This is a genomic window from Crocosphaera sp. XPORK-15E (assembly GCF_034931425.1).
Taxonomy (GTDB): domain Bacteria; phylum Cyanobacteriota; class Cyanobacteriia; order Cyanobacteriales; family Microcystaceae; genus UHCC-0190.
This window is the reverse complement of sequence record NZ_JAYGHQ010000012.1, coordinates 115,343-163,500: the sequence shown is the minus strand read 5'-3', so window position 1 is coordinate 163,500 and position 48,158 is coordinate 115,343. Positions and strand designations below refer to the sequence as shown.

Annotated in this window: 41 protein-coding genes and 1 pseudogene; 26 read left to right on the top strand and 16 right to left on the bottom strand. The window is 39.1% G+C overall.

All coding sequences use genetic code 11. The features are described from left to right. Positions 1-94 precede the first annotated feature (94 nt). Positions 95-646 carry a hypothetical protein gene (locus VB691_RS15220; protein ID WP_323292356.1) on the bottom strand — a complete coding sequence of 184 codons (552 nt, stop codon included), beginning with the start codon at positions 644-646 and terminating at the stop codon, positions 95-97. Between the two features lie 148 nt (positions 647-794). On the opposite strand from VB691_RS15220, the gene VB691_RS15215 reads away from it, so the two are divergent. Next, the gene (locus VB691_RS15215; protein WP_323292355.1) at positions 795-1,256 is read left to right on the top strand and encodes a hypothetical protein; all 462 of its coding nucleotides are present in this window, start codon (positions 795-797) and stop codon (positions 1,254-1,256) included. On the opposite strand, the gene VB691_RS15210 is transcribed toward VB691_RS15215, so the two are convergent. Then, complete coding sequence (locus VB691_RS15210) at positions 1,253-4,519, bottom strand: efflux RND transporter permease subunit (protein WP_323292354.1); 3,267 nt, start codon at positions 4,517-4,519, stop codon at positions 1,253-1,255. The genes VB691_RS15215 and VB691_RS15210 overlap by 4 nt on opposite strands. A 363-nt stretch (positions 4,520-4,882) precedes the next feature. Here VB691_RS15210 and VB691_RS15205 point away from each other — a divergent pair. Both VB691_RS15205 and VB691_RS15200 read left to right on the top strand, forming a co-directional pair. Beyond that, positions 4,883-5,050, top strand: a pseudogene (locus tag VB691_RS15205) (pentapeptide repeat-containing protein); the annotation flags it as partial. A 66-nt stretch (positions 5,051-5,116) separates the two neighbouring features. Beyond that, on the top strand, positions 5,117-5,425 hold the full coding sequence (locus VB691_RS15200; protein WP_323292353.1) for a hypothetical protein: 309 nt from the start codon (positions 5,117-5,119) through the stop codon (positions 5,423-5,425). 159 nt (positions 5,426-5,584) lie between these two features. On the opposite strand, the gene VB691_RS15195 is transcribed toward VB691_RS15200, so the two are convergent. After that, positions 5,585-6,850 carry an efflux RND transporter periplasmic adaptor subunit gene (locus VB691_RS15195; protein WP_323292352.1) on the bottom strand — a complete coding sequence of 422 codons (1,266 nt, stop codon included), beginning with the start codon at positions 6,848-6,850 and terminating at the stop codon, positions 5,585-5,587. Positions 6,851-7,004: 154 nt separating this feature from the next. On the opposite strand from VB691_RS15195, the gene VB691_RS15190 reads away from it, so the two are divergent. The 5 genes from VB691_RS15190 (at position 7,005) to VB691_RS15170 (ending at position 11,873) form a co-directional block, all read left to right on the top strand. After that, the gene (locus VB691_RS15190) at positions 7,005-7,991 is read left to right on the top strand and encodes a permease (protein WP_323292351.1); all 987 of its coding nucleotides are present in this window, start codon (positions 7,005-7,007) and stop codon (positions 7,989-7,991) included. Positions 7,992-8,516: 525 nt separating this feature from the next. Beyond that, positions 8,517-9,770, top strand: a complete 1,254-nt coding sequence (locus tag VB691_RS15185; protein ID WP_323292350.1) for a VWA domain-containing protein — start codon at positions 8,517-8,519, stop codon at positions 9,768-9,770. A gap of 23 nt (positions 9,771-9,793) precedes the next feature. Next, positions 9,794-10,012 carry a hypothetical protein gene (locus VB691_RS15180; protein ID WP_323292349.1) on the top strand — a complete coding sequence of 73 codons (219 nt, stop codon included), beginning with the start codon at positions 9,794-9,796 and terminating at the stop codon, positions 10,010-10,012. Then, on the top strand, positions 10,009-10,452 hold the full coding sequence (locus VB691_RS15175) for a type II restriction endonuclease (protein WP_323292348.1): 444 nt from the start codon (positions 10,009-10,011) through the stop codon (positions 10,450-10,452). Before VB691_RS15180 ends, VB691_RS15175 begins: the two co-directional genes overlap by 4 nt. Next, positions 10,452-11,873 (top strand): SAM-dependent methyltransferase, encoded by a 1,422-nt coding sequence (locus VB691_RS15170; RefSeq protein ID WP_323292347.1) that lies wholly within the window; start codon positions 10,452-10,454, stop codon positions 11,871-11,873. The genes VB691_RS15175 and VB691_RS15170 overlap by 1 nt, the downstream gene beginning before the upstream one ends. Before the next feature lie 16 nt (positions 11,874-11,889). Here the strand turns inward: VB691_RS15170 and nusB are convergent, their stop codons facing one another. The 3 genes from nusB to VB691_RS15155 all read right to left on the bottom strand — a co-directional run bounded on the left by nusB (position 11,890) and on the right by VB691_RS15155 (position 14,238). Continuing rightward, the gene (gene nusB / locus VB691_RS15165) at positions 11,890-12,519 is read right to left on the bottom strand and encodes a transcription antitermination factor NusB (RefSeq protein WP_323292346.1); all 630 of its coding nucleotides are present in this window, start codon (positions 12,517-12,519) and stop codon (positions 11,890-11,892) included. A gap of 9 nt (positions 12,520-12,528) precedes the next feature. Then, positions 12,529-13,287, bottom strand: coding sequence for a DUF502 domain-containing protein (locus tag VB691_RS15160; RefSeq protein ID WP_323292345.1), 759 nt, complete (start codon positions 13,285-13,287; stop codon positions 12,529-12,531). A gap of 132 nt (positions 13,288-13,419) precedes the next feature. After that, positions 13,420-14,238, bottom strand: a complete 819-nt coding sequence (locus tag VB691_RS15155) for an HpsJ family protein (protein WP_323292344.1) — start codon at positions 14,236-14,238, stop codon at positions 13,420-13,422. A gap of 288 nt (positions 14,239-14,526) precedes the next feature. On the opposite strand from VB691_RS15155, the gene pgl reads away from it, so the two are divergent. The 5 genes from pgl to VB691_RS15130 all read left to right on the top strand — a co-directional run bounded on the left by pgl (position 14,527) and on the right by VB691_RS15130 (position 19,538). Beyond that, positions 14,527-15,243, top strand: a complete 717-nt coding sequence (gene pgl, locus VB691_RS15150) for a 6-phosphogluconolactonase (protein WP_323292343.1) — start codon at positions 14,527-14,529, stop codon at positions 15,241-15,243. A 157-nt stretch (positions 15,244-15,400) separates the two neighbouring features. Beyond that, positions 15,401-16,126 (top strand): FHA domain-containing protein, encoded by a 726-nt coding sequence (locus VB691_RS15145; protein WP_323292342.1) that lies wholly within the window; start codon positions 15,401-15,403, stop codon positions 16,124-16,126. Positions 16,127-16,175: 49 nt separating this feature from the next. Beyond that, on the top strand, positions 16,176-17,435 hold the full coding sequence (locus tag VB691_RS15140; RefSeq protein ID WP_323292341.1) for a site-2 protease family protein: 1,260 nt from the start codon (positions 16,176-16,178) through the stop codon (positions 17,433-17,435). A gap of 67 nt (positions 17,436-17,502) precedes the next feature. Next, positions 17,503-19,206, top strand: coding sequence for a hypothetical protein (locus tag VB691_RS15135; protein WP_323292340.1), 1,704 nt, complete (start codon positions 17,503-17,505; stop codon positions 19,204-19,206). A 119-nt stretch (positions 19,207-19,325) separates the two neighbouring features. Further along, positions 19,326-19,538 (top strand): aspartate kinase, encoded by a 213-nt coding sequence (locus VB691_RS15130; RefSeq protein ID WP_323292339.1) that lies wholly within the window; start codon positions 19,326-19,328, stop codon positions 19,536-19,538. A 44-nt stretch (positions 19,539-19,582) separates the two neighbouring features. Here the strand turns inward: VB691_RS15130 and msrP are convergent, their stop codons facing one another. Next, on the bottom strand, positions 19,583-20,575 hold the full coding sequence (gene msrP / locus VB691_RS15125) for a protein-methionine-sulfoxide reductase catalytic subunit MsrP (RefSeq protein WP_323292338.1): 993 nt from the start codon (positions 20,573-20,575) through the stop codon (positions 19,583-19,585). A 266-nt stretch (positions 20,576-20,841) separates the two neighbouring features. Between msrP and VB691_RS15120 the strand changes: the two genes are divergently transcribed. Then, complete coding sequence (locus tag VB691_RS15120) at positions 20,842-22,917, top strand: DICT sensory domain-containing protein (RefSeq protein ID WP_323292337.1); 2,076 nt, start codon at positions 20,842-20,844, stop codon at positions 22,915-22,917. A gap of 98 nt (positions 22,918-23,015) precedes the next feature. Next, the gene (gene hisD / locus VB691_RS15115) at positions 23,016-24,320 is read left to right on the top strand and encodes a histidinol dehydrogenase (protein WP_323292336.1); all 1,305 of its coding nucleotides are present in this window, start codon (positions 23,016-23,018) and stop codon (positions 24,318-24,320) included. 98 nt (positions 24,321-24,418) lie between these two features. Here the strand turns inward: hisD and VB691_RS15110 are convergent, their stop codons facing one another. Both VB691_RS15110 and ispG read right to left on the bottom strand, forming a co-directional pair. Beyond that, entirely contained in the window at positions 24,419-25,441 is a 1,023-nt protein-coding gene (locus tag VB691_RS15110; RefSeq protein ID WP_323292335.1) for a hypothetical protein, read from the bottom strand. Positions 25,442-26,135: 694 nt separating this feature from the next. Beyond that, entirely contained in the window at positions 26,136-27,350 is a 1,215-nt protein-coding gene (gene ispG, locus VB691_RS15105) for a (E)-4-hydroxy-3-methylbut-2-enyl-diphosphate synthase (protein ID WP_323292334.1), read from the bottom strand. A 92-nt stretch (positions 27,351-27,442) separates the two neighbouring features. Between ispG and VB691_RS15100 the strand changes: the two genes are divergently transcribed. Further along, positions 27,443-27,715, top strand: a complete 273-nt coding sequence (locus VB691_RS15100) for a PepSY domain-containing protein (RefSeq protein ID WP_323292333.1) — start codon at positions 27,443-27,445, stop codon at positions 27,713-27,715. A gap of 19 nt (positions 27,716-27,734) precedes the next feature. Here the strand turns inward: VB691_RS15100 and VB691_RS15095 are convergent, their stop codons facing one another. Together VB691_RS15095 and VB691_RS15090 are read right to left on the bottom strand one after the other, a co-directional pair. Then, complete coding sequence (locus VB691_RS15095; protein WP_323292332.1) at positions 27,735-28,541, bottom strand: MOSC domain-containing protein; 807 nt, start codon at positions 28,539-28,541, stop codon at positions 27,735-27,737. A 67-nt stretch (positions 28,542-28,608) separates the two neighbouring features. Further along, entirely contained in the window at positions 28,609-28,860 is a 252-nt protein-coding gene (locus VB691_RS15090) for a hypothetical protein (protein WP_323292331.1), read from the bottom strand. Positions 28,861-28,971: 111 nt separating this feature from the next. Between VB691_RS15090 and VB691_RS15085 the strand changes: the two genes are divergently transcribed. From VB691_RS15085 to larE, 3 genes are all read left to right on the top strand, one after another. Further along, entirely contained in the window at positions 28,972-29,745 is a 774-nt protein-coding gene (locus VB691_RS15085; RefSeq protein WP_323292330.1) for an ABC transporter permease, read from the top strand. Between the two features lie 79 nt (positions 29,746-29,824). Beyond that, on the top strand, positions 29,825-31,177 hold the full coding sequence (locus tag VB691_RS15080; RefSeq protein ID WP_323292329.1) for a HAMP domain-containing sensor histidine kinase: 1,353 nt from the start codon (positions 29,825-29,827) through the stop codon (positions 31,175-31,177). 51 nt (positions 31,178-31,228) lie between these two features. Then, entirely contained in the window at positions 31,229-32,053 is an 825-nt protein-coding gene (gene larE / locus VB691_RS15075) for an ATP-dependent sacrificial sulfur transferase LarE (protein WP_323292328.1), read from the top strand. Here the strand turns inward: larE and VB691_RS15070 are convergent, their stop codons facing one another. Next, positions 32,054-34,459: a GH116 family glycosyl hydrolase gene (locus VB691_RS15070; RefSeq protein ID WP_323292327.1), complete on the bottom strand. Its 2,406-nt coding sequence runs from the start codon at positions 34,457-34,459 to the stop codon at positions 32,054-32,056. A gap of 57 nt (positions 34,460-34,516) precedes the next feature. Further along, positions 34,517-35,779 (bottom strand): exonuclease subunit SbcD, encoded by a 1,263-nt coding sequence (sbcD, locus tag VB691_RS15065; protein ID WP_323292326.1) that lies wholly within the window; start codon positions 35,777-35,779, stop codon positions 34,517-34,519. A 557-nt stretch (positions 35,780-36,336) separates the two neighbouring features. Here sbcD and VB691_RS15060 point away from each other — a divergent pair. The 4 genes from VB691_RS15060 (at position 36,337) to VB691_RS15045 (ending at position 39,437) form a co-directional block, all read left to right on the top strand. Beyond that, on the top strand, positions 36,337-36,549 hold the full coding sequence (locus VB691_RS15060) for a DUF2555 domain-containing protein (protein WP_323292325.1): 213 nt from the start codon (positions 36,337-36,339) through the stop codon (positions 36,547-36,549). Positions 36,550-36,554: 5 nt separating this feature from the next. Continuing rightward, on the top strand, positions 36,555-37,763 hold the full coding sequence (gene coaBC, locus VB691_RS15055) for a bifunctional phosphopantothenoylcysteine decarboxylase/phosphopantothenate--cysteine ligase CoaBC (RefSeq protein WP_323292361.1): 1,209 nt from the start codon (positions 36,555-36,557) through the stop codon (positions 37,761-37,763). A 79-nt stretch (positions 37,764-37,842) separates the two neighbouring features. After that, positions 37,843-38,676: a Uma2 family endonuclease gene (locus tag VB691_RS15050; RefSeq protein WP_323292324.1), complete on the top strand. Its 834-nt coding sequence runs from the start codon at positions 37,843-37,845 to the stop codon at positions 38,674-38,676. A 533-nt stretch (positions 38,677-39,209) separates the two neighbouring features. After that, positions 39,210-39,437: a hypothetical protein gene (locus VB691_RS15045; RefSeq protein WP_323292323.1), complete on the top strand. Its 228-nt coding sequence runs from the start codon at positions 39,210-39,212 to the stop codon at positions 39,435-39,437. Between the two features lie 30 nt (positions 39,438-39,467). Here the strand turns inward: VB691_RS15045 and VB691_RS15040 are convergent, their stop codons facing one another. The 3 genes from VB691_RS15040 to VB691_RS15030 all read right to left on the bottom strand — a co-directional run bounded on the left by VB691_RS15040 (position 39,468) and on the right by VB691_RS15030 (position 42,948). Beyond that, positions 39,468-40,940: an FAD-dependent oxidoreductase gene (locus VB691_RS15040; protein ID WP_323292322.1), complete on the bottom strand. Its 1,473-nt coding sequence runs from the start codon at positions 40,938-40,940 to the stop codon at positions 39,468-39,470. Positions 40,941-41,011: 71 nt separating this feature from the next. Next, complete coding sequence (locus tag VB691_RS15035; protein ID WP_323292321.1) at positions 41,012-41,899, bottom strand: carbon-nitrogen hydrolase; 888 nt, start codon at positions 41,897-41,899, stop codon at positions 41,012-41,014. Next, positions 41,896-42,948, bottom strand: coding sequence for an agmatine deiminase family protein (locus tag VB691_RS15030; protein WP_323292320.1), 1,053 nt, complete (start codon positions 42,946-42,948; stop codon positions 41,896-41,898). Before VB691_RS15030 ends, VB691_RS15035 begins: the two co-directional genes overlap by 4 nt. 178 nt (positions 42,949-43,126) lie before the next feature. Here VB691_RS15030 and VB691_RS15025 point away from each other — a divergent pair, with 178 nt between their 5' ends. The 3 genes from VB691_RS15025 (at position 43,127) to VB691_RS15015 (ending at position 48,046) form a co-directional block, all read left to right on the top strand. Beyond that, positions 43,127-44,860: an Rqc2 family fibronectin-binding protein gene (locus VB691_RS15025; protein WP_323292319.1), complete on the top strand. Its 1,734-nt coding sequence runs from the start codon at positions 43,127-43,129 to the stop codon at positions 44,858-44,860. Positions 44,861-45,222: 362 nt separating this feature from the next. Beyond that, complete coding sequence (locus VB691_RS15020; RefSeq protein ID WP_323292318.1) at positions 45,223-47,568, top strand: heavy metal translocating P-type ATPase; 2,346 nt, start codon at positions 45,223-45,225, stop codon at positions 47,566-47,568. A 28-nt stretch (positions 47,569-47,596) separates the two neighbouring features. Continuing rightward, positions 47,597-48,046 carry an FHA domain-containing protein gene (locus tag VB691_RS15015; RefSeq protein ID WP_323292317.1) on the top strand — a complete coding sequence of 150 codons (450 nt, stop codon included), beginning with the start codon at positions 47,597-47,599 and terminating at the stop codon, positions 48,044-48,046. The last annotated feature ends 112 nt before the right edge of the window (positions 48,047-48,158 follow it).

Here is a 48,158-nt window from a genome sequence, read left to right as displayed (position 1 = left end):
AGAAATATAAAGTCCCCCTAAAAGGGGGAGGCTTTAAACCCAAATTTTCGGTAAATAGTAACACAGCCTTCTAGGCCGTCGCATTTTCTCGCATTCAAGGTGTCCTTCTCCCAGAATTACATTCTTGTAAAGCTGCCTCTGCGGATATTCCTGTCGAGTTCCCGTGTACATCATAAGCCAATCCATTGATACAATTTTGTAGAGCATCAGCTACATTAGGACGACCACATTCTTTTAATGCACCTGGCCAGGAAAACCCTTCTTGTGTTATTGCATCACGCACACATATACCTGTGGTGGCCGTGGCGGTTTGGCACATAGACTTAGAATCATCCCAAGTTGCTCCCTGCGCTCTCAAACTTAAAAAACATTGTCCAGAGAAACGAGTACCATATTTACATAAAGATTCGGCTGTTTGCCAGTCTCCGCCAATACTCCTGACTTTATCGGCGCAATAACCCGCATATTGGGGATAGCTTTCACAGATTGACTGGGCTGTTGATCGATTTGCTCCCAAACCTTGGACATACTCAAAACAGGCAATATTGGAGCCTTGAGCGTTAACAGGGACGGTTAAATAGGCAGTTGACAGGATGGCCAGGGAGGGAACTTGCAGAAAAACCAGAATTTTTTGCCAGGTTTTCATAATTTTTGTTAAAACTTAACTAGATTCAGTTTAAACTTAGTCGTTTTTTTAAAACTGGATTTTTAGGAAAACTTTAGGGTTTGATGAAACGACTGCCCCTAACTAGAGTATTATCTTAAATCGTGTATTAAGGAGTTATAGACAAGTTATGAAAGTTAATGTTTCCAGTTTAAGCCTCGCTGTTGTTAGTTTATTGTTTACTTCCTTGAATTTATTGGCTCAACCTCCGGTTGAATTAAGGGCAGAAAGTAACCCCAATAATTTAGATGATCTACCTAATGATCCAGGACAAATGTTTAGTTGGACTTGTAATAATCAAGAAGATAGTATTTTAGTTGAGGCCAAAAATGACAAGATTTGGAAAGATATTATTGAAAAAAAAGATTGGAGTTGTCAACAAGCTTTGTCTGATACTCCAACAGGAACCTTAAAATTTACTTGTGAACCTACTGATGATGGAATTATTAGCCTCCTAACTATTACCTGGCTTCAAGGAGTCGATGAAAATAAACTTATGGGCCAATGGATACATCAATTTTCTGATGAATATAACATGATTTGTTCTATGGCTAAAGTTGAATTTTGGGATCAGGATATCACGACTCCTTAAGGTTTATTTTTGCTGGTAATTTTTGTGTAAGTAATCGAATCAATTGCTTCTTCTGGTAACAGTAAAGAAGGCTTTTTTCTGGGCTTTTTCCGTTTGCCTAATCTAAATAAATCATGGAGTAATACATAGAAACAAGGAATAATAAATAGGGTTAATAATGTCGCTAAAGATAAACCAGAAAAGACAACAATTCCTAATGGTTGTAGGAATTCTCCCCCTTGCCCTCCTCCCATTGCTAAGGGTAACATTCCTAATACAGTGGTAATGGTTGTCATTAAAATGGGCCGTAACCGTTGGGGTGCAGCTTGAATAATTGCTGTAGGGCGATCGCAACGTTTTTCAAGCCGAATTTGATTAGCTAATTCTATCATAACAATAGCATTATTAACCACAATTCCGATTAATAAAACGGCCCCAACAATGACGGTTGCACCAATAGCAGTTTGGGTAAAATATAACCCTAAAATGCCCCCACATAAAGCTAAGGGAAGGGTTAACATAATGACTAAAGGATCAACCAAAGAATTATATTGAACGGCCATGACAACGAAGACTAAAAATGCTGCTAAACCGCCTAAAATACCTAAAGAAGATTGTAACTGTTCATTACTTTGTTGAGCATTACTCGGTAAAATTCTCACCCCTTCTGGTAACTCTATTGTATCTAAAACTTGCTTAACTTCTGCGAGTGCTGGCCCTAAACTTGCACCCTCAGTTAAATTTCCCGCTAAAATAAAGACCTGACGCTGATTAATTCGTTGAATTTCCGCAGGTGCTTTTCCTTCTTCGATCTTTGCCACATCTCCTAGACGAATAAGACGATTTTCTTGAGTAAATAGAGGAATTTGGCTTAATTGAGAGGGACGACGGATGAGATCTTGATCCAATTGTACCCGAATGTCTACTAAGCGGTTTTCCCTCTGTAAGCGCGTCGGGACAGTCCCTTGAATAGCAGTTTCAAGAGAATCCTTAATATCGGTCATATTTAAACCAAAAGCCCCTAAACGCTCAAGATCAGGACGAATTTGAATCTCTGGTTGACGGGGATCAGCATCAGGACGAAACTCAGCTAATGTGACATTTTCTTCTAATACTTTTAAAACGGTTTCTCCTGCTTCTTCTAAGGCATTTTGATCGTTACCTTGTAAGATTAAATCAATATCTGCTCGTCTCACAGGTGAGTTATTTAGAATTAGCCCTCGCACTGCATCTGGACTTAACCTTAAGCGAATTCCTACTAAATTTAATTTATCAAATTCTTGGCTAACTCTTTCACTGTACGCTTCGACATCAGTACCTGGTTTTAGAATAATATTACTTGACCCTCTTAAGACATTTTCACTGGTATTAGAACCAAATAGAAAGCCGCCTGAAGTAGTAAAAGTTGATTTAGTTTCCGGTTGCTCAAGCAGAATTTTATCAACAATACCCATTACTTTTTGATTGGTTTCTAGGGGAGTATTGGGAGGAAATTGAGCAATCAATCTTGCTTGTCCGGTATTAATACGAGGTAAAATTTCTTGGGGAATTTGTTGTGCTAAATTAAGACTATTACCACCTAAAACAACAAAGGCAATAATGATCACTAACCATCGTACTTTAATTAGTTTTGAAAGTAACCATTGATAACCTTTCGTAACTGCATTAAACCCCTGGTTAAACCAAGATAATGGCCAGAATTTATTTAAACCACTTGACCAACGAATTCCTAATAATCTTGAGGTTAACATCGGAACAATAGTTAAGGCCACTAAAATAGAAGCAGCAACGGCAAAACTAATGGTTAAAATTAATTCATTAAACAGTAAAGAAATGAAACCACCAATCATTAAAAAGGGCAAAACTGCCACTAAATTTGTGCTGGTAGAGGCAATTAAAGCTGATTCTACACTCTGACTACTACGAATTGATTGATTAATTAATTGACGGGAACTTAAGCGAATTTTGTTATTTTTTCCTGGGGTAACACCGACTCCTTCCGCAATAGTTTCTAACATTACAATAGAGTTATCTACTACAATTCCGACTCCTAATGCTAACCCTCCCAAACTAAAAACATTGAGAGACAAACCAAATAATTTCATCAAAATTACAGCCGCAAGAGTAGCTAAAGGAATCGAAAAAACAATAATAAAAGTTTGACGTAATGATCCCAGAAATAATAAGACAGCAAAGGCCGCAAGTCCCGTTCCTACTAATCCAGAATTAATCACATTATTAATAGCATTTTGAATGAAAATAGATTCATCTAAGGTAGTAATAATGCTAAAATCATCAGAAATAACTTCTTGATTTTGCAAAGTTTTAATCTTGGCTTTGACTGCATCAACAACTTCAATTGTGTTAGCATCTGGTTGTTTTTGGACACTAATTTTAACCGCAGGTTGACCATTTAAAGAGACAAAAATCCGTTGTTCTTCTGTCCCGTCTATAACCTCAGCAAAATCTCGTAAATAAACCCGTCGAGATTGCTCAATTTCTGTTGTATTTCCAGTCACCGCAAAAGACAAATTCCGAAGTTCTTCTGCATCTTTAAACCGTCCGACTGCACGGGTTAAGGGTTCCCCATTTTCCCCCAATAAACGCCCTCCGGCCACATCTTGATTAGTGGCTTCTAATTCATCTAAAACATCCGTTAAACCCACACTTAAAGCTTGTAAACGGTTCAAATCAATATTAACCCTAACTTCTTCTTCTACCCCACCGGAAACATCAACAGAAGCGACTCCAGGAATAACAGTTAATTCTCTGGCCAATTCTTCATCAGCAAATACTCTCAACTCTACATCTTTTTTTGATGATGAAGTTAAGGCAAATTCATACACAGGTAATTGAGAAGGATCAAACTTAAATAAACGGGGAGATTCTAAATTATCGGGTAAATTATTTCTCGCACGATTTAACGCAGCAGTTGCATCATTTAACGCTTGATCTATATTTCCTCCTACCTTAAAAAACAAGTCCAAACTAACATTACCTTCACGGGTTTGTGAATAAATTTGTTCTACTCCTTCCGTCGCGGATAATGCTTGTTCAAGGGGTCTAGTAACTTCATCAATGGCAATTTCTGGGGCAATTCCTGGGGTTTCTAAACGTACTCCAATACGGGGATAAGTAATAGAAGGAAGTAAGTCTACTTGGATAGTGGTAACGAAAAAAATGCCCACTACCATCACCGCTAAGGTTAACATTAAAGTTCCAATATGTTGACGGATAGCAATGCCACTAATACCAAGACGAGAAGGGTTAGGTTTGGGGTTCATAAGCAAAATCGAAAGAAATCAGTCTTTTCTTCCATAAATAGTTGGCAAATCCAAGAAATTATGGAAAAATCAAACTAGATTAGGTAGTCAGAAATTTATAAATTACAGAATCTTTACAAGCTTAACATATTAACGGGAGTGCATCGGCCTACGGAAAAAGTGACTAATTTTTGAGCTTTTTGTTTAATTTTTGCCGATAAATTTACTTTGGCTGAGTATTCATACTTATTGACAAATAATTAAGCTACTGGTAAAACGAGGTTAAAAATTGTCGAATTTTCTTAACCCATCATTAATAGACAAATTATCATTTTTGCTGTTACAATACTTAACATACGGATCTAAAAGTAATAAACCTTTTCTATCCCTAAACGTAGCCATCTTAATCAAGCTAATTTAGCGGAAGCTATCTTAGATAATTCAGATCTAAGGGGAGCTTATTTAACCGGAGCTTGTCTAAATTGGGCAAGTCTTCAAGAAGTTGATCTTCGTGATGCTTGCTTAGTCGGAATTGACTTGAAAAGAACCAATTTAACAGGAGCTTTCTACAACGAATGCACTAAGTTTCCCTCAGATTTTAACCCCCTTGAAGCTAAAATGTTCAAAGCTAAGGACATGACAGTTCAAGAATTACTACCTAGCTTGGTTTATGTATATGGGTTAGGTTGTCAATATTTAGGGCCAAACCTAGCAACTAAATATTGGGAAATATCCTGTCCAAATCGTCAATGGTTAAAGCAATTTTCTGTAGAAAATAAGCAACAAATTACTTTTTTGGGAAATTTAGAGCAACCAGTTAGCGCATTGCAATTACGTTATTCCCAAGAGTGGACGCAAAATTTCATCAACACTTGTTCAAAAATAATTGGTAATTTTGCCAATCTAATTGACTCGACTTTAACCTGATTTTGCAAGAATTCCTTATATTATTGATAATCCCCAACTGCTACAAGTTGGGGATTATCAATAGATGAAAACTCATAAGGAATATTCATCATAAATTCTCCAGTTTTTTCAATCTTTGAATAATTAAAGTTATTCAAAAAAGATTTCCGTCTTCAACCCCTACTCAGACAATACACTCAACCGCACTAAATCATTATCCTGCAAAGGACGATTACTACGAGACACAAATCGTTCTCCTGGACGTAAACCAGCCAAAACCTCTACATTCCCGTCTCTGTTTTCTCCTAACCTCACCATTCTCGCCCTAACCGTCCCTTTCTCCTTATCTCCTATCACCACAAAAATTGTCCCCCGTCCCCCCACAGGTTTCTCCTTAGAAGCTTTTAACGCAGTCTCAGGTATCACCACAGCTTGACTCACCCCTTGACCAAAATTCACCCTAGCGAGTAATCCACTGCCGATTTTTTGACTAGGATTCGGTAAAATAACCTCAATGGGAACCTGTCGCGCCCTGGCATCTGCCGCCGGGGAAATATTCGTCACCCGTCCCACGAAACTGTCACGGGGAAAGGCATCTAAGCGCACCTTAACGGACTGTCCTACCTTAATCTTAGCTAAATCTAACTCTGATACCGGAACAACGACTTTAACCTGACTAAAATCCCCTAAACGGAGAATTTCGCTCCCTGGTTGTATCAAGTTTCCTGTTTCTATCACCCGTTGCAGCACATATCCCGTCATGGGAGACACAAGACGAGTATATGATAACCTTTCCTGTTGCTGCTTAATTAAGGATTCTTGGGCAATAACCCGCCCTTTCGCCACTTGTACCCCAGATTGACGCACCTTTACCTGAGATTGTGCAGAGATCAAGGTTTGCTGGGCGGTGCGGTATTCAGTGCGGGCTAACTCTACCTCCCGTTTGGCGATCGCCCCTTGTTCATACAATTGTTGTAAGCGATCAGCATCCAATTTCGCCTGTTCTAAAGCCACCTTAGCAGATTCTACCTCAGCCTGAGCCGTATTAACTTCCCCCTCGGCGCGAATAACTTCTGACTGTTGGGCCGCCGCTTCTGCTTGTGCTTGTCCAACTGCTGCTTGTAATAAACCATCATCAAGCTGCGCTAACATTTGCCCTTTAGTCACGCGATCGCCCACATCTACCGCTAAACTTAATAATTGTCCCTCAACCTGGGAACGTAAGGCTATTTCTCGCACAGGTTGAGTCGTACCGATATATTCCACTGTATCTTTGAGATTATCCTGGCGAGCGATCGCCACATCGACGGCGGGAATTTCTGGCTTTTTCGGGGCTTTTTGCTCTTCCTGGGCTTCGGTTTGGGGAATAAACTTGCATCCGACGGAAGCAAAGATTAAAACACTGGTTAAGATTAATCCAGTCCCAACACCCTTTTTAATAACCATGAATCTTTGTCTCTGTGTCGTTTTTATTGCCTAAGAATAGCTTAACAAATCTTTGTACTTAGTCGCTTAAACCATAATGTGTGATCCGAGTTAAGGGTAAACTGTCTTTGATGAACAATTCCCTTGTTCCTTTGACCGATTGAAATATAACATCATGCCCCAACCTAGTTACATTTATACCTTATTTGTGAGTCATGTCCTTGAATCCTTGCCGTTTCTCTTGTTGGGCATTATTATCTCCAGTGGTTTATTAGTCTTTGTCGATGAACATGAATTAGTCGCAAAATTTCCCCGTAGCCGAATTTTAGGGGTAATTATCGGCAGTAGCTTAGGGCTATTGCTTCCGGTGGGGCAGTATGGCAATATTCCTGTAACTCGGCGGTTATTGTTGCAAGGGGTATCAATTCCTGTCTGTATCAGCTTTTTAATCGCGTCCCCTACCATTAACCCTTTTGTTATTTTAAGTAGTTGGCAAGTGCTTGGGGGCCACCCCAGACTGATTTTTTTGAGAATTTTGGGAGCTTGGCTGATCGGGATTATTATAGGCTTTGTTTTCAGTACCTATTCCGATAAACCTGTAGCTTCCGAGGGAGAAACCGCTATTCTTGAGACTCGCTCCACTTTAGTTCGCTCAGGAACCATTGTAAGGCCCCTAGAGGGCTTTCAACCCCTTCATCGCGCAGGTAACTTAATTTATGAAAATAAGGAAATGTCGGGGGCTTATCGTACCTTAAAACAACAACTTTATGTCTTTGTCGATAACTTGATTCGAGAATTTCTAGAATTAGGAAGTATTCTGATCCTGGGGGCAGCTATTTCTACTGCTTTTCAAGTCTTTTTGCCTCAAGCTCAACTTTTGGCCTGGGGCCAAACTCCCTTAACTCAAATTCTCGTCATGGGGCTTTTAAGTCTTGTGATTTCTCTTAATTCTCTGTGGGCTGCTTCTTTTGTCAGTCCTTTAACTACCACCCTTTTATTAGGTTCTGGTTTTGTTTTCTTGTTGTTTAATTCTTTATTTAATATTTCTAGTTTGGCTTTGTTATTCGCTACAATTCGCGGGAAAGCAGCTATTTATTTAATCATTATCACAACACAATTGATCCTGCTTTTCGCTTTCGTTCTCAATTTTTATTTTGGTTAACTTAATGTTTGAGCTTCCACAGTAATCCTGATCCCTACCATAACAAAATACTACATTAATGCGGAGAGAACCTACTCGATTGCCTTGATCCCTCAAATGTAAACTTTAATTACAAATCTTAAAAACCGTTGATAAAGGTGCTAAATTAATAATTGAAGCTAATAAAGCTTTCCTGGCAGATCCAGCTTGCAAGGTCAAAACACAAGTTCAAAGGAGAACACCCTGTACCAGTTCATATCTGTCTCGTTAACTCGCAACAACAGCAACCAAGATAGAGGCTTATATTTCCTCAAGTGAATTCAAGGGAGCAAGGCGACTGAATCTATGATTCAGTGCAACTCTAGAGAAGATCAACTAAGAGAGGAGGTCACTGAGGAACTAACGATTTGGTTGCTGTTGTTGTTGTAAAAAAATAATTAAGTCTACAATATACAAAGTTCGTAGTAATGGATTTAGCCATTAGTTATTAATTGATAATTATCCATTGTTGAAATTATAGAATTTGAGGGAAGGGGTAAAAACAGCATGAAAGTCAACTTACAAACCGCCTTAAATGATAGTCATATCGATGGGAACCAAGGCAATAATCAACGACAAATTGCCATTTCCCTGTCATCCTTAGAAGAAACCAGCGATCGCACCCTACCCCTAAACTTAGGGTTAATTTTAGACCACAGTGGTTCCATGACGGGAAAACCCATGAAAACCGTCAAAGAAGCGGCCCTACGTTTGGTAGAAGGGTTGGGGCCAAGCGATCGCCTTTCTGTGATCGCCTTTGATCATCGTGGGAAAGTGATTATTCCTAATCAAATTGTGGATAATATTGAGCGAGTAAAAGGACTTATTCAGAAACTGGAACCTGCTGGGGGAACGGCCATTGATGAAGGGATGAAATTAGGCATTAAAGAAGTAGCAACTGGCAAAGAAAATCGCGTTTCTCAAATCTTTTTACTCACTGATGGAGAAAATGAACATGGAGACAATGAACGCTGTTTAAAACTCGCTAACGTAGCCGCAGAATACAATATTACTGTTAATACATTAGGCTTTGGCAATCATTGGAATCAAGATATCTTAGAAAAAATTGCCGACTCCGCAGGGGGAACCCTCTGTTATATTGAACAACCAGAACAAGCTTTAACAGAATTTAGTCGTCTGTTTACTCGTCTTCAGTCTGTCGGGTTAACCAATGCCTATTTAATCTTAGAATTTATCCCAGAAGTTCGTTTAGCAGAATTAAAACCTGTTGCTCAAGTGGAACCCGAAACCGTCGAATTAAACGCACAAATTGAAGGAAATGCTTATATTGTGCGTTTAGGAGACTTAATGAAAGATACCTCACGGGTGGTATTAGTTAACCTTTATTTAAGTCAATTATCTCCAGGAAGTCACGTTATTGGGACAGTGCAAGTGCGTTATGATGACCCATCTTTATCACAAATCGGGTTACTATCAGAAAAAATTCCTTTAACTGTAGAAGTACAACCAGTTTATCAACCAAAAGTAGATAGTGACGTACAAAAATCCATTTTAACTTTAGCTAAATATCGTCAAACCCAATTAGCAGAAGCAAAATTAGATCAAGGCGATCGCAAAGGGGCCGCTACTTTATTACAAACGGCGGCAAAAACTGCTTTACAATTGGGAGATCAGGGTGCTGCAACAATTTTACAATCGAATGCTACCAGGTTACAAGCAGGAGAAGAACTGTCAGAAGCGGAACGGAAAAAGACCAGAATGGTGTCTAAAACTGTGATTCAAACTCCTCCAGATGCTTAAGATTTTATTTATTCTTGGCCATAATGTCACCCTTAACTATTCAAAGACTTTGTACTGAAGCTGAACAATTTTCAATCATTGAATCTCAATCTGAAGAATCATCTCTTTATGGTGTCACAGATGGTAAAGCTGTGGGAACTTATTTAGAACATAAATTCAAGGCATATTTAAAGCAAAATATGATTTTGTTGAGGGGAGTTCAGCGAATGGTATTGATTTTCCTGAATTACTTATTGATATGAAAGTCACAAGTATTAAGCAACCTCAGTCTTCATGTCCCTTTAAATCTGCTAGACAAAAAATTTTTGGACTGGGATATTCACTGATTATTTTTGTTTACGATAAAATTGATGATGCTATTAATCGTACTGCAAGATTAAATATTCAGCATACAATTTATGTGAGTGCTGATAGAACTGCCGATTTTCAAATGACTCGTGGTATTCATAATATTTTGCAGAATGAAGGAAATGAAGATGATTTAATTGCTTTCATGTCAGATCGTAATTTACCAGTTGATGAAATTGAATCAGTTAATTTAGCGAAAGAAATTATCACAAATCCTCCTAATCAGGGCTTTTTAACAATCTCTAATGCGTTACAATGGCGATTACAATATAGAAGAGTAATTGAATTAGCGCATCAAGAAGATGGTTTAATAGAAATCTATCGAGCAAATTAATGAACAAGACGAAATCTAGAACTAAAATTGAATATGGGGACTTTCAAACACCTTTAATATTAACAGAAAAAATATGTCATAAGTTGATAAGTTTAGGGATTTCTCCTGAGCTTATTATTGAACCGACTTGTGGAATTGGCAACTTTATTAAATCTGCAAATAAAATTTTCAATAATTCTCAAAAAATTATCGGAATAGATCTTAATAAAAACTATATTGAGCAATTAAGTAATGACCTAAATAGCAATAACAAAATCACAATAATTCATGATAACTTTTTTGAAATAGATTTAAACCAAATAATATTAAAATCCAACCCAAAAATACTAATAATTGGGAACTTTCCTTGGGTTACAAATTCACAACAAGGAAGCATAAAAGGGTTAAATTTACCAGAAAAAAATAATTTTCAAGCCCATAATGGGTTAGACGCAATAACAGGAAATAGTAACTTTGATATATCAGAATGGATGTTAATAAAATGTGCTAATTTTTTGCAGAATTATCATGGTTATTTAGCGATGTTGTGTAAAACATCAGTAGCTAGAAAACTTCTCAATTATCTATCTAAAAATAATTATTATCTTTCCTCTTGTGCAACTTACGGAATAGATACTAAAAAATATTTTGATGCAACGGTTGAAGCTTGTTTATTATTGTGTCAATTTGAACCAGGAATTAAAAACTATATTTGTGATGTTTTTACTAATTTAGATACAGAAAAATATGAACAAATTGGCTATTATCATAATAGATTAATTAGGGATTTGACAACCTTTGAAAAATTCAAGTATCTTTATACAAATAAACCGCAAATTAAATGGCGTTCTGGGGTTAAACATGATTGCTCAAAAATCATGGAGTTTCGGAAAATTGGGAAGATGTTCATCAATGGTTTAGGAGAATTAATAGAACTTGAAGATACTTATATTTTCCCTTTACTCAAAGGCTCAAATATTGCTAATGGAGAAATAGGAAAAACACAGAAATATGTTTTAGTTACTCAAAAATTTATTGGAGAAGATACGATAAATATTAAAAAGATTGCTCCCCTAACATGGTATTATTTAGAAAGCCATGCAAGCCATTTAGATAAACGTCAGAGTAAAATTTATCAAAAAAGTCCCCGATTTTCTATTTTTGGTGTTGGTGATTATAGTTTTTCTCCTTGGAAAATAGCAATTTCTGGACTCTATAAAAAGTTAGAATTTAGATTAATTCATCCTCTGGATACTAAACCAGTTATGTTTGATGATACTGTTTACTTTCTGAGTTTCAAAAATCAAGAAAGTGCTAAAAAAATGCTTGATTTTTTAACTTCTTCTGATGTCATTGATTTTTACACATCATTAATTTTTTGGGATGAAAAACGCCCCATTAAATCAAGCATTTTAAATTGTCTTAACCTGAGAAACTTCTAAAATAGATAAAAGCTAATTAAGCCTTTTTAAGATGTTCTGTAAACCGTCTTAAAACCCCATTAATAAAGCGATAACCATCATCATCAGAATAGCGTTTTGCCAGTTCTACCGCCTCATTAATAGCAACTTTTTGAGGAACCTCAAGAAACAACATTTCAGCAACAGCAAGACGTAAAATGTCCTGATCAATTTTCGCTAAACGACGCAATTGCCAATCTTCTAAAACAGCCTGAATTTGTTCATCAATTTCTTTGCGTCGTCGATGAATTGCCCCTAAAATTTCTAAAGCATATTCTCGCACCTCATATTGACTCGATAACTGAATCATTTCGGGAAATTCCACCGCAGTAGCAAGACGATTAATCGCTCCTTGAGTTAAGGTTAAAGCATCTTGGATCATCGTTTTAGCACTTTCGAGGGTGGTAGCGCGAGTTTCATATTTAAAAAGCTGATCATTTCCCCTAACCACCTCTGCTGAGGCCGTTTCTAGAGTATCTTGAATTTCACTGGTGAGGGTACGAATAGCTGATAAAACAAGGTGATTAAGATCAACTTGTTCCAGTTTTTCAGAATTTCCCTTAATTTGACTGAGACTTAATAAAGCGAGTTCACGGGCAATGCGGCGCGGTTGCTGACGAGGGGGCATAATTAACGATCAATCAGGGTTAAGGGTTGAAGACTCTTCTTCTAAGGCAATAGGGTGGTTTTGTTCTTGGTTTAGGGAATTATCCAGAACCACCTGGGGATTATTGTTCGGTTTCGGTAAATTAGAGGGAACGATTACAGGGTTATTAGGGCTGACAATACCCCCAGAAATTAGCACTTTGAAAGCATCTTCGATGGAAATAGGCACGTTAACCACATCTTTGTTAGAAATAATCGCGTACCATCCCGATGTAGGGTTGGGGGTTGTCGGGATAAAAACACTCAACATCGGTTCGTCAAGATGAGCTTGTAGAGAAGGGCTAAGGGTTCCTGTCACAAAACCGATACTCCAAACCCCACGACGGGGATATTCCACCAGAACAACGCGACGAAATTTGCTTTTAGAATCTTTAAAAAGGGTTTCTAAAATTTGTTGTAAGGTTTTATAGACTGCTCCGGCTAGGGGAATAGACTGTAAAATCCGTTCTCCCAAATCCAACAGCCATCGGCCTGCAAAATTGCGGGCCATAAGACCAATGACCAAAATACAAAGCAGTGGAACCGCCAACCCTACGGTTAAATTGAGACAGTAGCTCAAAATCGGATCAAGGCCATCAAAGGGGTTGAGTTGCTTGGGAATTTGGGTTAAAAGATTGATCACCCAGGTAGCGATAGTAATCGTTAACCAGATTGTTGTCGCCAAGGGAATGACAACCAATAAACCCGCGATGAGATCGTTTTTTAAATCCTGTTTGAAGCGTTGCAGCACAGAGTACCAACTCTCCACACACTGACTGAGCCAATTATATCATATTCAGATATTCACGGCATTCAAAAATAGCAAAAGGAGGGAGAAGTTCAGGCTTCATCCCTCCTGTAAGCAAATTTCTGTAAGAATTAATTAGCGTTTGGGAGCTTTGGGACGGGAAGCCATTTTGGGGCTGCTCATGGAGATGCGTAAGCCAAACACACCAATCACAAAATAAACAATTGCCAGCATTAGACTACTTAAACCAATCCGTAAACTTTGCTTAAGAGCTTGAGTTTTCGCTTGATCTTCAGCTTGTTTACGACGAGTGACTAATTGGGTTTCTAATTGTTTTTTCAACTCATCCGTTCTTTTCTTGTATTCGGCGGGATTTTTCGCCAAGTCCCGTAAGCCTTGTAATTGATCCCTCTGTTGACGGGCTGCTTCTAATTGTTGAGCATTGAGTTGTTGTCCTTGAACTTGGCCCGTTTCAATGGCTTGATTAAGTTGTTGGAGTTGTCCATTGAGTCGTTGAGGATTTTTCGACAGAGCATCGACCTGAGTTAAGAAATTCTGAATTTGTTGGGCCCCTTGACCAGCCCCTTGCTGAATTTGCTCTAAGGCGTTGGTTTTGGCTACATTAAGGTTATTAAGGTGTAGGGGAACCATCAAGAGAAAGACAAGCCCCAAAACTGCCGAAAGGATAAAAATAGGGAATCGCAGGTCAAACCCTGATTTTTTCATGGGAGAAGCATCGGCTAAACTATCAATCCAATAGCCGACTAAAATAAATCCTATACCCACGAGAGGAACAACACCCCGATCAACAACACTGGTGACAAGGCCAATTTGCCACTGTTGACTTTCCCACTGTAGGGGAACGGCTAGGGTGACGTAATCTAACAGAGAGGAGAGGATGAAAATCACCCCAATTAGTTTGAGAGCGAGAGAGGTAAAGGCTGGATAATTCATAGTTTTTTATCGGGCTTTGGGTATTAGTTACTTAAGAGAGAAGACAGAAAGCTTAGGGACATTACTTAACTTTAGGATTCAACAGTAGGTTTAATTAACTACCTTATCAGTTTTTTCCCAGAATTTTTACTTAATTATAGGGAAGTTGGTCAGAGCAAAACTCTTACCTGAGATACGAGCTTAAAAGATTTAGGACGAATTCGCAAGGGGTAAAAGTCTAGTCAATATAATAAGTAAGTGAATGTCCATCAGGGTGTGGGAAAACTGCTCTCTATAAGATTCAAGGCAATGAAACAAATTCAAGTATTATCAGATAAAGCGGCCCTAATCACTCAAGCTCTGTCTTGTGTTTTGGAAAAAATCAACATAGCTCTAGAAGAACGGGGATTATGTACCCTAGCTTTAGCGGGGGGAAGTACCCCAAAACCTTTATATGAAGCTCTAGCACAGCAATCTTTACCTTGGGAGAAAATTCATATTTTTTGGGGAGACGAACGTTATGTCCCGGCTAATCATCCTGACAGTAATGAAGGAATGGCCCGTCAAGCTTGGTTAGATGTCGTACCGTTTCCCCCAGACAATATTCACCCCATGCCTACAGGAAGCGGTGATCCGGCCCTTGATGCTCAAACCCATGAAACCCAATTGCAACAATTTTTTCAGGTGGCCCCTGGAGAGGTTCCGGTTTTTGATATTATTTTGCTGGGAATGGGAGATGATGGCCATACCGCCTCTTTATTTCCTCAAACAGAGGCCCTTAAGGTGAGCGATCGCTTAATTACCGTAGGCAATAAAGACGGCCAACCTCGCTTAACTTTTACCTTTCCTTTGCTCAATCAGGCCCGTTGTGTCATCTTCTTAGTAGCAGGAGAGAATAAACGTCCGGCCTTAGCCCAAATTTTTGCTCCTGAAGCGGATGAAACCATGTATCCTTCTAGAGCAGTTCAACCTCAAGGAGAACTTTGGTGGTTATTGGATCAAGCAGCAGGGGCTGAACTGAAGTAATGGGGTAATGGGAAAATTGTCTCGTAGGGGCGAGTTTATTCAACATTTTTGTGAGAATCATGGACTTTTGATCAAAACCAGCCCCTACACCCTCACTCCCCCACCCTTCGGACTTCAGCCTAAATCTCCATAAGACTATCCTAGTTGAAATAAACTGATGATTATTTGTCCTAACTGCGAGCATCATAACCCAGATGGAGCCATACAATGTGAGGCTTGCTATACTCCCTTACCCCAAATGGCCAATTGTCGAAACTGTGGCGCGCCTTTATTAAGCAATGCGACATTTTGCGGTCAATGTGGTATTCAATCACCCTTTGAAACATCATCAACAGCAATGGAAGAAACTAAAGAAACTGTTCCGCCCCCACCACCAAGTTTAGAAACACCTCCAATCACTCCCCCACCCGTTCCCCCTAATATTTCATCTGCCTTACCCCCGCCCCCACCTATACCCACTCCAGCAACCCCCCCCTTGCCCCCCTCGCCTCCTGCACCAACCGTTCCTCTGACTCCTCCTGCACGAAATCTTAGTGCGCCCACCCAACTCCAAGTATTCAACGCGAGTTTGCTCCATCTCCAGACCCAAACTCAGTTAGAATTGCCCCAAGGATTAGAGGTGATTCATCTCGGCAAACCCAATGAACAAATTCCCCCTGATCTTGATGTTTCAGGCTTTCCTGACTCTGATGTGGTGTCTCGGATTCATGCAGATATTCGGGTTGAAGGCGATATCTTTTATATTGAAGATGTGGGCAGTGCTAATGGAACCTATATTAATCACACCGCTTTACCCCCAGGTAATCGTCATCGATTACGGCCTGGCGATCGCATTTCCCTAGGCAAAGGCGACTTGGTAACGTTTATCTTCCAATTATCATAAGTCCAACTTAGCTACTCACCTTCAATCACCCGCAAACATCCCCAAAATCATGGACGGAAAATGGCAAATCGGCTCTTTATTAGGCATTCCTCTTTATCTTGATCCTTCTTGGTTTTTAATCCTAGGGTTGGTAACGTTGGTTAATGCGGAGGATATTAATGGTCAAGGATTGGCCGGAGATTGGCTTTGGTTGGGGTGGATAGCAGGCCTAATCATGGCTTTATTACTCTTTATCTCAGTCTTACTCCATGAGTTGGGCCATAGTTTGATCGCCCGCTCTCAAGGCATTACCGTAAATTCTATCACCCTGTTTTTATTTGGGGGAGTCGCGGCCATCGAACGAGAATCAACAACCCCTGCTGGTGCTTTTTGGGTGGCGATCGCTGGCCCTTTGGTGAGTTTTAGTCTATCGGCTCTCTTTTATAGTCTAATTTATGGCTTGTCTTCGGTTCATTTATTCCCAAGCATGACCGGAAATTGGCACAAAATCCCTCAATTATTAACCTACATGATGGTGGATTTGGCGCGAATTAATTTAGTTCTGGGCATTTTTAATTTAATTCCGGGCCTGCCTTTAGATGGGGGACAAGTCTTAAAAGCGATAGTTTGGAAGCTTAAAGGCGATCGCTTGACGGGAGTTCGTTGGGCGGCCGCTAGTGGTAAATTGGTGGGATTGTTTGGCATCTGTTTAGGACTCTTTTTTATCCTCTTGACGGGAAGTTTAAGTGGGTTATGGTTGGTGTTTGTGGGATGGTTTGTGCGACGGAATGCGGATAATTATGAGCGAATTACGGAATTACAGCAAAGTCTGTTAAATATTTTGGCCAGTCAGGTGATGACCCGCGAGTTTCGTGTGGTGAATGCTCGTCTGAGTTTAGCTCAATTTGCTCAAGAATATATTCTCAGGGAAAGTTATGACCCGATGGTCTATTTTGCTGCTTCAGAAGGACGCTATCGGGGCCTGATTCAGATTCGAGATTTACAAACTATTGAACGCAGTGCTTGGGAGAAAATAACTTTGTGGGAAATTGCCCATCCTTTAACAGAGATTTCTTCCGTTGAGGAAAAAACTCCCCTAGTTAGGGTGATTGAGCAATTAGAAGCTATTTCTGACCGCTATCTCACTGTTTTATCTCCTGCGGGGGCCGTGGCCGGGATTATTGATCGCGGAGATGTGGTCAAGGCGATCGCTGAATATCATCAGTTACCCATTCCTGAGAGCGAAATTAAACGGGTTAAAACTGAGGGAACTTATCCTAATTATTTGCAGTTACCTGCGATCGCTAAAAGCCTTGAAGATCAAAAATGACGAAAAAAGCAAGATAAATGTCTCTTTCGCTTACGATGGGAGAATTGGGTGAAAAGTAGAAGGGTTGATGATGACTGTTGTGCCAAATACAACGAGACTAGAAGGGTTAGAAGCATTATTAATTAACCAGTTACAAAGATCTGGTTTATCTTGTGATCCACTAGAGGTTAATTGTTTCTTAGGAGAATTATTAATTATTCTCGTTGAATCTCCCAATAATTCTGATCTCAATCTTCAAAAAATAGAAGATTGTATTAATAAAGTTTTAGCATCAGAAAATCTATCTCAAGCCTATTTTGTCGAAATTTATTATTTAGTTAATGGAGAATATTGTCAATTAGAACCGCCTTTAAATCCGAGCTTTTTTGATCTATTGTTTGGGCAATTTGTCAAGAAAGATACTCGGCTTTTTTTGAATAAATCTCAAAAGTTAGCAAAATCATGGCTATTAACCCTTAAAAATAGAACAATTATTAATTTCAAGTCTCATCAATTATTATGGTTATTAATTGGGGGAAGTCTGGGCAGTTTTTTGCTGTTAAGTAGTGCTTATATTCTGACTCGTCCCTGTTTATTTGATACCTGTCAAATTATTAGTCAAGCTGAAAATATCGCTCAAAAACCTTTAACTTTATTGATAACTTCCTCAGCAGATACGGAGCTTTTAAAGGTTAAACAAGACTTAATAAAATCTCTTAACCTCTTGCAAAAAGTTCCTTGGTGGTCAAGTTATTATTCAGAGGCTTCTCTATTAGAAAAACAATATAAACAAACCCTAACTAATCTTAATTTAATTCTAGAAGCAAAAGAGCTTGAAAAACAAGCTTTATCTTTATACAAAAATTCTCCTTTACCACTTTCTAATTTACAAGAAATTCAAAGACTTTGGCAAGAATCTCTTGATAAAGTAAACGTAATTAATCAGGATCAATATTTAGATGATATAAGAGAGAATCTAACTCAAAAATATCAAAATAACTTAAACTTAATTGCCAATAAAATAGCCTCAGAAAAAATTGGAACAACCAGTTTAAATGCTGCCAAAGAAGCAGCTAAAATAGCCAATGAACGTCAGAAATCGGCTCAAAGCTTAGCTGATTTAAAATTAGTTTATACCACCTGGAAAACTGGAATTAAAAGAATACAAGACATTCCCCCATCTACTACCGTTTATGACTCCTCCCGTCCCCTTCTCAAAACCTATTTATCCTATTTAGTTAGAGCAGAAAAACGTAAAAATCAAGAAGAAAATGCAGTTAAAATTTACGAGAAAGCTGTGAATCAAGCAAAATTAGCTGAAAGATCAGAAACACAAAATCAATGGTCAAAAGCAGTGAATTATTGGAATGGGTCCATCAATTATTTGCAAAAAATCCCTCAAAATACGTTTCAATGGAATCAATCTCAGCCATTATTATCAGCTTATCCTTTATCTTTAAATAGAGCTAAAAATCAATTAAAAGAATCAATACAAAATCAAAAAATTGAATCGGAACTAAAAGCAATGTGTTTAAAACCTCAAAAAATTTGTCAATATAAAATTACGGAAAGATTGATTAAAATACAATTAGATTCTGATTATTTAGAACAACTATGGAACCTAGCACTACAAGCAAAAGCACAGGCAAATTTACAAATTCAAGTTGAACTTTTAAATCATCTTTCTACCTTTGAATATCGCCTCCAAAACATGAGTAAACTGACGGGAAAATCTATCGAAGTTTACAATGCTGATGGAAATTTAATGACTGTGTATCAAGGACAACAGTAGACAATTCCTTCATCTGACAAAATTTAACAATGATGCACTATACATCAGCAACCACTATCTGCTATAATGTGCAACGCAGGGAAAATACCAATAAGTAAATATACTTAATAAACCATCTTATGACTAACCAACTCCTTTCTCGTTCGTCTTTAGAAACCCCCAAAAACGCCATTTCTCCCTCAATTCAGCAATCATTAGGGACAAAAAGCCAAGAACACCAGATGACACAAGTAAGGAAATCCTATCAAGTTGTACAACAAGTCAAATATTTACATTTACAAGCTGAAATTGATATGCTGCTTCAGCAATTACAAACCCTTAAACAAAATTAGTTTTTTTTAGAGGTAATTCATGAATTACCTCTACAGATAAGATTTTAGGGGGTGTTAGGGTATAAATTAGCGACATATTCCCCGTAGCCATTGTAAGGCAGGGTTTCTTTAATTTCCCAAGATAGGCCTGGCCCTTGACTAATAAACTTTTCAGTTGCTTGTGACCAACGGGGATGAGGTTTATTGGGGTTAACATTGGCCTCAAAATCATACTCATTGGGATCAATAGTATTCCAATAAGTTGCGGGTTTTTCCGCGACAAATTCCACTTTAACCAGAGATTTTGCCCCTTTAAACCCATATTTCCAGGGAATGACCATCCGTAACGGTGCGCCATGTTGTTTTGGTAAATCATGGCCATAGATTCCTACAGCAAAAAAAGCCAACTCATTAGCCATTTCTTCAATGCGTAACCCTTCTTGATAGGGCCAAGGTAAAGAACCCAAATGAAAACCAGGGCCGGTAGTAATTTCTGGGTCATAAAAAGAAGTAAATCTGACAAATTTAGCTTGACTGGTAGGTTCAACCGCTTGCATTAAGGCCTTCATGGGGAACCCAACCCAAGGTAAAACCATTGACCAAGCTTCGACACAGCGAAAACGATAAACTCTTTCTTCTAGGGGAAATTTTCGTTTAAGATCGTCTAGATCATAGGTTTGAGGATTTTTGACTAATCCTGTTACTTCAAGCTTCCAATTCTCTGTGGGTAATTTTTGAGCTTTCAGCCAAATATTTTTCGTGCCACCAAACTCATAAAAATTATTGTATTGTCCTGCCAAAATCTCTTTTGTTATTGGACGATCAACCGTCTTAAAAACGGGAGAGGGTTGAATATTTGGAAGTTTAGGAAGTTGGAGACTCGATTCTAAAGCCGTTTGAGAGGAGGATTTTTGACAACCGTTTAAGGGAATTAAACTTGCTGCAATTCCTGTCCCAATTAAACTTTTTAGGAAGCGACGACGGTTATAATAAACTGTGTCTGGGGTGATTTCGTTTTCACTGATTTGCCAAGGCGGAGGAACAGGAATTAAAGACATTGCAAAAAAAAGAGACTCAGGTTAGGGGAAATAACTAACACGCCTTTGATCTTAACAAATTCTGGGTGAGGAGACGAGGAGATTGGGGAGTCGTCAAAAATAAACAAGAGAGATGGACAGCTTTTTTGTAGGATAGAGTTTAAGGAGAAATCAAAAGTCACCTTAGCACAGAACTCACCGTTTCGCCCGTGATGATTATCCCCAAGATGCTCGTCAGATGGGCAGTAAACATCGATTTTGCTAGGAGATCTCGAAAAAAATCATTGATGAGTAGATCAAAATCGGTTTTAACACAACTGTTGCAACTGCTTCCCCATTGGCGGCAACAAATGTACTTTAAGGCTTCTTTGACAGCATTGTCCCATGCCATGGAAGATCAGGTACTCGCAGGATCTGATCAACCCTTAGTCATCGCTAGTTTTCAACGGGAACGATTTTATCGTCAAGAAGCCCAGCGATATCGACGAATTGCCCAAAAAAGCTCGCAAGTCTACGTTTTAGCTGCGCCAGAAACCGATTTTAAAAATTGTTCTGATGTCTATGAAACCATTGCCTTTGAGCCAACCGATAGCTTAACCCAAGAATGGCACTTAATTGTGATTGGGCTGAACTATGCCAGCTGTTTAATTTGTCAAGAGCGAACCGGGACAACCAAGGAAGAAAACAGTTCAGCAATGGATAATAGTCGCCGTTTTGAAGGTATTTGGACATTTGATCGCCAAGTAACCCAACAGGCCGCTCATATTTTGCTACAACGCATTCAAGGCTATCGTCCCGAACTCAAATCAAAAATTCAACAGGCGCGTCAAACTTATCTCCCCTCAGAAGTTTTGGCGCAAAACGTGGATCAATTTCAGTCTGAAGTGTCAGATAACCGCAATTGGGATACTTTTAATAACAATCCTGATCCCTTTGTACAACGTTTAGTTACCTATCTTCAGGCCAGTCAATATAAACTGATCAAAGCTAACCATTCTCTTGCTATCAAAGAACATAAAGAACGGTTAATTAATTCGGTGACAACGGCCATTCGACGTTCCCTTAATCCTGATGAAATTTTACAAGTTGCGGTGCAGAAATTGGGGGAAGGATTAGGGGTATCTCGTTGTTTGGTCTATCGTTGCCAAGAAACCGACGCAACCGCCATCATTCAACACGAATTTATTAATGCGGGTATTTCCTCAATTCAGGGACAAACTTGGCCATTAAAAAATAATCCTCTGTTTAAGGAAGTAGTCGCTTTACGGGATGCTTTAACCATTGATAATGCTATTAGCGATCCGCGAATTACTAAACTATTAGAGCAACAAAATCAATCTGAAGACGCTTTACAAACCCTTGTTAAAAGTTGTTCAATTTTGTCTTGGATGTTGGTTCCTATTCTCTATCAAGGTAGATTAATGGGAATGTTGGAATTACACCATTGTGGCCCAGATCCCATGCTCTGGAAAGAAGAAGATGTGGCCTTAGTTAATGCGATCGCCACCCAAATTGGAGTAGCTCTGATTCAAGCAGAAGCTTACGCTAATCTTCAAGATCTTAACGAACAATTAGAAGCACTCGATCGCACTCGCTCGAATTTAGTGGCAATTACAGGTCATGAATTACGCACTCCTCTATCTACTATTCAAGTCTGTTTAGAATGTTTGTCCACTGAACCGGATATGTCCCCTGAGTTACGTCAAGTGATGCTGAGTGCGGCCTTACAAGATGCGGAAAGAATGCGAAAATTAGTGCAAGATTTCTTGACCCTTTCTCAATTAGAAAGTGGACGGGTGCAATGGAATGTGGAACCTTTAAATCTTCAAGAATGTGTAGAATTATCTTTAAGTAATGTTCGGGCCCGTCATAAAGATAACCCTTTACCCCAAATTGAAAATCTCGTTACAGATGAATTGCCTCTCATTCAAGCAGATGGAGAATGGTTAGTAGAAGTGTTGGCCAAATTATTAGACAATGCTTGTAAATTTACCAGTCAAGAAGGCAAAGTGACTATTCAAGTTAGTCGCAGTAGTCCTGAACATTTAGAAGTCACCGTGGCTGATACGGGAAGGGGTATTGAACCAAAACGCTTAGAAACTGTCTTTGATCGCTTTTATCAAGAAGAAGGGGCTTTACGTCGCAGTGCAGGGGGAACAGGCCTAGGTTTAGCTATTTCTCGTCAAATTGTTCATGGTTGGGGTGGACAAATTTGGGCAGAATCTTTAGGGAAAGATCACGGAAGTCAGTTTCATTTTACAGTGCCAATTTATTTTGATCAAATTCCTAGTCAAAAAGAGAGACAAAAGCCATCCTCTCCCTCTTTATACCCTAAAAAAAACCGCCCAAAACGGTCAAATTAATCCTAAGTGATCGCAGGAAACTAAGGGATAAGGCGCATAATTAACCCTATCCGAATACAATAGAAAAAAGCACCGACCGACCTATCAGGAGAGAAGTAGTGGTCAGAATTCTCAAACTTGCTCAAATGACATCAAGGGATCTCGCTACCTTAAAGCGACGGGCCGAATTAGATATTGATCAAGTCCTTCCCATTGCCCAAGAAGTGATTACGGCGATCGCTAAAACGGGAGATGAAGGGGTGATTCATTATGCCCGTAAATTTGATTATGAGGGAGCAACGGCCCAGAATATCAAAGTCACTGAAGCAGAATTTGCCGAAGCGCAACATCTCATTGAACCTGAGGTTAAACTAGCAGTAGAACAGGCTTTCCGTAACATTAAAGAAGTCCATCAACGGCAAATGCCAGAAGAAATGAACCTGGCGGAAATTGAGACAGGGATTTTTGCTGGCGAAAAAATTACTCCTATTCCTCGTGTGGGGTTATATGTTCCCAGAGGAAAAGGGGCCTTTCCTTCCATGATGTTAATGTTAACTATTCCGGCGATGGTGGCCGGAGTGGAAAAAATTGTGGTTTGTACCCCACCAGATAAACAAGGAAGGGTTGAACCTGTTTCTTTAGTGGTTGCTCAAATGGCCGGGGTGACAGAAGTTTATAAATTAGGCGGTGTCCAAGCCTTAGCGGCCATGGCTTTAGGAACGCAAACTGTACCAAAAGTAGATAAATTAACGGGCCCTTGTAGTATTTATGGGGCAGCGGCCAAGCGTATTTTATTTGGGACGGTGGATGTGGGTTTACCTGCGGGCCCCAGTGAATCAATTATTTTAGCAGATGAAACCACTAACCCCCAGTTAGCTGCCTTAGATTTATTGATTGAAGCTGAACATGGGCCAGACTCTGCGGCTTTATTAGTTACCCATAGTGAAACTGTTGCCCAAAAAGCTAGTCAATATGCCTCGGATTATTTACAAAAACTTCCTCAATGGCGACGGGAATTTTGTGAGGCGGGGTTAGAAGCTTATGGGGGAATTATTCTGACTTCTAGTTTACAGGAATCCCTAGATTTTATTAATGAATATGCTCCTGAACATTTAGAAATTTTAGTCGAAGATCCCTTACGATTAGTGGGTAAGGTGAAAAATGCAGGGGAAATTTTACTCGGAAAATATACCCCTTCTTCTGCTGCAACTTATGCGATCGGAGTTAATGCTGTTTTACCCACAGGAGGGTTTGCTCGTTCCTATTCAGCCGTTTCTGTTTATGATTTTCTTAAACGTTCTACGGTCGCTTATTTAACGTCAGAAGGGTTTGAGCGTGTTAAACAAACAACCCAAACCTTAGCTAATTATGAAGAGTTTCCGGCCCATAGCATGGCAATAGAAGAACGAGAAAAGTTATTGTAACTTGGGTTGATTTTTGATTCAGAAGAAAAAAAATCAAATTAGGAGTCAACAAAACTTGTCCCTTAACGACTCCTAATTAATTTCAACTCAAGCATTAACTATTTTTTGTCCGATTGTTTTTTGTACTGAATCACGATTCCGGCTAATCCCATTGCTAGTAACCCATTCACTAAACTTGGTTCAGGAATAGTTGTGCCGCCTGTAGTTGTGCCGCTGATGGTTGTACCGCCTGTAGTTGTGCCACTGATGGTTGTACCTGTAGTTGTGCCTGTAGTTGTGCCTGTAGTTGTGCCTGTGGTTGTGCCGCCTATGGTTGTGCCTGTGGTTGTGCCGCCTATGGTTGTGCCGCTTGTGGTGGTGGTGGTTGGCAGATCACCACCCATAGGGCCAAACAGGATATTGCCGACAAGATAAAAAAGGTTATCCCCTAACAAATCCGATGCTGGGGTATCTGGATAAACGAGAGGATCTGATCCACCTGGTAAGCCAACATAACCGACAGGTTCAAATCCTCCATCGGGTTGCATTACATCGGAAAGGGTAAACGTAAAATCGGGGTCTTCATCCGTACCCGGAACCATGTCATCTACATCAGTGATGGGAATGGTGACATTACCGGGAGCTAAATTGCCTGTATTCTGGATAAATAATTTATCCCCTGCACCTGTGTACGAGACTCCCAAACGGTAGCTTTTAAGAGGATTAAAAGTAGTAAGAGAAATGGGGGTCACGAATTCTGCATAAACAAAGTCTTTATAGGTGAAAGTACCGGTTGTTAAAGGCCCAATTGTTACTGGTGTGTCTAAAATTGGAATACCAATACTTGGATCATTAGCATCAACCTCCCAAATCTGCAATTGATGCTCGTTTTGTAATATTGGATTACCATTATTATCACTTCCGCCAGCATAAACACCTAAGGCAAGTATTTGATTATTAATACCAGTAGTATTTCCTAATTGAAATTCAAAACCGAAAGTCACTGGGAAATTATTGTCATCATTAGCACCTCCCGTAAATTCATAACCTAGGGTAGCCCCATTAGCATTTACTGCACTACCAAAGCTTAAAATAACACCTAAAGATAGGGTTGAGAGCCATTTCTGTCCACAAATACTCATAATTTTTGTTTTGATAATTGAATCCGCTAAACTCATCCTATCAAGGGGTTTCTAACTTAAATCTGTGGTAAAGATTAAAAAAAATAAGTGTATTTTTTCCGATATAATTAGTGATTATTGTCAACATTTTTGTGATAATTGTTGAGATAAAAATATAAATATATATAAACGGATAAATTTGTCTACAAAACTGTTTTATTTGTTGATATTTGCTTATAATAAGTTCTAAAAGTTTAAAAATTGCTCACATTTAGTTACAATCTGTCTAACTTCTTAACTTACCGTTACAATGTAGAGAGGTCAGTCAGGCGAGTTAGATTCTAAGAAGTCTGGCCTTAATTTAACTAAATTTTAAGTTATCCATCAATAATCAATCTCTAAAAATCCTTAACCCTTGTCTAGCAAAGACATACAGAGTTTTAGGCTAATATGTAACCCTTTTGAGATTTCCCAATTTGTTGGATCGATGATTAATTGAAAATTGACTAAGTTTTCATCAATAATTAAGTTTTGTAATGATACAAGACAAAAGATGTCACATTTTTATCGTTATATTGAGCAAGATTGTCCAATAATTCAATTTCGTATCTCTTTGTGATGAAGTTTCTTTACAAGATTTTGATAGCTAATAAAAGTAGGGGGAGAACGGCCGTTCTCCCCCTACCAGAAATTCAAGTGTTAAACAAAAGTAAATTTAAGGTTCAACCCAACGGCCATCCGCTTTAATTAACTCAATTAATTCTTGAACCCCTTGGCCTTCAGGTACTTTTTTAATTTCTTCCCGGCCCCGATACAAAGAAATATAACCAGCTTGCTTACCCACATAACCGTAGTCAGCATCGGCCATTTCTCCAGGGCCATTCACAATACATCCCATAACAGCAATATCTAACCCTGTCAGATGTTTCGTCGCTTCTCGTACCTTATGTAATACTTCTTCTAAATTAAACAAAGTACGACCACAAGAAGGACAGGCCACGTATTCCACCATAGTTTTACGCAGTCCTAGAGCTTGAAGAATACTATAACAAACAGGGATTTCTTTTTCAGGGGCCTCCGTCAAAGAAACGCGAATTGTATCCCCAATTCCTTGCGCTAAGAGGGTTCCAATTCCTGCGGTAGACTTAATCCGTCCATATTCCCCGTCTCCTGCTTCTGTTACCCCTAAATGTAGGGGATAATCCATTCCTAACTCATCCATACGCTTTACCATGAGGCGATAGGCTGCTAACATGACAGGAACACGGGATGCTTTAAGAGAGATGACAATGTTATAAAAATTGAGAGATTCACAGATGCGGATAAATTCTAAGGCAGATTCTACCATGCCTTCGGGGGTGTCTCCATAAGTAAATAACATCCTTTCTGCTAAAGAACCATGATTAACCCCAATTCTCATCGCTTTTCCTTGATCTCGCAGGGAAATAACTAAAGGTTCTAGGGTTTCGCGGATTTTATCACCAATTTCTGCAAATTCGGCCTGGGTGTATTCGCTGCGGGTTAGACTGGGTTTCTCAAAGACATATAACCCTGGGTTAATGCGGACTTTATCAACGTGCTTAGCCACTTCTAGGGCGATTTTTAAACCATTATGATGCACATCTGCAACGAGGGGAACAGGTTGATAAACTTGGGCTAATTTTGCTTTAATTTCGGCTAAAGCTTTAGCATGGGCCATACTGGGCACTGTTACCCGCACAATTTCACAGCCAATTTCATGTAAGCGGCGAATTGCGGCTACTGACCCATCAATATCTAGGGTATCCTCATTAATCATGGATTGTACCACAACGGGATGACCGCCCCCAATGGTGACATCTGCCACTTTGACGGGACGGGTTTGGCGACGGTGTATAGTGGTATCAAATTCAGGGGTGGAGGTGTTTTTAGGGGTTTCCAGGGTTTGCATGGTGGATTGATATAAGATGATTGGGTAGCGAATTTATCCAAGTCTTATTTTAAGGGACTGTGTGAGTATTATTAGTTTATTTGTGGAATTCAATGATTAGCAAAAAACGTTTACGCAATCTTCATTATACCCTTGCTCCATTAATGATTTTTCCTTTACTATTAACTGCGATAACGGGATCATTATTTCAAGTTGCTGAATTAACGGGAAATGGTCGAGAATTTTCCTGGTTATTGGCACTTCATCGCGGTAAATTTGGGATGATTGATTTACGAATGGTTTATCCTTTTTTGAATGCTTTTGGGATTTTGCTGTTGGGTGTTACAGGGATTTTGATGTGGTTACAAGTTAGGCGAAAAATATAAGATAAAACAACAGAAAATACTACTCAATAGCAATGATTTCAACTTTATCCCCTACTTTTAAAACTTTATCCACTTCGGAATCTTGCACTTTTGTATTAACACTAACTCGATAAAAATGATTAAATTGACTGGAGTTAACCCAACTGGGTAAAGTTGCTTTTCTTTTCTCTATAAATTGCTGTTGAAACTTCTCTATTATTTCTCCTGTATGGGAATTTTTTGTCGGAACAATACAGCGTTGACATGGGTTAATTCCTTGAAAAAATACCTCACCTATCCGAAAATTAACCCATTGATTTTCATTGCCAAATAATTGATCTTCCCAGAATGGAGGAACCCCATTAATTTCTAAATTTGCTCTTAATCTTCGTCTAATTTCTTCTAAATTAATGTGAGGAAACCACTCAGAAATCGTTGTTAGAGTTGCGTTACTAATAATAGTTGGCCCCGATGCTTTTGTATCATCAGGAAATCCGGTTAATTGATTTTCTTTTAAATGCACATAAAAACCAAAATAATCACTTAACCAAGTTTCTAATGCTTTTTTTTCTGTACTTAAGTTAAATTTGATTCTTGACTCATTTCCTTCAATTTGTAAACTAATATTAGTTAAGTCTTGGTCAAATAAAGCTCTTAATTGATAGATTTTTGAATTGCGTTTACCGTTAACATATCTATCATTATCATCAAAAATAGCCCATTGTCGATCATATTTTAATGCACCACTTTTAAGGATAGTTGCTTCAGAAAAAGATATTCCATCTAAAGATTTAATAGGATAGATAATAATCTTGGACAAATAAGCTATATTTTTAGGCTGTAACATTAATTTTCCTCTCTATTATTTGACTTCTGTAGGGGCTTAATAATATTAAGCCCCTACCATATTATTCCTATCCAATAATAATACCCCCATTACAAACCGCCGCATTGGGTTGATCATTGGGAAAATCTGTATCAGCAACTAAAGCATAAATTCCCGTCCCCACTTCTTCTAGGGTTAATTGAGAAGTGGATAGGGTTAAAGCAGGTTGAGAGGGAGAAGATTGAGTAATACCTTGGGTTTGCCATCCAATCAGACAAATCCCCGTAATTAGGGCCAGTATAGCTAAAATGAGCCATTGCTTGATTTTGTATCTTTTCATAACAATTTAATCAGAGATTTGACAAATTTCCTGTAAGATTATGATATCAGAAAGCCTCCTCTGGGGAATAATAAGAAAGTAAACCTTAATCACCAAGATAATCTAGGTAAGATGAATTTAGTAAGAATCTGGGTAATTGCGGCTAATGGATTTCGAGAAGTTATCCGCGATCGCATCCTCTATGTTATTGGTTTTTTTGGGGTTGTTTTAGCCCTGTCTTTACGCTTACTCCCAGAAATTTCTGTCGGGGCCGATGGGAAAATTTTCCTGGATGTGGGGTTAGGAATGATTTCTTTTTTAGGGGCAATTGTCGCAATTTTTGTGGGGACGGGATTAATTAATAAAGAGATTGAAAAACGAACAGTTTTATTGTTGATTCCTAAACCTATTAGTCGCAGTGAATTAATCGTTGGTAAACATCTTGGTTTATGTGGGGTACTTGCTGTGATGATTGCTATCATGACAGTGCTTTATTTTGGATTATTGAGTTGGTCAAAAATCACTTTCTCTCCCGTTAGTTTACTGATTTCTCAATTATATTTATTATTAGAATTAGCTTTGTTAACGGCTGTTTCTATTACTTTTGGTGTTTTTACCAGTTCAATTTTGGCAACCCTTTTAAGTTTCGGAATCTATTTCATTGGACATCTGAGTAGTGATTTACTAAAGTTGGCGACAATTAGCAAAAATCCTAGCATTACTGCTTTAACAGAAGGGATTTATTTAATCGTTCCCAACCTCGAAAGATTTAATCTTAAAAATACGGCAGTCTATGGTATTCTTCCCAGTGGTTTAGATTTAACCATGAATGCTCTCTATGGCCTAGCTTATATCATTCTTCTCCTAGCAATTTCTAGTTTTATTTTTTCGAGAAGACAATTTTAAATGTTGCTTTTTATGACCTTTTTTCAAAGATTATTTACTCTAGGAGAATTTACCTGTATACTGACTCAGTAGGGGTATTATGGGACAAACCAGGACAAAAAAGCTCGTGGGAACCTTAGCAAGTCAATATTCAGGGATTATTAAGCAACAGACAAAACTGTCTCATCAAACGGGTAGCTATGATGGACAGAAAGAATTTCTTAGGGCCATTTATCATCTGTTAAATTCTGGCATAAATCATCAGGAAATCATTGCCAAAATTTTAGCTATTGTTGGCAATAAATATAGCGCAGATAATGCCATTTTATTACGCATTGAATCATCCATCTGCCACATTTACCAAGCTTGGGCCGCGACGGAAAAGAGTTTGCTCGAAAGGTTGGTTAAGAATGAATGGGTAAAGTTATTCCATTGTACCGCCCAACATCAAGTTTACCAGTTTTGTCAAGCGGGTGCTATTCTTGGCCAATCTCTAGATATTACCCCGTCCAAAAATATTGAGGAGGAAGGGGATTTTCATTATTGTATTTTAAGTGTTCCTATCTACCTGAGTAAACAGTTATTTGGCTATTTAATCTTAGCAACTAAAGAAGCAACTCGTACTTTTTCCCTAGAAGAAATTGAAACCTTAGAAATTGTTACGGATCAAATAGCGATCGCTATTCAAAACAGTCAATTACAAGAGCGTTTAAATCAGCTAGAATTAGAAAATAAGAGACTGCAATCTGGCCATCAAAATAAAAGTGATTATCTCTCCCACATGAGTCATGAATTACGCACACCTCTGGCGGGAATTTTGGGCTTTTCTAAGATGCTTAAAGAAGAACTTTATGGCCCCTTAAATGACAAGCAAAAACAGTATGTTAATGGAATTAAGGTGTCAGGAGATCATTTATTAGCTCTTGTTAATGACTTTTTAGATCTCTCTAAAATTGAAGCAGAAAAAGAAGAAATATTTTTAGAAACTGTGGCAGTTGAAGATATTTGTTTGTCCGCAATTTCTATGGTTCAAACAAAAGCAAATGAGCAAAAACTAAACCTAATTTTTGATGTTGCAGACAACATTGATTTCTGTACAGTTGATCAACGAAAGATCAAACAAATCCTTCTTAATTTACTATCTAATGCCATTAAATTTACTGAAAAAGGCTCAGTTACTTTGCAAGTAAAACGGACTCAAAATATTCTTATATTTTGTGTGATTGATACAGGAATTGGCTTAAAAGAAGCCGATCAACAAAAACTTTTTCAACCCTTTCAACAAATTCATAATCACCTCAGTCGCAAACACAAAGGGACAGGGTTAGGATTAGCATTATCCCGTAAACTAGCGCAATTACATGGCGGAGATCTCACCTTAACCTCTGAATTTGGCCAAGGGAGTTGTTTCACCCTAGAATTACCGATTCAAGTTGATAGTAGTATGAGTTAAGAATTTGCTAAAATAAAAATAAATCCCTGAAAATTTCAGCTTAAACATAAAATGCTAACAGAAAAACTCAGCCAATTAAAAGCAATTTTTCAACCAATGAAACAGGTATTAATTGCCTATTCTGGGGGTATAGATAGCACTTTAGTCGCCAAAATCGCCTATGATGTTTTAGGCGATCATGCGTTAGCTGTAACCGCAGTTTCCCCCTCATTATTGCCCGAAGAATTAGAAGAAGCCAAAATTCAAGCCGCTACCATTGGCATTCCCCATGAGTTAGTCTACACCCATGAAATGGATAACCCTAACTACACAGCAAACCCCGTCAACCGTTGCTATTTTTGTAAAAGTGAACTCCATGACACCCTCAAACCCCTCGCCTTAAAACGGGGCTATCCTTATGTAGTAGATGGGGTTAACGCCGACGACTTACAAGACTATCGCCCAGGAATACAAGCGGCCAAAGAGAGGGGGGCGCGATCGCCTTTAGCCGAATTACATATCACAAAACTGGAAGTTCGTCAACTCTCCCAAGATTTGGGTTTACCTTGGTGGGATAAGCCGGCCCAACCCTGTTTGAGTTCCCGTTTTCCCTATGGTGAAGAAATTACGGTGGCGAAACTGCAACGGGTAGGACGAGCCGAAATCTACCTGCGCAACCTAGGATATCACAATTTGCGGGTGCGTTCTCAGGGAGACACAGCCAAAATTGAGTTACCCCCAGAGGTAATCAAAGACTTTGTTGTTACGACTAATTTACCCCAACTGGTGACGAAATTTCAAGAGTTAGGCTTTATTTATGTCACCCTTGATTTAGAAGGGTATCGTAGTGGGAAAATGAACCTAGAAATTTTGGGCAAAGATAGGGTTAACATTTAACTATTGTAATTGATAATAAACCCCCCAAATAGCCATAGCGCGTAAATAATGACAAGCACGAAAGGTTCCCACGGCGGTTATCGCTTCAGGAGTGCGAAACTGTAGACCATTTTCATACACCTGTTTAACCACCGCTTCGGTTAATTTTAATGCTTCATCTTTCATGCCCATTTGTATTAGAAATGCAGCCAAACCGAAATTAATTCCTGTCCAAACTTCTTGGGGATGAGTTGAATTAGGATCTTCGGGTGTACCGTCAGGTTTCATGCCATTTGCTGCCCCATATTTTCCGTTTTGAAACTTCAAGAAACAAGCCTCATAAACTTTACTTAAAGCTGAGGTTGCATATTGTTGTTCAACCACATCAGGTAAGTCCAATAAACGGGCATAAAATTGACCGGACAATTGATCAGCCATTACCACATCTGATCCACTTTCACTGTCCAATTTATAGTATTCTCCATTCCATAAAGTTTGGTGATAAATTGAGCGTGATTGTTGTAACCAATTGGTATAATTGGTAAGCTGTTCTTGTATTGATTCTGGATAATTTTCTGGTTCTAATTGTGGATTATTGGGAGGATTTTCTAATAAGATTTCGCTGATTTTTATGGCAGCTTCTAAAGCAGCGATCCATAGACCCCCACAATAAGCACTAATACCCTGTAATTCCCAGTCATCAAAAGTTTGATCTGGTGCGCCAGAATTTTCAGGAATACCATCATTATCTAAGTCAAATTCTTTGAGATAATTTAACGTTTCTGGAACGGCGGCCCAACATTCCCAAAGAAAGTCAATATCCGTTGACCCAGTTAACATAAAATCCCGATAAACTTGTAAGACAAAATCACTGCCTAAGTCCTTCCAAAGATTACAATCTTGATAACTGGTATAGTTAGTTTTTTCCCAAGGATGTTCATTAGGCGCACCTAAATCATGGGGGGTTGCTCCCTTGACTTTTCGTAAGCCTTCGGCCTGATTATAACCAATAATCCTAATGGTATCATCACTGGTCGGAATTGCCCGTGCAAATGCTTCCATGACTGCTTTTTCTAAACGAGGCCATAACATCAATAATCCAAATGAGCCATATAATCTTACATCCAGACTTTCATACCAACAATAATCCAAACATTCTAAGACACCAAATTGTCCGACTGGATCATTCTCTGATGCTGCTGTCCAAAGAGTTCCCCCATCAGTTAATAAGTATAATTCGTTAAACAATGCCATCTTAAACCAGTCGGGTAAATCCTGCCGTTTTAAGATAGGAGACTGCCATTCTTCTACTTTTTCCCGCCACACATCTGAATGTTTTAACGCCGTTCTCACCATTGCCCAACCATTTTGACCATTGCGACCAAAATAGTCAGTATAGCGGCGAAAATATTGCACACCTGGGGCGAATTCGGTGACAGGTAAATCCCAAGCTAAAATAAAGGGAATTTTCTTAGTTCTGCCAGGTTTAATAGTAAACCGAATCGCCATCGCTGCCGCAATTTGTTCCCCAGGTTCGGCCGGTGTTTCATCTTCTTGATCTGGCAATGATCCATTCATAGCAAAATAGTCCCAAACCTCAGAACCATCCCCATTAGGATTCCATTTCCCCAGATAAAAAACCTCAACACTGGGATTAGTTACACTGGCAATACAAATCTGTCCTTCTCCCTCTTGAACTTGTGCATGAGGTTGCAAACGATTAAGAATAAAACCGACCCGAAAATTATCTTGTATCCACTGGTTAAAATTGCCTGTACTATGACCCCATCTCGGTTGATATTCATACTCAGGACTACCATCATCTCTAACGGTAATTTCTGGAGATTTAATAGCATTAGTAAACCAACCTACAATATTTTGCCAAGTCAGCATAATACTGATGGTAAGGGGTTGATCTGTGGGGTTATGAACAGTCCATTCAAAAATGCCTAACGGATAACTGGTTTCTTGATAGTTATTCGGAATAATGGGGGAAAATTGCTCACAAATTATTTGCGCTTTAAATACCCCTTCATATTGATACCAACTACAGGGATATAGTGCATGATAAGTTCCCTTTTCTTGTGGATACCAGGCCCAACGAGAGAGGGTTTTATCTTCCGGTGTTTCCGTAGATAAAGCATAAGCTTGGGCTGTCCCATCTTCTAGTTGTTCAAAAATACTAAATTGACAAGATGGGATACTTTTAAAAATATGTTCTCCCCCGTCTAAATGCCAAAGGTTGAAGTCACCACGAGGGGAACGGCCAATACAACCGGCCCCAAACCCACCGAGGGGCATTCCATGCCAGGGGCCATCATCTAAATTACTAGCATAGCGCACAGTATAGGGGTTATCCCATCCTTGACCGATAGGACGTTTCCAAGCGCAAGAGGGGATGTTTGGGAGAGAAAATAGAGTCTTCATGAGTTTATATTGTAGGGCATGAAGGTAACACTGTTTAGCTGAATTTTATCAATTAGGTTAAAATAATTCTTCTTGTAATACTTCTAATTCTTGTTCGGTTTCTTCTCCATTTAATAATAATTGAGCCGCTTCTAACATATCATTAACAAGCTCTTTTAGGTCTTCTTTATTATCAAGATAGGTTTTCAATGCTTCTAAGGGATCTAAACTTTTTCCTACCCCTAATTCTGGTAAACGGGGACGGGCCAATTGACTAATTAATTCAGGACGAATGGTATAACTATGGGCAGACTTTAAAGCATCATGAATTACTGCACTATTAACTAAGTCTAATTGTTCTGACCGAATTTGATAATTTAATCTGACAACAGCTTCCTCAATATTCTTTTTATCAATGGCTTTTAATAAAGCATCTTGGGGATCTTGTTTATCAGAAACATCAATTTTTATGGTACAAAAGGAACGAGCAGGTAAGGGGCAAAATTGCCAATTTACTTCGCCTTTTTTCACGGTTAATAAAATATATCCTTTTTCTTCTTTTTCTTCGCTAAAATCCACCCTTTCAATACTGCCAGGATAAATAATTGGGGGATTATTACTTGGATTCAAATTTTGGTATTTATGGACATGGCCTAAGGCCACATAATCAAATTCAGGACGAATTAATAAAGAAATAGGAATGGTAAATCCTCGACCAACAGCTAAAAATTGTTCAGCCCCAAATCTCGCTCTATTCACCATTAAATGTCCTAATAAAACTGTGGGATTTTCTTGATCTAACTGTCTGATTTCTGCCTCTAAAGCCGGTCGAAGGGCTTCGATTAATAATTGATTAATATCATCTAAACATAACCCTTCTGTTTTGGATTTAGTTAATAGTATAGAACGGGTTAACCAAGGCAATGTAATAATTTGAATATCTCCATTTTTTGTCGAGATTCTATGGGTTTCTAATTTATCTCCTACAATAAAACCAGGAACAGCTAATGTTCGATAAATACATAAACTTGCGCCCCCATTTCCTTGAGAATGTTGGTCATGATTTCCTACTAATAAAATGGTGGGAATATTCGCATCTGCTAAGCGTCGAAATTGAGCAGCAAAGGCTTCATGAATATAAGGGGGAGGTGTGGCATCAGGAAAGGCATCACCCCCAAATAAAACGAGGTCTACAGCTTCTTTAATGGCACAATCAATACATAAACTTAAGGACTTAATAAAGTCTTCTAAGCGGCTATTTAAGCCTGTTTTTGGGTTGATTCGTCCATGAGAGAAACCGCTACCTAGGTGAATATCAGAAAAGTGGAGAATTTTAATCATGATAGATAAAAAGCAAGAGACAATCCTTAAGTTAACTATATTTCTTTATCGCTTCTACTTCTTGGTAATTTCTATTACTCAATCAAATCTCTGCAATACACACTTTAGTAATTTTGTCAAACTGCTTCAAAAAACTACACAATCATTTTAGTACATCTGCTCAAAATAAATCCCATTTCACCCAGTTAACCAAACAAATACCCTAAACTGAAACCTTTTCCCTACGCCAAATCTGGGTTTAAGCCTATTAAATTAATGAAAGACAGACGTACTGTAGATTTTTCTTGTTACTATAATAGCATCAAAAGGCGTAAACTCGTTAGCTATTGAGAATAATTCTTACACATTTCTTTATGTAACGAAATTAGACTGATTGAAATAAATCAATCAGTCTCTCTAACTCATAAATATTAGTTATACTTAAAGGCGATCGCCGGAAAATGCGAAGAAACTTGCGGGGTAAACAAGAAGATTAATGGAAATTACCCTCGGAATCTCAATTAATCAAGGTAGAATAAGAAAGGCTGTAAAATTTGCAGCTTCAGAGGAGGTGCGGGATGACAACTTTAAGTTTAACTCGGCAAGACATTTCGGCGTTGACGGAGAAAGATGTCGCCGATCTAGCGGTACGCTTAGAACAGGATGATTATACCGATCCTTTTGAAGCCCTTCAAGATTGGCACACCTTGCGAGCGATCGCCTTTCAACGTGAAGATTTGGCTGAACCCTATCTTTACTTGCTTGATATCGAAGCCTACGACGAAGCATAATGACCATGCTTCCATCTAAACAAGTCCTCATAGGCATTGGTGGCGGTATTGCTGCCTATAAAGTCTGTGAGGTTATTTCTTCTCTGTTCCAATCAGGGGCAACAGTTCGGGTTATTCTTACCGACACAGCCCAACAGTTTATTACACCCCTAACCGTCTCTATCCTGAGTCGTCATCAAGCTTACACCGATCAAGATTTTTGGCAAGCCACTCATTCCCGTCCTCTACATATAGAATTAGGAGAATGGGCTGATATCTTCTTAATTGCCCCTTTAACCGCCAATACCCTTGGTAAATTAACCTATGGGTTAGCAGATAATCTGCTGACGAATACGGTTTTAGCCTCTCGTTGTCCCATTTTGCTTGCTCCTGCCATGAATACGGAAATGTGGGAACAATCATCCGTACAGCGCAATTGGCAACAGTTACAACAAGATCCGAGATATCATAATATTGGGCCGGGGTCGGGTTTATTAGCTTGCGATCGCGTGGGTTCAGGACGCATGGCCGAACCGTCAGAAATCGTGACCAAGCTTCAATCTTTAGTATATACCAACGGTCAACAAGATTACCAGGGAAAGCGCATTTTAATCAGTGCTGGAGGAACAAGAGAACATCTTGATCCAGTACGGTTTATTGGCAATCCTTCTACGGGAAAAATGGGCTTAGCTTTAGCACAGGCAGCCAGCGATCGCGGGGGAATTGTCACCTTAATACATGGCCCCATTGCTTCAGAATTACTGCCTATTTCACCTCAGTATAAACGAATTTCGGTAGTGAGTGCGGCTGAAATGGAAACAGCTATGTTTAGTCATTTTGCTGAGGCAGAGATTATTATTATGTCTGCTGCGGTAGCTGATGTTAAACCTGCTCACTATGCCAAAGACAAATTACCCAAAAGTGCTTTATCAAGATCATTGGATTTAGAGCCTGTTCCCGATATTATTGCTCAATTAGGACAGAAGAAACAACCTCATCAATGTTTAATTGGTTTTGCTGCACAAACTGGAGATATTGTTACTCCTGCCATTGATAAATTAAAGCGTAAACAGTTAGATATTATTGTTGCTAACCCAGTCGATGTTAATAATGCAGGGTTTGGCAGTGATACAAATCAAGCCATATTAATTAATGGGAAGGGGCAACAAAAAAAAATAGAATCTTGTAGTAAATTAGAATTAGCTCATCAATTATTAGACTTTATCAATGAATAATTGATAATTAATAATTCATTTGAAAAAGAAGATTTTTTATTATAGTATTAAAGAACTAAGCGCATTCCCTTGGCAACCCATGACATCGACTATACCTACTTATCAAATTCAATGGGAAAAACTGCCCGACGATTTTATCTTACCCGATGATCCAGTGGATAATATTCATCAACCTGCTCTTGCTGCTGCCTTAACCGACAGTTTAGAAAATGCGGGCAAAATCCCTGACAATGCCATCACAACCACTAATTATGGCATCTGTGCCACAGTCAACGGCAAAATTGTCATAAAAGCCCCTGACTGGGCTTATATACCCCTTCTGTGTGTACCTAAAGAGGAAATTGCCCGTAGCTATACCCCTCAATTACAAGGAGAAACCCCGATCATTGTGATGGAATTTCTCTCAGATACAGATGGGAGTGAATATTCCAGTAAACCGACTCATCTCCCTGGAAAATGGTTCTTTTACGAGAAAATTCTCAAAGTTCCTCATTACATCATTTTTGAACCCTATCGAGGTTTAATTGAACATTATCAATTAGGTAAATTAGGGGAATATGAAATACAATCTGCTGATGATAATGGACGTTATTGGATTCCTCAGTTAAAGCTTTATTTAGGGCTTTGGGAAGGCACAAGAGAACAACGTAAAGGCTATTGGTTGCGCTGGTGGAATGAAGCCGAAGAGTTGTTACTTTGGGGGTCAGAATTAGCCCTTCTCGAACGTCAAAAAGCTGAAGTTGAAAGACAGAAAGCTGAAGTTGAAAGACAGAAAGCTGAAGTTGAAAGACAGAAAGCTGAAGTTGAAAAGCAAAAAGCTGAAGTTGAAAGACAGAAAGCTGAAGTTGAAAAGCAGAAAGCTGAACGTTTAGCTGCTCAATTACGGGCGGCTGGAATCCAACCTGAATTGTAACAGATTCACAGGTTCAATAAGTAGGGGTCAACGGCCGTTGACCTTTACATGAGGTTATCCATCCCAGAATAAATAGGTGACATACCCACGCATTCCGCGTAGCGACCTACGGGGCTTCCTCTTTCAACGGGATCAGCCTCCACAAAACAAGTTTTGTTTTGGTCTTACGTTCCCTCCGCAGGTCTTACTCACAAAAGTGGTACGCTCCTGGCGTACAGTTTTCACTGCACCGAGGCAGACTCCCTGTGTCCCAAGGAGTATAAATTGTTCTTCGACAAATCACTGTTTGGACTTACGCTATTGCTGCCGACTTTTTGATTCTGAGCGCGATTTCTTTTCCCGATCTGACAATGTTCCTGCGCCGAAAGTATTGCTACTTTGCTTTGATGTTAGGCTGTCTGTCAATCCAAAGTTCGGGTGGGTCGCAACCAGAAGACAGTATATCACAAAAGTGCTGCCTTGGCTATCATCCCTCGATTTTCGTTCCTCAATCGGGGATTTCTCGCCAAGAATTGGTTAAATAGTTTAAGACAATGATGACCCTAACAGAATTATTAAACGAAGCTAAACAGCTTAAGCTTCAAGAACAAGTGCAACTAGCGACGCAATTGTTACAATGGGTAGAAATAAAACTGAATCAAAACGCTACATCCAGATCAGAGAAAAAATTACGACAACCCGGACTTAATCGAGGTTCTTGTCTCATTGCTGATGATTTTGATGAGCCATTACCTGACGATTTTTGGCTAGGGGAATCATGAAATTACTATTTTAGCTTTATTCAGGGGATACTAATTAGCTCGAAAAATTTGCAGGGGATAAGATTCAGCCACTAATTTATTAGCTTTATCTTCAATGTTTATATTAGATTCAAAAGATGATTTAGTAGCAATTTCTTCAAAGTCTAGTAAAGTTTTAATCCGTTGATAAGCTTGATAAGCAACTGTCGGAAAGAAGGAAAACTTACCTGGTAAGACACATAAATAATTGCTATCAGAATTTGATTCAATCCAATAACTATAACGTCTTTTTTGTTCTTCTTCACTAATAAATTCAGTTTTCACGCATTCATAACTATAAAGTTGACGATTATATAACTTATCTTTGCCAAAATAACGTTCTGCTGACTCTAAAATAGGTTCAATATCAACCCCATCATTACTATCATCATTAGCATAACCAGAATCTGCTAATAAGGAGTAAATATATTTTTCTTCTCCTACTTCTCTCCGTTGAACAAAATGATTAAAATGAAAACGATTTTTAGTTGACATTCTGACAAAATTAGTATCCACTAAAGCAGGATAAGCAACCACCATTGCACTACGACTCCGCTTTAATTTTGCCCTCACTTGTAAATCCTTTAAAAAAGGTTCAAACCCTTCCCCAACAGCAAAGATAAATAACTTGGCTTTTAATCGTTTAGATAGTCCTTTTTTGGTCTGACATAATAAACTTTTTAGCCGAATAGGGCCATAATTATCCATCAATAATTTATTAATAGTTATTCCAGTTTCAAATGTTACCCCATGACTCAAGGCACTTGACACCAAATCTCGTAAAATCTTACTGGTATTCATAGAACAATCTAAAGTTTTAATTAAGTCATAATTAGCGGGTTCTATACCATAAGAATTATCAAATTTATAACATAAATTTTGAATAGTTTCCGTTGAATCTTTAAGAGAAAAATTTAATCCTTCATGATTTTCAACTTGGGCATAAGTTGGGGCTAAACACTGACCATTAACTAACCAATTATGTTTATTTCCATAGGCAACTTCTAATCTTCCTAACACTCTATTGCGTTGAATATTTATTTGTACAGCATCACTTTTTAAGCGAGAAGAACTAATTTCTGGGGCATCAGCTTGAGGATGAATTAAATAAACGGGATTATCATTAAACCAACCTTGAACATTAGGAATGACTGAAGGCGTAAAAAAGTTGGGATTTTTTTCAATTAAATTAAGATTACATTGATGACTAAAATAAGGCGTATAAAGATTAATTAAATCTTCAACTCCATTGACACAATTGATAAAAGTTTGGGCATCATCTTGTCCTGAATATAACGCACCTGTATGATACCATCCCTCTAATTTACCTGATGCTAAAGTACCTAATTGGGGAGCTTTTTCTAATACTTTAATTGATAAATTACTATGACGGCCCAAAAATTCAGCAATAGCAACCCCAGCAATACCACCGCCAACAATGATAACATCAACATATTCAATTTCAGAGACTTGGATATTTTTCATAAACCGATAACATAAAGTAATTTAAACTGCCTATATTAAACAAGTTCAACAACGCGATCGCACAGTTCCCATTAATCACGATAAATTTTAAGTAAATCATGATAATGATCGATACGTCTGTCCCGTAAATATGGCCAGATACGGCGCACATTTTCCGAACGCTGCAAATCGAGTGTAACAGTCAGCACCTCCTCTTGATCTTCCCTAGCATGGGCTAAAATTTCTCCCTGTGGCCCAGCAATAAAGGAATTGCCCCAGAAAAAAATGCCCTCACTGTGACCACTGGGATCTGACTCATATCCTACACGGTTACAGCTAACAACAGGAAGTCCATTTGATACGGCATGAGAACGTTGGATAATTATCCAGGCATCTCTTTGTCTAATTTGTTCGTCTTTGGTATCCTGAGAATTCCAACCAATAGCCGTCGGATAGATCAAAATTTCCGCCCCCTTCATCGCCATTAATCGTGCGCCTTCAGGGAACCATTGATCCCAACAAATTAACACACCCAAGCGTCCTATGGAAGTATCGATAGGTTCAAAACCTAAATCTCCAGGGGTGAAATAGAACTTTTCGTAAAAACCAGGGTCATCTGGGATGTGCATCTTACGGTATTTACCCGCTATAGTACCGTCTTTTTCCAAGACAACCGCCGTATTGTGATATAAACCTGTGGCACGCTTTTCAAACAAAGAGGCCACGATCACAACTCCTAAATCTTTGGCCAGTTGTCCTAAGATTTCTGTGGAAGAACCTGGTATACTTTCAGCTAAATCAAACACAGACACATCTTCTGTCTGGCAAAAATAAAGACTTCTGTGGAGTTCCTGTAAAACAATCAACTGAGCATTTTCTGCGGCTGCTTGCTTAATACCCTTAATACTTTTTTCCAGGTTATTTGCTAAATCCCTTGAATTGCTTTGTTGGACTAAGGCAACTTTTAATAGTTTGTTCATGGCTTTAAAAATCCTTTTGGTAGTTGCATACTCATACAATGTAGTGAACCAAATTGATGAATAAGTGGCAAACAATCTATTCCAATAATTTCATGGTCTGGATAGGCTTTTTCAATTTGCATCAGGGCCTTTTCATCGGCCTGATCTCTATAGGTAGGAACAAGCACTGCACCGTTGATAATTAGATAGTTAGCATAGCTTGCAGGAAGTCTGTCACCTTCATGGTTATACTTAGGTTTAGGCCAGGGTAGTGCAATTAAACGATAGGCCTTGCCCTCGGAAGTTTTCAAGGCTTTTAATTCAGTTTCGAGGCTATTAAGATCAGGATAATGACTATCTGTGCGATCGTCACAGGCAACATAGACAAGGGTATTATGGGGAGCAAAACGAACTAAAGTATCTATATGACTATCAGTATCGTCTCCTTCTAAATGTCCATGTTGAAGCCAGAGGATGGTTGTCAGTCCTAATTTCTCAAGCAGAAAGTCCTCAATTTGCTGTTGCTCCCATTGTGGATTACGATTAGGGTTAAGCAGACAGGCTTTTGTGGTTAAAAGGGTTCCTTGACCGTCCGACTCAATTGCGCCCCCTTCCAGCACAAAGGAGATGGATTCGGTTTTTGCCTCTGGATTAGCGGACTGAGAAATAACCTGCCCGTTGATTTTATCATCAAGAAAACTTTGATATCCAGTGCCTTCATATTTTTTTCCCCAACCATTAAAGACAAAATCAAGTATCTTTAGTTTTCCTTGCTGGTTTACCAGTGTAATTGGCCCATAATCTCTCACCCAAATATCATTATTAAGAGCAATGACAAACTGTACCTGGCCTAAATCAATATTGTGGGAGACAAGCAGATTTATTACTGTAGACTTGAGATCTTGATCTCGCACTACCAAAAGAAGCTTTTGACGTTTTGTAATTTCTCGGCACAAATTGAGATAAATTGAGTGTATTTCATCTAAGATGACAGACCAGTCTGTATCTTGATGGGGCCAGGATAACATAACCCCATCCTGTTCATACCATTCAGCAGGAAGCAAATACATCTTTGTTGATTTAATAGTCAATAGTGATCTAAGACAAGAATGAGCGAATCAGCGAGTTAAATTAATCCCACCATTGACCTATGATATAAAATTTCATATCATAGGTCAATACATTGATATTTTAATCTATTTTTTCTAATTAAATAGAAGCAGATATTTTTACTTACTTTAAATTACTATGCAACCTGTTGATGTTACTACCCTAACTGCTATTTGTAAAGAACTCCAAATTAATTGGATACCTGCCCGTGTTGAACAAGTTTATCAACGCGATCGCTATACCATTTTTCTAGCACTTCGTACCCTTAAAAAACGAGCTTGGTTAACTATTTCTTGGCATCCCCAAGGGGCGAGATTATGTATGGGTGATTCCCCGCCCAAAATCCCTGATACCTTTACCTTTAGCGATCAATTACGTCATCAACTTAATGGCTATGCTCTGATCGCATTAGAGATGATTTCGCCCTGGGAAAGAGTAGTCGATTTGCAATTTTCCAAACGACCAGGTGATCCCATTGTTTGGCATCTTTTTCTGGAAATTATGGGCAAATATAGTAATGTAATTCTCACAGATGCTCAACAACAAATTGTGACCGTCGCTCATCAAGTAAACCAGAATCAATCAAGTGTAAGAACAGTACAAACAGGGCAAATATATGAACTGCCTCCCGCCTTAACTGGAACCTTGCCTAAGTTAGAAGAATCTCAACAAAGATGGCAAGAAAGGGTTAGCTTAGTCCCTGGAGAATTGCAAAAACAACTATTAAATAGTTATCGAGGTTTAAGCCCTGCTGTTGCTCGTTTGATGATTAAAGAAGCTAATTTAGAGCCACAACAATCCACAGAAACATTAACAGAAAACAACTGGGATCAACTATTTGCATTATGGCAAACTTGGTTAAAAATATTAGACACAGGCGCGTTTAAATCTGGTTATACAGAAGCAGGATATACAGTCTTAGGTTGGGGAATAAGTAAACTTGAAACAGACTTACAAACCCTCATCAATTGTTATTACAACAATCAACTTAATCAAGCAAATTTCAAACAAATTCATCACCAAATTCTACAAAAATTAAGTGCTTTACTCAAAAAACTTCACCTAAAAGCCAACACATTTAAACAACGTCTTAACCAATCTGCGGAAGCAGATAAATACCGTAAAGAAGCTGATTTATTAATGGCCCATTTGTATCAATTGGAAACTGGAATGAAATCAATTATCCTCAATGATTTTGAAACCGAAAAACCCATTAAAATTCCCCTAAACCCCGAAAAAAATGGGGTACAAAATGCCCAATTCTTATATAAACAACATCAAAAATTAAAGCGAGCAAAAACAGCAGTAGAACCCTTATTAGAAGAAGTGGAAGCAGAAATTAATTACTTGGAACAAGTCGAAGACAGTTTGCATCAATTAGACAAATATCAGTCATCCGAAGACTTACAAACCCTTGAAGAAATACGAGAGGAATTAATTCAACAAAATTATTTAACTTCTGCTCAACGAAATGCTACTATTACTGACGAATCCCAACCCTATCAGCATAAAACACCATCAGGTTTTGAAGTGTGGATTGGTCGAAATAATCGACAAAATGATCGCTTGACTTTTCGGACAGCAGGAGACTATGATCTCTGGTTTCATACCCAAGAAAGTGCCGGAAGTCATGTATTATTACGCTTAGAACCTGGGGCCAAACCTGATGAAGCTGATTTACATTGTGCCGCAGACTGGGCCGCTTATTACAGTCGGGCCCGTCAAAGCGAACAAGTCCCCGTTGTCTACACCGAACCTAAATACGTCTATAAACCCAAGGGAGCTAAACCAGGGATGGTGATCTATAAGCGAGAACGAGTCCTCTGGGGAAAACCACATAAGATACAATCATACCTAAAAAATCAAGGTTAAAACAAAAATTTTAAATTTTATTTACAAAAGTTCGTGTCTGATGTTACAATTGGGTAATAGAAGTCGAAATGGTTAGCGATTTGGGAACGCGCCACAAGATTTCCCCAAAGAACAACAACAATATTTTAATTTGGGTATCCAGCGATTGTGATCGCTGGTTTTTGTTCTAGGCTTATAATGCTTTTGGAGACGTTCTGGCGGGGGAGAAATCCTAGTTAAGAGTCTGTGAAAAAAGAATCCACTCGCATGCACGGCAGTGGAGGTTCAAGGATGTTTAGAAAAATTGAAGGAAACCTATTCAATTCGTTAAGGTAAAAGCGATCGCCTCTAAAATTGGATCAGTCATACCCAACAATAGCAACATGGTACAACTTTCCTCCAAACCTGGAGAAACCGCCCCCCAAATTCTCCTTGAAACCGCTACTCTTGATGTACAAGGCATGAAATGCGCGGGTTGTGTTAAAGCAGTAGAAAGACAACTGACACAACAATCTGGCGTGGTTTCAGCTTGTGTTAATTTAATTACAGAAGTGGCAGTCATTGAATATGCCCCCGAAACCGTGCAACCGGAAATTTTAGCCGAAAAATTAACTAAAGTTGGCTTTCCTAGTGATGTTCGCAACACAGAAACCATTACAGCCAAACAAACCCATCTTAATCAGCTTCAACGCCACAAACAAGAGGCACAACAACAAAAAATTAGTTTAATCACCGCAGCAATTTTATTACTTTTTTCAGGATTAGGACATTTAGAACATTTTGGCGGCCCTTCCCTTCCCTTACTCAGTAATCTTTGGTTTCACTGGGGACTCGCAACCCTCGCTTTATTAATCCCAGGTAGAGAAATAATTATAGACGGTTGGCGAGGATTATGGCACGGTATGGCTAACATGAATACTTTAGTCGGGTTAGGAACCCTCAGTGCCTATTTTGCCAGTTGTATCGCTTTATTATTGCCCAGTTTGGGGTGGGAATGTTTTTTTGATGAACCCGTGATGCTATTAGGGTTTATTTTGTTGGGCCGTACCCTAGAAAAACAAGCCAGAAACCAGGCTTCTGCCGCCTTAGAAGCCTTAATGTCCCTGCAACCAGCCGTGGCCCGTTTAATTGGTGATCCCTTCTCCCAAGATAGTTCTAGCATTGATATTCCCGTAGAACAAGTACGAGTTGGGGAATGGATAAGGGTACTTCCAGGAGAAAAAATTCCTGTAGATGGGGAAATTATTACCGGAGAGACGGCCATTGATGAATCTTTGGTAACGGGAGAATCTTTACCTGTGGCCAAAAAACCAGGAGATGCAGTAATTGGAGGCACTCTCAACCAATCAGGGGTAATTGCCCTCAAAGTAACACAAGTAGGGAAAAATACCACCTTAGCGCAGATTATCGCCTCTGTAGAAGCTGCCCAAACCCGCAAGGCCCCAATACAACAATTTGCTGATACTGTAGCCGGATATTTTGCCTATGGGGTGATGTTGGTTGCTTTATTCACCTTTCTTTTTTGGTTTGGCCTGGGAACAAAATGGTATCCCCAAGTCTTAATGACATCCCATCATCAGATGGCCATGGGGTCAACTTCTCCTATTTTACTTAGTTTAAAATTAACGATCGCCGTTTTGGTAGTTGCTTGTCCCTGTGCCTTAGGTTTGGCCACACCCACCGCTATTTTAGTAGGAACAGGTATTGCGGCCGAAAAAGGCCTATTAATTAAAGGGGGGGATGTCTTAGAAAGTGTCCATGAATTAGATGCCATTGTTTTTGATAAAACCGGAACCCTCACCCAAGGCCATCCTACCGTCACTGACTGTCTTCCCCTCACTGAGATCAGCCCTCAAACCTTGTTACAATTAGCAGCAACGGTGGAAAGTGGCACAAATCATCCTCTGGGGTTAGCTATGGTAGAAGCGGCCCAACAGCAAGAAATTCCCCTATTAACGGCTGAACATTTCCAAACCGAAGCGGGAACCGGAGTAAGTGCCAAAATAGACGGGAAAACTGTCTGGTTAGGCAATGAAACCTGGTTAAGCGATCGCGGCCTTATTTTCGAGCAACCCCAATTAACCGAACCCTTAACCCAAGCAGGTAAAACCGTCGTTTATTTGGGCATTGACGGGGCATTACAGGGAGTTTTAGCCCTCCAAGATACCCTACGTCATGATGCTAAAACAACGGTTAAAGAGCTACAAAAACGGGGCTTAGAAGTTATCTTATTAACAGGAGATCATCCCCAAGTGGCCCAAGCGATCGCCACTCAATTAGGCATTACTCAAGTCTTTGCTCAAATTCGTCCCAATGGCAAAGCGGCAATTATTGAAACCTTACAAAAAACGAAAAAAGTGGCTATGGTAGGAGATGGGATCAATGATGCGCCGGCCCTAGCTCAAGCTAATTTGGGAATGTCCCTACAAGGGGCGACAGAAGTGGCAGTGGAAACCTCTGATATTGTTTTAATGAGCGATCGCCTCTTTGATGTGATCACCGCCCTCGATTTGAGTTTAGCCACCTTTGGCAAAATTCGTCAAAATCTGTTATGGGCTTTAGGATATAATACATTGGCGATTCCTATTGCTGCGGGTTTCCTGCTGCCAAGCTTAGGATTTATTCTTAGTCCTGCTTTTGCTGGTGGGTTGATGGCATTCAGTTCCGTCACTGTAGTGACCAACTCTTTGTTACTCCGTCGTCAGTTTCCCAAGCAACCCTCAAGGTGATTGTCATTTGTTTTAAACTGTTAAGGTGATGGCTGGAAAATCTGTACTCCCTCAACGAGATCATTTCTTGATTATCGAGGATGATAAAGGCAGACAAGAAATTCTCTTGCAAGATGCTACTTACACTATGGGTAGATCTCAAGAGTGTAACATTCGTCTGCGTTCTCAATTTGTGTCTCGCCACCACGCGACGGTTTATCGACGAGTTCGAGAAGACGGATCGAGTTATTATCGTATTGTGGACGGGGATATCGAAGGTAAGCGCAGTGTTAATGGGCTGTTGATCAACGGCATTAAGGAATCTGCCCGCGATCTCCAACACGGGGATGAGGTCGTTTTTGGGCCCCAAGTCTTCGCTATTTATCAGTACCGTCAGCAGGATAAATTTCCCACTCTACCCACTAATGATCCCTTCGATATTACCCTGATCGATCCCGCCATGATGGATTATGACGAGGATACGATCGAGTATGAGTGACATACCCACGCATTCCGCGTAGCGACCTACGGGGCTTCCTCTTTCAACAGGATCAGCCTCCACAAAACAAGTTTTGTTTTGGTCTTACGTTCCCTCCGCAGGTCTTACTCAC

What these genes read in the sequence shown, in the direction of transcription:
- VB691_RS15220 (WP_323292356.1), bottom strand. Translation starts at nt 646, where the DNA reads ATGAAAACCTGGCAAAAAATTCTGGTTTTTCTGCAAGTTCCCTCCCTG.
- VB691_RS15215 (WP_323292355.1), top strand. Translation starts at nt 795, where the DNA reads ATGAAAGTTAATGTTTCCAGTTTAAGCCTCGCTGTTGTTAGTTTATTG.
- VB691_RS15210 (WP_323292354.1), bottom strand. Translation starts at nt 4,519, where the DNA reads ATGAACCCCAAACCTAACCCTTCTCGTCTTGGTATTAGTGGCATTGCT.
- VB691_RS15200 (WP_323292353.1), top strand. Translation starts at nt 5,117, where the DNA reads ATGTTCAAAGCTAAGGACATGACAGTTCAAGAATTACTACCTAGCTTG.
- VB691_RS15195 (WP_323292352.1), bottom strand. Translation starts at nt 6,850, where the DNA reads ATGGTTATTAAAAAGGGTGTTGGGACTGGATTAATCTTAACCAGTGTT.
- VB691_RS15190 (WP_323292351.1), top strand. Translation starts at nt 7,005, where the DNA reads ATGCCCCAACCTAGTTACATTTATACCTTATTTGTGAGTCATGTCCTT.
- VB691_RS15185 (WP_323292350.1), top strand. Translation starts at nt 8,517, where the DNA reads ATGAAAGTCAACTTACAAACCGCCTTAAATGATAGTCATATCGATGGG.
- VB691_RS15180 (WP_323292349.1), top strand. Translation starts at nt 9,794, where the DNA reads ATGTCACCCTTAACTATTCAAAGACTTTGTACTGAAGCTGAACAATTT.
- VB691_RS15175 (WP_323292348.1), top strand. Translation starts at nt 10,009, where the DNA reads ATGAAAGTCACAAGTATTAAGCAACCTCAGTCTTCATGTCCCTTTAAA.
- VB691_RS15170 (WP_323292347.1), top strand. Translation starts at nt 10,452, where the DNA reads ATGAACAAGACGAAATCTAGAACTAAAATTGAATATGGGGACTTTCAA.
- nusB (WP_323292346.1), bottom strand. Translation starts at nt 12,519, where the DNA reads ATGCCCCCTCGTCAGCAACCGCGCCGCATTGCCCGTGAACTCGCTTTA.
- VB691_RS15155 (WP_323292344.1), bottom strand. Translation starts at nt 14,238, where the DNA reads ATGAATTATCCAGCCTTTACCTCTCTCGCTCTCAAACTAATTGGGGTG.
- pgl (WP_323292343.1), top strand. Translation starts at nt 14,527, where the DNA reads ATGAAACAAATTCAAGTATTATCAGATAAAGCGGCCCTAATCACTCAA.
- VB691_RS15145 (WP_323292342.1), top strand. Translation starts at nt 15,401, where the DNA reads ATGATTATTTGTCCTAACTGCGAGCATCATAACCCAGATGGAGCCATA.
- VB691_RS15140 (WP_323292341.1), top strand. Translation starts at nt 16,176, where the DNA reads ATGGACGGAAAATGGCAAATCGGCTCTTTATTAGGCATTCCTCTTTAT.
- VB691_RS15135 (WP_323292340.1), top strand. Translation starts at nt 17,503, where the DNA reads ATGATGACTGTTGTGCCAAATACAACGAGACTAGAAGGGTTAGAAGCA.
- VB691_RS15130 (WP_323292339.1), top strand. Translation starts at nt 19,326, where the DNA reads ATGACTAACCAACTCCTTTCTCGTTCGTCTTTAGAAACCCCCAAAAAC.
- msrP (WP_323292338.1), bottom strand. Translation starts at nt 20,575, where the DNA reads ATGTCTTTAATTCCTGTTCCTCCGCCTTGGCAAATCAGTGAAAACGAA.
- VB691_RS15120 (WP_323292337.1), top strand. Translation starts at nt 20,842, where the DNA reads ATGAGTAGATCAAAATCGGTTTTAACACAACTGTTGCAACTGCTTCCC.
- VB691_RS15110 (WP_323292335.1), bottom strand. Translation starts at nt 25,441, where the DNA reads ATGAGTATTTGTGGACAGAAATGGCTCTCAACCCTATCTTTAGGTGTT.
- ispG (WP_323292334.1), bottom strand. Translation starts at nt 27,350, where the DNA reads ATGCAAACCCTGGAAACCCCTAAAAACACCTCCACCCCTGAATTTGAT.
- VB691_RS15100 (WP_323292333.1), top strand. Translation starts at nt 27,443, where the DNA reads ATGATTAGCAAAAAACGTTTACGCAATCTTCATTATACCCTTGCTCCA.
- VB691_RS15095 (WP_323292332.1), bottom strand. Translation starts at nt 28,541, where the DNA reads ATGTTACAGCCTAAAAATATAGCTTATTTGTCCAAGATTATTATCTAT.
- VB691_RS15090 (WP_323292331.1), bottom strand. Translation starts at nt 28,860, where the DNA reads ATGAAAAGATACAAAATCAAGCAATGGCTCATTTTAGCTATACTGGCC.
- VB691_RS15085 (WP_323292330.1), top strand. Translation starts at nt 28,972, where the DNA reads ATGAATTTAGTAAGAATCTGGGTAATTGCGGCTAATGGATTTCGAGAA.
- VB691_RS15080 (WP_323292329.1), top strand. Translation starts at nt 29,825, where the DNA reads ATGGGACAAACCAGGACAAAAAAGCTCGTGGGAACCTTAGCAAGTCAA.
- larE (WP_323292328.1), top strand. Translation starts at nt 31,229, where the DNA reads ATGCTAACAGAAAAACTCAGCCAATTAAAAGCAATTTTTCAACCAATG.
- VB691_RS15070 (WP_323292327.1), bottom strand. Translation starts at nt 34,459, where the DNA reads ATGAAGACTCTATTTTCTCTCCCAAACATCCCCTCTTGCGCTTGGAAA.
- sbcD (WP_323292326.1), bottom strand. Translation starts at nt 35,779, where the DNA reads ATGATTAAAATTCTCCACTTTTCTGATATTCACCTAGGTAGCGGTTTC.
- VB691_RS15060 (WP_323292325.1), top strand. Translation starts at nt 36,337, where the DNA reads ATGACAACTTTAAGTTTAACTCGGCAAGACATTTCGGCGTTGACGGAG.
- coaBC (WP_323292361.1), top strand. Translation starts at nt 36,555, where the DNA reads ATGCTTCCATCTAAACAAGTCCTCATAGGCATTGGTGGCGGTATTGCT.
- VB691_RS15050 (WP_323292324.1), top strand. Translation starts at nt 37,843, where the DNA reads ATGACATCGACTATACCTACTTATCAAATTCAATGGGAAAAACTGCCC.
- VB691_RS15045 (WP_323292323.1), top strand. Translation starts at nt 39,210, where the DNA reads ATGATGACCCTAACAGAATTATTAAACGAAGCTAAACAGCTTAAGCTT.
- VB691_RS15040 (WP_323292322.1), bottom strand. Translation starts at nt 40,940, where the DNA reads ATGAAAAATATCCAAGTCTCTGAAATTGAATATGTTGATGTTATCATT.
- VB691_RS15035 (WP_323292321.1), bottom strand. Translation starts at nt 41,899, where the DNA reads ATGAACAAACTATTAAAAGTTGCCTTAGTCCAACAAAGCAATTCAAGG.
- VB691_RS15030 (WP_323292320.1), bottom strand. Translation starts at nt 42,948, where the DNA reads ATGTATTTGCTTCCTGCTGAATGGTATGAACAGGATGGGGTTATGTTA.
- VB691_RS15025 (WP_323292319.1), top strand. Translation starts at nt 43,127, where the DNA reads ATGCAACCTGTTGATGTTACTACCCTAACTGCTATTTGTAAAGAACTC.
- VB691_RS15020 (WP_323292318.1), top strand. Translation starts at nt 45,223, where the DNA reads ATGGTACAACTTTCCTCCAAACCTGGAGAAACCGCCCCCCAAATTCTC.
- VB691_RS15015 (WP_323292317.1), top strand. Translation starts at nt 47,597, where the DNA reads ATGGCTGGAAAATCTGTACTCCCTCAACGAGATCATTTCTTGATTATC.